This window comes from Yoonia sp. (assembly GCF_014859355.1).
GTDB lineage: Bacteria > Pseudomonadota > Alphaproteobacteria > Rhodobacterales > Rhodobacteraceae > Yoonia.
In genome coordinates, this window is sequence record NZ_JACUUJ010000006.1 from 1 (window position 1) to 57,083 (window position 57,083).

Annotated in this window: 51 protein-coding genes, 2 tRNA genes and 1 riboswitch (1 of these 54 running past the window's edge); of the genes, 26 read left to right on the forward strand and 27 right to left on the reverse strand. The window is 58.9% G+C overall.

Features of this window, described 5'->3' with window-relative positions; translation table 11 throughout:
* The first annotated feature begins 110 nt into the window (after positions 1-110).
* Entirely contained in the window at positions 111-896 is a 786-nt protein-coding gene (locus IBX59_RS03790) for an ion transporter (RefSeq protein ID WP_296372573.1), read from the forward strand.
* Here IBX59_RS03790 and dxs read toward each other — a convergent pair.
* The 6 genes from dxs to IBX59_RS03820 all read right to left on the reverse strand — a co-directional run bounded on the left by dxs (position 893) and on the right by IBX59_RS03820 (position 6,131).
* Positions 893-2,806: a 1-deoxy-D-xylulose-5-phosphate synthase gene (dxs, locus tag IBX59_RS03795; RefSeq protein WP_296372575.1), complete on the reverse strand. Its 1,914-nt coding sequence runs from the start codon at positions 2,804-2,806 to the stop codon at positions 893-895. The genes IBX59_RS03790 and dxs overlap by 4 nt on opposite strands.
* A 14-nt stretch (positions 2,807-2,820) precedes the next feature.
* Positions 2,821-3,702 (reverse strand): polyprenyl synthetase family protein, encoded by an 882-nt coding sequence (locus tag IBX59_RS03800; RefSeq protein WP_296372577.1) that lies wholly within the window; start codon positions 3,700-3,702, stop codon positions 2,821-2,823.
* Positions 3,695-3,928, reverse strand: a complete 234-nt coding sequence (locus IBX59_RS03805; RefSeq protein WP_296372579.1) for an exodeoxyribonuclease VII small subunit — start codon at positions 3,926-3,928, stop codon at positions 3,695-3,697. Before IBX59_RS03805 ends, IBX59_RS03800 begins: the two co-directional genes overlap by 8 nt.
* On the reverse strand, positions 3,925-4,848 hold the full coding sequence (locus IBX59_RS03810; protein ID WP_296372581.1) for a histone deacetylase family protein: 924 nt from the start codon (positions 4,846-4,848) through the stop codon (positions 3,925-3,927). Before IBX59_RS03810 ends, IBX59_RS03805 begins: the two co-directional genes overlap by 4 nt.
* Before the next feature lie 78 nt (positions 4,849-4,926).
* Entirely contained in the window at positions 4,927-5,628 is a 702-nt protein-coding gene (locus IBX59_RS03815; RefSeq protein ID WP_296372584.1) for a response regulator, read from the reverse strand.
* Entirely contained in the window at positions 5,625-6,131 is a 507-nt protein-coding gene (locus tag IBX59_RS03820) for a MarR family transcriptional regulator (RefSeq protein ID WP_296372586.1), read from the reverse strand. The genes IBX59_RS03815 and IBX59_RS03820 overlap by 4 nt, the downstream gene beginning before the upstream one ends.
* A gap of 147 nt (positions 6,132-6,278) precedes the next feature.
* On the opposite strand from IBX59_RS03820, the gene IBX59_RS03825 reads away from it, so the two are divergent.
* Positions 6,279-7,148, forward strand: a complete 870-nt coding sequence (locus IBX59_RS03825) for a branched-chain amino acid aminotransferase (protein WP_296372588.1) — start codon at positions 6,279-6,281, stop codon at positions 7,146-7,148.
* A gap of 113 nt (positions 7,149-7,261) precedes the next feature.
* Here IBX59_RS03825 and IBX59_RS03830 read toward each other — a convergent pair whose 3' ends face one another.
* On the reverse strand, positions 7,262-7,444 hold the full coding sequence (locus tag IBX59_RS03830; protein WP_296372589.1) for a hypothetical protein: 183 nt from the start codon (positions 7,442-7,444) through the stop codon (positions 7,262-7,264).
* A 259-nt stretch (positions 7,445-7,703) separates the two neighbouring features.
* On the opposite strand from IBX59_RS03830, the gene IBX59_RS03835 reads away from it, so the two are divergent.
* The gene (locus IBX59_RS03835; RefSeq protein WP_296372591.1) at positions 7,704-8,273 is read left to right on the forward strand and encodes a hypothetical protein; all 570 of its coding nucleotides are present in this window, start codon (positions 7,704-7,706) and stop codon (positions 8,271-8,273) included.
* On the opposite strand, the gene IBX59_RS03840 is transcribed toward IBX59_RS03835, so the two are convergent.
* Positions 8,270-9,190, reverse strand: coding sequence for a DMT family transporter (locus IBX59_RS03840; protein WP_296372593.1), 921 nt, complete (start codon positions 9,188-9,190; stop codon positions 8,270-8,272). The two genes, IBX59_RS03835 and IBX59_RS03840, sit on opposite strands and share 4 nt — an antisense overlap.
* Before the next feature lie 114 nt (positions 9,191-9,304).
* On the opposite strand from IBX59_RS03840, the gene IBX59_RS03845 reads away from it, so the two are divergent.
* A complete protein-coding gene (locus tag IBX59_RS03845; protein ID WP_296372595.1) occupies positions 9,305-10,330 on the forward strand; it encodes a fatty acid desaturase in 1,026 nt (341 codons plus the stop codon).
* A 4-nt stretch (positions 10,331-10,334) separates the two neighbouring features.
* Here the strand turns inward: IBX59_RS03845 and IBX59_RS03850 are convergent, their stop codons facing one another.
* The 8 genes from IBX59_RS03850 to IBX59_RS03885 form a co-directional block, all read right to left on the reverse strand.
* A complete protein-coding gene (locus IBX59_RS03850; protein WP_296372597.1) occupies positions 10,335-11,492 on the reverse strand; it encodes a PQQ-dependent sugar dehydrogenase in 1,158 nt (385 codons plus the stop codon).
* The gene (queG, locus tag IBX59_RS03855) at positions 11,489-12,535 is read right to left on the reverse strand and encodes a tRNA epoxyqueuosine(34) reductase QueG (RefSeq protein ID WP_296372598.1); all 1,047 of its coding nucleotides are present in this window, start codon (positions 12,533-12,535) and stop codon (positions 11,489-11,491) included. Before queG ends, IBX59_RS03850 begins: the two co-directional genes overlap by 4 nt.
* 42 nt (positions 12,536-12,577) lie before the next feature.
* Positions 12,578-13,243 carry a glutathione S-transferase family protein gene (locus IBX59_RS03860; RefSeq protein ID WP_296372600.1) on the reverse strand — a complete coding sequence of 222 codons (666 nt, stop codon included), beginning with the start codon at positions 13,241-13,243 and terminating at the stop codon, positions 12,578-12,580.
* A gap of 62 nt (positions 13,244-13,305) precedes the next feature.
* Entirely contained in the window at positions 13,306-14,082 is a 777-nt protein-coding gene (gene mtgA / locus IBX59_RS03865) for a monofunctional biosynthetic peptidoglycan transglycosylase (RefSeq protein ID WP_296372602.1), read from the reverse strand.
* An 81-nt stretch (positions 14,083-14,163) separates the two neighbouring features.
* Positions 14,164-18,696 carry a glutamate synthase large subunit gene (gene gltB, locus IBX59_RS03870; RefSeq protein WP_296372605.1) on the reverse strand — a complete coding sequence of 1,511 codons (4,533 nt, stop codon included), beginning with the start codon at positions 18,694-18,696 and terminating at the stop codon, positions 14,164-14,166.
* A complete protein-coding gene (locus tag IBX59_RS03875; protein WP_296372607.1) occupies positions 18,683-19,384 on the reverse strand; it encodes a hypothetical protein in 702 nt (233 codons plus the stop codon). Before IBX59_RS03875 ends, gltB begins: the two co-directional genes overlap by 14 nt.
* Positions 19,381-20,052, reverse strand: coding sequence for a hypothetical protein (locus IBX59_RS03880; protein WP_296372609.1), 672 nt, complete (start codon positions 20,050-20,052; stop codon positions 19,381-19,383). The genes IBX59_RS03875 and IBX59_RS03880 overlap by 4 nt, the downstream gene beginning before the upstream one ends.
* An 88-nt stretch (positions 20,053-20,140) precedes the next feature.
* A complete protein-coding gene (locus IBX59_RS03885; protein WP_296372611.1) occupies positions 20,141-21,568 on the reverse strand; it encodes an NAD(P)-dependent oxidoreductase in 1,428 nt (475 codons plus the stop codon).
* A 216-nt stretch (positions 21,569-21,784) separates the two neighbouring features.
* Here IBX59_RS03885 and IBX59_RS03890 point away from each other — a divergent pair, with 216 nt between their 5' ends.
* Positions 21,785-22,588: an undecaprenyl-diphosphate phosphatase gene (locus IBX59_RS03890; RefSeq protein WP_296372613.1), complete on the forward strand. Its 804-nt coding sequence runs from the start codon at positions 21,785-21,787 to the stop codon at positions 22,586-22,588.
* Here IBX59_RS03890 and IBX59_RS03895 read toward each other — a convergent pair.
* Positions 22,585-23,565, reverse strand: coding sequence for a complex I NDUFA9 subunit family protein (locus IBX59_RS03895; RefSeq protein ID WP_296372615.1), 981 nt, complete (start codon positions 23,563-23,565; stop codon positions 22,585-22,587). The two genes, IBX59_RS03890 and IBX59_RS03895, sit on opposite strands and share 4 nt — an antisense overlap.
* 163 nt (positions 23,566-23,728) lie before the next feature.
* On the opposite strand from IBX59_RS03895, the gene IBX59_RS03900 reads away from it, so the two are divergent.
* A tRNA-Leu gene (locus tag IBX59_RS03900) sits at positions 23,729-23,815 on the forward strand.
* 229 nt (positions 23,816-24,044) lie between these two features.
* Here the strand turns inward: IBX59_RS03900 and IBX59_RS03905 are convergent.
* Complete coding sequence (locus IBX59_RS03905; protein WP_296372616.1) at positions 24,045-24,770, reverse strand: amino acid racemase; 726 nt, start codon at positions 24,768-24,770, stop codon at positions 24,045-24,047.
* A 12-nt stretch (positions 24,771-24,782) separates the two neighbouring features.
* A complete protein-coding gene (locus IBX59_RS03910) occupies positions 24,783-25,796 on the reverse strand; it encodes a D-cysteine desulfhydrase (protein ID WP_296372618.1) in 1,014 nt (337 codons plus the stop codon).
* A gap of 120 nt (positions 25,797-25,916) precedes the next feature.
* On the opposite strand from IBX59_RS03910, the gene IBX59_RS03915 reads away from it, so the two are divergent.
* Positions 25,917-26,861 carry a LysR family transcriptional regulator gene (locus IBX59_RS03915; RefSeq protein WP_296372620.1) on the forward strand — a complete coding sequence of 315 codons (945 nt, stop codon included), beginning with the start codon at positions 25,917-25,919 and terminating at the stop codon, positions 26,859-26,861.
* On the opposite strand, the gene IBX59_RS03920 is transcribed toward IBX59_RS03915, so the two are convergent.
* On the reverse strand, positions 26,811-27,695 hold the full coding sequence (locus IBX59_RS03920; protein WP_296372622.1) for a LysR family transcriptional regulator: 885 nt from the start codon (positions 27,693-27,695) through the stop codon (positions 26,811-26,813). The genes IBX59_RS03915 and IBX59_RS03920 overlap by 51 nt on opposite strands.
* Positions 27,696-27,939: 244 nt before the next feature.
* Between IBX59_RS03920 and dctP the strand changes: the two genes are divergently transcribed.
* The 4 genes from dctP to IBX59_RS03940 all read left to right on the forward strand — a co-directional run bounded on the left by dctP (position 27,940) and on the right by IBX59_RS03940 (position 31,587).
* Positions 27,940-28,932, forward strand: a complete 993-nt coding sequence (dctP, locus tag IBX59_RS03925; RefSeq protein ID WP_296372624.1) for a TRAP transporter substrate-binding protein DctP — start codon at positions 27,940-27,942, stop codon at positions 28,930-28,932.
* A gap of 81 nt (positions 28,933-29,013) precedes the next feature.
* Positions 29,014-29,511, forward strand: a complete 498-nt coding sequence (locus IBX59_RS03930; RefSeq protein WP_296372625.1) for a TRAP transporter small permease — start codon at positions 29,014-29,016, stop codon at positions 29,509-29,511.
* Between the two features lie 10 nt (positions 29,512-29,521).
* A complete protein-coding gene (locus IBX59_RS03935; protein ID WP_296372627.1) occupies positions 29,522-30,823 on the forward strand; it encodes a TRAP transporter large permease in 1,302 nt (433 codons plus the stop codon).
* A complete protein-coding gene (locus tag IBX59_RS03940; protein WP_296372629.1) occupies positions 30,823-31,587 on the forward strand; it encodes an alpha/beta hydrolase in 765 nt (254 codons plus the stop codon). Before IBX59_RS03935 ends, IBX59_RS03940 begins: the two co-directional genes overlap by 1 nt.
* A gap of 366 nt (positions 31,588-31,953) precedes the next feature.
* On the opposite strand, the gene IBX59_RS03945 is transcribed toward IBX59_RS03940, so the two are convergent.
* A complete protein-coding gene (locus IBX59_RS03945; protein ID WP_296372631.1) occupies positions 31,954-33,258 on the reverse strand; it encodes a hypothetical protein in 1,305 nt (434 codons plus the stop codon).
* Positions 33,259-33,282: 24 nt separating this feature from the next.
* Positions 33,283-33,358 (reverse strand) — tRNA-Lys (locus tag IBX59_RS03950).
* Between the two features lie 95 nt (positions 33,359-33,453).
* Here IBX59_RS03950 and dapF point away from each other — a divergent pair.
* The 9 genes from dapF to IBX59_RS03995 all read left to right on the forward strand — a co-directional run bounded on the left by dapF (position 33,454) and on the right by IBX59_RS03995 (position 42,520).
* Entirely contained in the window at positions 33,454-34,269 is an 816-nt protein-coding gene (dapF, locus tag IBX59_RS03955; protein WP_296372728.1) for a diaminopimelate epimerase, read from the forward strand.
* Complete coding sequence (mtaB, locus tag IBX59_RS03960) at positions 34,269-35,528, forward strand: tRNA (N(6)-L-threonylcarbamoyladenosine(37)-C(2))-methylthiotransferase MtaB (RefSeq protein ID WP_296372633.1); 1,260 nt, start codon at positions 34,269-34,271, stop codon at positions 35,526-35,528. The genes dapF and mtaB overlap by 1 nt, the downstream gene beginning before the upstream one ends.
* 209 nt (positions 35,529-35,737) lie before the next feature.
* Positions 35,738-36,967, forward strand: coding sequence for an extracellular solute-binding protein (locus IBX59_RS03965; protein ID WP_296372634.1), 1,230 nt, complete (start codon positions 35,738-35,740; stop codon positions 36,965-36,967).
* A gap of 121 nt (positions 36,968-37,088) precedes the next feature.
* Positions 37,089-37,934, forward strand: a complete 846-nt coding sequence (locus IBX59_RS03970; protein WP_296372636.1) for a carbohydrate ABC transporter permease — start codon at positions 37,089-37,091, stop codon at positions 37,932-37,934.
* 95 nt (positions 37,935-38,029) lie between these two features.
* Entirely contained in the window at positions 38,030-38,779 is a 750-nt protein-coding gene (locus tag IBX59_RS03975; RefSeq protein ID WP_296372638.1) for a carbohydrate ABC transporter permease, read from the forward strand.
* A gap of 8 nt (positions 38,780-38,787) precedes the next feature.
* Entirely contained in the window at positions 38,788-39,798 is a 1,011-nt protein-coding gene (locus IBX59_RS03980) for an aminotransferase (RefSeq protein WP_296372640.1), read from the forward strand.
* Positions 39,795-40,739, forward strand: a complete 945-nt coding sequence (locus tag IBX59_RS03985) for a carbohydrate kinase family protein (RefSeq protein ID WP_296372642.1) — start codon at positions 39,795-39,797, stop codon at positions 40,737-40,739. Before IBX59_RS03980 ends, IBX59_RS03985 begins: the two co-directional genes overlap by 4 nt.
* On the forward strand, positions 40,736-41,803 hold the full coding sequence (locus tag IBX59_RS03990; protein WP_296372645.1) for an ABC transporter ATP-binding protein: 1,068 nt from the start codon (positions 40,736-40,738) through the stop codon (positions 41,801-41,803). The genes IBX59_RS03985 and IBX59_RS03990 overlap by 4 nt, the downstream gene beginning before the upstream one ends.
* A gap of 105 nt (positions 41,804-41,908) precedes the next feature.
* Positions 41,909-42,520 carry a hypothetical protein gene (locus tag IBX59_RS03995; protein WP_296372647.1) on the forward strand — a complete coding sequence of 204 codons (612 nt, stop codon included), beginning with the start codon at positions 41,909-41,911 and terminating at the stop codon, positions 42,518-42,520.
* An 18-nt stretch (positions 42,521-42,538) separates the two neighbouring features.
* Here IBX59_RS03995 and IBX59_RS04000 read toward each other — a convergent pair whose 3' ends face one another.
* Positions 42,539-45,853: a glycosyltransferase gene (locus tag IBX59_RS04000; protein ID WP_296372648.1), complete on the reverse strand. Its 3,315-nt coding sequence runs from the start codon at positions 45,851-45,853 to the stop codon at positions 42,539-42,541.
* 208 nt (positions 45,854-46,061) lie between these two features.
* On the opposite strand from IBX59_RS04000, the gene IBX59_RS04005 reads away from it, so the two are divergent.
* From IBX59_RS04005 to IBX59_RS04015, 3 genes are all read left to right on the forward strand, one after another.
* Positions 46,062-48,467: a DUF3131 domain-containing protein gene (locus IBX59_RS04005; protein WP_296372650.1), complete on the forward strand. Its 2,406-nt coding sequence runs from the start codon at positions 46,062-46,064 to the stop codon at positions 48,465-48,467.
* Positions 48,468-48,685: 218 nt separating this feature from the next.
* Positions 48,686-49,318, forward strand: coding sequence for a glutathione S-transferase (locus IBX59_RS04010; RefSeq protein ID WP_296372653.1), 633 nt, complete (start codon positions 48,686-48,688; stop codon positions 49,316-49,318).
* Between the two features lie 26 nt (positions 49,319-49,344).
* The gene (locus tag IBX59_RS04015; RefSeq protein WP_296372730.1) at positions 49,345-49,947 is read left to right on the forward strand and encodes a glutathione S-transferase; all 603 of its coding nucleotides are present in this window, start codon (positions 49,345-49,347) and stop codon (positions 49,945-49,947) included.
* A gap of 2 nt (positions 49,948-49,949) precedes the next feature.
* Here the strand turns inward: IBX59_RS04015 and IBX59_RS04020 are convergent, their stop codons facing one another.
* Positions 49,950-50,597: an outer membrane beta-barrel protein gene (locus IBX59_RS04020; protein ID WP_296372655.1), complete on the reverse strand. Its 648-nt coding sequence runs from the start codon at positions 50,595-50,597 to the stop codon at positions 49,950-49,952.
* A gap of 415 nt (positions 50,598-51,012) precedes the next feature.
* Here IBX59_RS04020 and petA point away from each other — a divergent pair, with 415 nt between their 5' ends.
* Genes petA through IBX59_RS04035 form a run of 3 tightly spaced genes read left to right on the forward strand, consistent with a single transcriptional unit; the run spans position 51,013 to position 53,800 of the window.
* A complete protein-coding gene (gene petA / locus IBX59_RS04025; protein ID WP_296372657.1) occupies positions 51,013-51,573 on the forward strand; it encodes a ubiquinol-cytochrome c reductase iron-sulfur subunit in 561 nt (186 codons plus the stop codon).
* Between the two features lie 12 nt (positions 51,574-51,585).
* A complete protein-coding gene (locus tag IBX59_RS04030) occupies positions 51,586-52,926 on the forward strand; it encodes a cytochrome b N-terminal domain-containing protein (protein ID WP_296372659.1) in 1,341 nt (446 codons plus the stop codon).
* 16 nt (positions 52,927-52,942) lie between these two features.
* On the forward strand, positions 52,943-53,800 hold the full coding sequence (locus IBX59_RS04035) for a cytochrome c1 (protein WP_296372661.1): 858 nt from the start codon (positions 52,943-52,945) through the stop codon (positions 53,798-53,800).
* A gap of 61 nt (positions 53,801-53,861) precedes the next feature.
* Here IBX59_RS04035 and IBX59_RS04040 read toward each other — a convergent pair whose 3' ends face one another.
* The 3 genes from IBX59_RS04040 to thiB are packed head-to-tail and all read right to left on the reverse strand — an operon-like array spanning position 53,862 to position 57,047.
* Positions 53,862-54,566, reverse strand: a complete 705-nt coding sequence (locus IBX59_RS04040) for an ATP-binding cassette domain-containing protein (protein WP_296372663.1) — start codon at positions 54,564-54,566, stop codon at positions 53,862-53,864.
* Positions 54,553-56,082 carry a thiamine/thiamine pyrophosphate ABC transporter permease ThiP gene (locus IBX59_RS04045; protein WP_296372664.1) on the reverse strand — a complete coding sequence of 510 codons (1,530 nt, stop codon included), beginning with the start codon at positions 56,080-56,082 and terminating at the stop codon, positions 54,553-54,555. The genes IBX59_RS04040 and IBX59_RS04045 overlap by 14 nt, the downstream gene beginning before the upstream one ends.
* Positions 56,058-57,047 carry a thiamine ABC transporter substrate binding subunit gene (thiB, locus tag IBX59_RS04050; RefSeq protein ID WP_296372667.1) on the reverse strand — a complete coding sequence of 330 codons (990 nt, stop codon included), beginning with the start codon at positions 57,045-57,047 and terminating at the stop codon, positions 56,058-56,060. Before thiB ends, IBX59_RS04045 begins: the two co-directional genes overlap by 25 nt.
* Positions 57,048-57,082: 35 nt before the next feature.
* A riboswitch (TPP riboswitch) is annotated at position 57,083 on the reverse strand (it continues 99 nt past the right edge of the window).

The window sequence follows — 57,083 nt, forward strand, 5'->3', positions numbered from 1 at the left end:
ATGCAGACAAGCAACCGTTAAGGTAAAGACCAACCTCGCTGCGGCAACGCCCCTTGCCGCCACGCGCCAAACGCCTCATATCGCGGGGCATGGAAACACAGGGCCGCAACATGACACTTCGCCAGAAAACCAACCGGATTCTCGAAACGGCATGGACCCGCAATTTCATCATAGGGGTCATCGTTTTCAACGCGATTATTCTGGGCATGGAAACATCGCAAAGCATCATGTCGCGCGCTGGCGCATTGATCATCTTTCTTGATCGGTTGTGCCTTGCGATTTTCGTGACCGAACTGGCCGCCAAGATGTTTGCCCAAGGCGGCCAGTTTTTCCGCCGCGGCTGGAACATTTTCGATTTCGTTATCGTGGGTGTTGCGCTGGTCCCCGGCAATGGCGGTTTGTCCGTGCTGCGCGCACTGCGTATCCTGCGGGTGCTGCGCGTGATTTCCGTGGTGCCATCCCTACGACGCGTGGTCGAAGGTTTCGTGACCGCCCTGCCCGGCATGGGGTCGGTGTTTCTGCTGATGGGGATCGTGTTCTACATCGGCGCGGTCATGGCGACCAAACTGTTTGGCGACACCTTCCCCGAATGGTTCGGCACCTTGGGGGCATCGGGCTATTCGCTGTTCCAGATCATGACGCTCGAAAGCTGGTCAATGGGTATCGTCCGCCCCGTGATGGAAGTTTACCCCTACGCCTGGGCGTTTTTCATCCCCTTCATCATGATGACGACCTTCGCGGTGGTGAACCTACTGGTCGGTCTGATCGTCAATTCCATGCAGGACGCCCACGCCGAAGAAAGCAACATCGCCACCGACGCCTATCGCGACGAGGTGCTGGCGAAACTGGCTGCGATCGAGAAGCGGTTGGATGAGAGGGCAAAAGGCGGGCGCTAGGCCGTTTTTGTGCCAATCTGCGCAATCCCCAGCACATCCAGCACTTTCGCCTCGATATGCTCTGCATTCATCCCCGCCACGTCATACATCGCCTTGGGGCTAGCCTGATCAATAAACGTATCGGGCAGCACCATAGAGCGGAATTTCAGCCCGTGATCGAACACGCCTTCGTCGGCCAGCAGTTGCGCCACATGTGACCCGAACCCACCCACAGCGCCTTCTTCTATCGTGATCAGCGCCTCGTGATCGGCGGCCAGCTGCAGTATCATGTCGCGGTCCAGCGGTTTTGCGAAACGGGCATCGGCCACGGTTGGTTTGATCCCCTTTGCGCCCAGCGTCTCGCAGGCGGCCAGCACCTCGGCCAAGCGGGTGCCAAACGACAGGATCGCCACGCGCGCGCCTTCGCGGATCATCCGGCCCTTACCAATTTCCAGCGGCTGCGCATCTTCGGGAATTTCGACACCCACGCCTTCCCCGCGGGGAAAGCGAAACGCAATCGGTCCCTCGTCATGCGCCGCTGCCGTGGCAACCATGCGCACCAGTTCCGCCTCGTCCGCGGCAGCCATGACGACGAAACCGGGCAGATTTGAAAGAAAAGCCACGTCAAAAGACCCCGCGTGGGTCGCCCCATCGGCCCCCACCAGCCCTGCGCGGTCAATCGCGAAACGCACGGGCAGACGCTGTATTGCCACATCATGCACAACCTGATCGTAACCGCGTTGCAGAAATGTTGAATACAGCGCGCAAAACGGGCGCAGCCCGCCCGCCGCCATGCCCGCGCTAAACGTTACCGCGTGCTGTTCTGCAATACCTACGTCAAAACAGCGGCTGGCATAGCGCGCCATGAATTTATCCAGCCCGGTGCCGTCCGGCATGGCCGCTGTGACCGCCACGATTTTCGGATCGTCAGCGGCATGTTTGATCAAAGCCTCGGCAAAGACAGCTGTGTAAGACGGCGCATTGCTGGGTGTTTTTTTCTGTTTGCCAGTGACAACATCAAACTTGGCCGTGGCATGCCCCTTGTCGCGCGCACCCTCGGCGGGGCCATAGCCTTTGCCCTTTTTCGTGATTGCATGAATCAAAATGGGGCCATCGGCGCGGGCCTTGACAGTGCGCAACACCGACAAAAGCTGGTCCATGTCATGCCCGTCAATTGGCCCGACATAGGAAAAGCCCAGTTCCTCGAACATGGTCCCGCCCACGGTCATGTGTTTCAGCATATCCTTGGCGCGCTTTGCGCCTTCGCGGAACGGGGGCGGCAGCAGCGACACCGCGCCCTTGGCCGCCGCCTTGAATTCCTGAAAAGGTGCGCCGGCATATAGCCGCGACAAATAGGCCGACATCGCACCGGTTGGCGGGGCAATCGACATTTCATTGTCGTTCAGGATCACGATCAGCCGCTTGCCCAGATGACCCGCGTTGTTCATCGCCTCGTAAGCCATGCCGGCCGACATCGCACCATCACCGATCACGGCAATCGCATCGCCACCCCCCGCACCAAGATCGCGCGCCACAACAAAGCCGAGTGCTGCCGAAATAGACGTGCTGGAATGGGCCGCGCCGAATGGGTCATAGGGGCTTTCGGATCGTTTGGTGAACCCGCTCAGCCCCCCTTCCATGCGCAGGGTGCGGATACGGTCGCGCCTGCCGGTCAGGATTTTGTGCGGATAACACTGGTGCGACACATCCCAGATGATCTTGTCCTTGGGCGCATCAAATACGGCGTGCAGCGCCACGGTCAGTTCGACAACACCCAGCCCCGCCCCCAGATGCCCGCCGGTTTCAGACACCGCCGCAATGGTTTCGGTGCGCAGATCGTCGGCCAGATGGCGCAACTCGTCATCTGACATCGCTTTCATGTCCGCAGGTGTATGAACCCGGTCAAGGGTGGGTGTCTTGGATTGGTCCATCTCCTGCGGCCTTCTTAGTATGTCCGCGCAATCACAAAGCGCGCGGCGTCTTTCATTGTTTCTGCGTCGTCACCATAGACAGATAGCGCATCGCAGGCCTCTTGCACCAGTTCTGCCGCGCGACTTTTCGCCCCGTCAAGGCCCAGCAGCGACACGAACGTTGCCTTGCCCGCCGCCGCATCCTTGCCCACGGCCTTGCCCACAGCAGTGGCATCGCCGGTCACATCCAGCACGTCATCCCAAATCTGAAACGCCAGACCCAGCGCGCGCCCATAAATGGCCATGGGTTCGCGCGCCGCGTCTGCCATGTGCGGCCCAACCAGCGCCGACCAAGAAATCAGCGCGCCGGTCTTGCCCGCCTGTAATGCGATGATCTGCTCAAGGCTCAGCGGGGCATCCGCCGTTTCCGCCGCAATATCAGACGCCTGCCCACCGACCATGCCACGCACGCCCGCTGCATGGGCCAGCGTCATGACCAGATGCAGCTTGGCGCGATCGGCACATTCTACCTGCGTCAGCAATTCAAACGCCAGGGCCTGCAATCCATCACCGGCCAGAACGGCGGTCGCCTGATCCCACTTTACATGAACGGTCGGCCGCCCGCGCCGCAGATCATCGTCATCCATGCATGGCAGATCATCATGGATCAGCGAATAGGCGTGAATACATTCGATCGCTGCCGCCGCGCCCGCAGCCGCCACCGGGCTGATACCATGCAGTCGCGCTGTTTCAAGCGCCAAAAAGGCCCGCAAACCCTTGCCCCCGGCAACCGCATAAAGCATTGCCTCGGGAACAATACCGTCCAGCCCGCTTAATGCAAAACCGATGCGCGCTTCGGCCACTTGCGATGCTTGCGCCAATGACTGTTGCAGCCCAAGGCCTAGCGTATCACGCATCAAGCGGGGCCGTTCCTTTGGGTTCACCATTCTCGCCCAATGTGATCTTGGCGACCTTTTCCTCGGCCTCTTTCAACTTCGCTGCACAGCGCGCTTTCAATGCAGCGCCCCGTTCATAAAGCGCGATACTTTCTTCCAGCGCGACATCACCCCGCTCCAACTGGCCGACCACCGCCTCCAATTCCTTCATGGCGTCTTCAAAGCTCATTTCATCAACGTCGCTCATCGGCCTCTTTCCTCCAGAACTTTCACATGCGCCGCCGCAGAGGCGCCCAGCGCCCCAAGGTCATAACCACCTTCCAGCGCGGACACAACGCGGCCCTGACAATGGATATCTGCCAGATCACAAAGTTTTCCAGTCACCCATGCAAAATCATCAGGCGTCAGGTTCATGCTTGCCAAAGGATCATCGCGATGCGCATCGAACCCGGCGGAAATCAGCAAAAGCTGCGGCGCGAAATCATCGACACGGGGCAAAACCAACCGTTTCATCACATCGCGAAACACCTTTGATCCGGTGCCTGCGGGCAGGGGCACGTTCAGCACATTACCCACGCCGGTTTCATCCGCCGCCCCCGTGCCGGGATACAACGGCGACTGATGCGTCGAACAAAACAGGATGCGCGGGTCGTCTTCAACCTGATCCTGCGTGCCGTTGCCGTGATGCACGTCGAAATCAACGATCGCGACCCGTTTCAGCCCGTGATGGTCTAGCGCATGTTTCGCCCCGATGGCCACATTGCCAAAGAAACAAAACCCCATCGCCGTTTCGCGTTCTGCATGGTGTCCAGGCGGGCGGACGGCGGCAAAGGCATTGGCCGCTTCGCCACCCAACACCATATCAACCGCGCGCACCATGCCACCAACAGCGCGAAACGCCGCTTGCAATGTGCCAACTGACATATGCGTGTCCGCATCCAAAGACCGCCAGCCCAATGCTGGGGCCGCCGAACGGATCGCGGCCAGATGCGCCCTTGGATGGCAACGCAGAATATCGTCATCGGCGGCCAACGGTGCCTTGACGCGCAGCAGGTCCAACCCTTCAAGCGCACCCAGAACCGCATCAAGCCGGGCCACCTGTTCAGGATGACCGGGCGGCGTGACGTGGTTCAGACAATCTTTATGCGTCACCAATGCCGTCGTCATCGCCGGACATCCCCCTGTCATTCCAAATGCCCCGCTTCTTCCGAGCATGAATATCCCCGCCGGAGGCAGGCGCACCAATCATTCAGGGGCCAGCATATACCCCGCACCGCGAACCGTTTGCAAATAGCGCGGTTGCTTTGGGTCTGTTTCGATCTTGCGTCGCAGTCGGGTAATCTGCACATCCACCGCACGTTCCTGCGTTTGCTCGCCTGAACGGCTCAACTCCTCGACCAGAAGTGCGCGGGTGACAGGTTCTCCTGGGCGGCCAGAGAAAATACGCATCAAATGGCTTTCGGTGGCTGTCAGCCGAATAATTTCATCGCCCTGCCACATTTCACCGCGTGCAATATCATAGCGGATGGGGCCAAGGTTCAGCACTTTGGGTGCGATGACCACGGGTTCAGCAGCAGGCATCCGGCGCAGGATTGCGTTGATGCGTAACAACAATTCCTTCGGCTCGAAGGGCTTTGACAAGTAATCGTCCGCGCCGGCTTCCAGCCCTGAAATGCGGTCACCGGTTTCGCCCTTGGCGGTCAACAACATGATCGGGGTTGTAATGGTCTGGCGCAGGTCGCGGCACAGCGCGATACCGTCTTCGCCCGGCATCATCACGTCCAGCACGATCAGATCAAATTCCAGCCCCGACAAAACCCGCCTGGCATGGGCGGCATCACGTGCTGTGCTTACCAGAAATCCGCTGCGGATCAGAAACTTTTGCAGCAGGCCGCGAATGCGTTCATCATCATCTACGATCAACAGGTGGGCATCATCTGCGCTCATTCCGGTTTGTCCTTCATCGCTTCGTATTGACGGCGTGTTTCGTCGTCCATCATCGCCTCCAACACCTGCCGGAAACCGGCCACCGCTGCGGGGCCAGCGGCGCGGTAAGCGCTGCGCATCCGGTCACGCTGTGCATTGGACAGCTCGCGTTCCAGCGCAGCACCTTTTGGGGTCAGATGCAAAAGCCGCTCACGCTTGTCCTGCTTCCCAACGGTGCTTGTTACCAAATCGTCTTCGATCAATGCGCGCAAGACACGATTCAGCGATTGCTTTGTAACGCCAAGAATTGACAAGAGATTGTTCACAGTCGTTCCCGGGCTGCGGTGGATAAAGTGCAGTGCACGGTGATGCGCGCGTCCATAGCCCTGTTCGGCAAGGATCCGATCAGGATCGGCGGTAAACCCGCGATAGGCGAAAAACATCGCCTCGATCCCTTTGCGCAACTGTTCATCTGTCAAAAACAGCAGGCTTTGCCCCATCTGCGGCTGCAAACCTTCGGCCATCAGGTGTCTCCTTCAATTCTGCCATGACAATAAGTCAGCTTTATTGACATTCCAAGAATCAACTGTTAGCGATTTACCTCAGATACGCAATATTATGTCTACTTTTGACCATAACGCGTAATAAATGCAAATCCAGAGAGGAACACGATGGCTGGTGCATACGACGACAGAGACGGCAAAATCTGGATGGATGGCCAATTGATCGATTGGCGTAGCGCCAAGGTCCATATCCTGACCCATGCAATGCACTATGCGTCTTCCGTATTCGAGGGCGAGCGGTGCTACAACGGTAAGATCTTTAAATCACGCGCTCATTCCGAACGGCTGATCCAGTCAGGCAAGCTGATCGATTTTGACATCCCCTATACCGTCGATGAAATCGAAGCCGCCAAAACCGCCGCTCTTGAAGCGAATGGTCTGAAAGATGCCTATGTGCGCCCCCTGGCATGGCGTGGTTCCGGCGAAGACATGGGCGTTGCGGCTGCACGCAACCCGGTGCATCTGGCTGTCGCCGTATGGGAATGGGGCAATTACTACGGCGACGCAAAAACGCGCGGCGCCAAGCTGGACATCGCCAAATGGAAGCGCCCAAGCCCTGAAACGGCCCCGTCACAGGCCAAGGCGGCGGGCCTTTACATGATTGCCACAATGTCCAAACACGCCGCCGAAGCAAAGGGATGTTCAGACGCCATGATGTTTGACTATCGCGGATATGTGGCTGAAGCGACAGGTGCCAATATCTTTTTCGTCAAGGACGGCGAAGTGCATACGCCAAAGCCAGATGCATTCTTGAACGGGCTGACCCGGCAAACGGTTATCGGGATGCTGCAAGCGCATGATATAAAGGTCCATGAACGCGTGATCATGCCCGATGAACTGGAAGGTTTCCAGCAATGCTGGCTGACCGGCACCGCCGCCGAAGTGACACCAGTGGGCCAGATCGGCGACTATCATTTCGAAGTCGGCCAGATGACAAAAGATATTTCGGCCGAATACGAAAAACTGGTGCGGTCCTGATACAGAATACCCGTCCGATTGATCGGACGGGTATCGCCTTAAACTGGCAAGCGATTCGTCAGACGCCATTCACCAGCCCCAAAATGGCCGGGCCAGCCAATCATGGCGCAATTTTATTGATGCGCCAACCGCAGGAAATGCATGACGCGGGGTGCCTGCGTGCGCATGCGCGGACGTCGCTGTAACGCGACACTGGCCTTGCTGGGCATGGCACTCAGTTTGATCGCAAACATCCAACCCGGCGCACTGTCACGCGGCAAGGTGGCCCGATCCAGTTTATGCTTTTGAATATGCATATCTTCCTCCCTTTCGGTCTGTCATCATAGCACAATGCGCACGAACTTTTTCTGAAAAATGGCCTGTATACGCCCACACAATGCCACAAATCACCGATATTTGATGATTGTCCGGCATCAACTTTGAAGTGTTTTTTAGATTAAGGTTTGATCTCTGGCATGTGACTGTGTGATTACCTTTGTTTAACGAGTGTTTGTTTTTATGTCCCATCCAACCGCCGAAACGCCGCGTGCGTATCAGGATTCGCCTGCGTCATCGATGTCGACGTTATTACGTATCCTGAAATCCGCACCCCAAGACCTTTGGCTTGACACGATTCGTCGTGCCAAACCGCGCGTCCATGACGAATTGGTCTTTTGGATGCTGAACCAGACAGAATGTGATTTTGCTGTCGCAGCACATGCATTCTATCACAGTGATCCTGCCCATTATCTGGATGACCCGCGCCCGTTGCCGCCGCACCCGGCACCCGGCCAGACCTTTGCCCAAGTTCTGATCAACTGGGACAAAGGTTATTACCGCACCCACAAACTGCAACTGGAACTGCGCGATGTTCATCCGCGCACCGTCGCCGGGCTCAATCAAAAATCAATGGCGCGGCCGCGTGGGTCGCTGCCTTTTGCAATTCCGGCCCGGTTTTTGGACCCTTGGGGCGGCAAACCCATTGCCCTTCCGCCCTATTTGTCGCCCGATGACGCCATTCATCTCTGGCCGATCTATGCTGCACTGCAACTGCGCGTGCCAGATGATCCCCCAGGCCTGCCGCGCCAGATTGCCAAAGCCCGCAAGGCCATTGGGCTGTTCAGCTTTCGCACACGCCGGTCCTAAGACCCTGTTCCACCTGTTGCCTTGCGTTGCTGGGCACGCTGCAAACCCAACTGGCGTTCGCGCCAGATGATCAGAACCCCTGCGGCAATTACAATCCCCGCACCAACCAGCATGGTGCGGGTCGGCACCTCGTCAAAGACGAAATACCCGATGATCAGCGCCAGGATCATAGAAGAATAATCAAACGGCGCCACCAATGACGCATCGGCGAAACGATAGCTGGAGGTCAGGAAAATCTGCCCGACGCCCCCTGCCAACCCGGCCATGATCAGCAGCGCGGCCATTTGCCATGATGGCACCGCCCAACCCCATGGCAGTGTCAACAAAGACAACAAAGACGACGTGACCGTAAACCAGAACACGATTGCGGCTGTTGTTTCGGTCGCGACCAGTTTGCGCACAAAAACCTGCGCAAGCGCCGCCAAAACCGCGCCCATCAGAACGACAACCGCCCCCAGGGTTTCAGATGAATCGAGCGATGCCCCCACCGACAACCGTGGCGACAACACAATCAGCACCCCCACCATGCCCAGCGCGACGGCCCCCAGACGAAAGGCCCGCACGTTCTCGTTCAGGAACATCGCCGCAAAAACCACAACCAGCAGCGGCGCTGCATAGCCGATGGCCGTCACTTCGGGTAGCGGCAACAGGCCAAGGCCGGCAAACCCCAACCCCATTGCGCAGGTGCCCACCAACCCACGCCAGACATGACCCATCGGGTTGTGCACTTTCCAGCCGTGGCGCAATTCGCCCCGAATGGCCAGCCAACCCAGGATCACCGGCAATGCGAAAAACGATCGAAAGAACACCGCCTGCCCCGGTGGCACCACATCGGACGCAGCCTTGATCAGGCTGGCCATCGCCATGAACATGCAAACAGACATGACCTTGAACAGGATGCCGCGCAACGGTTGCATTTTTTTCCTTTGTTCAGGCGGGTGCGACGATAAAGCTGGTGCAGTGAAACCTTTTTCGCTTGCGACTTCCAGCGCGAACGTGTCGGGTAGACAAAATCGAGCAAGAAGAAGTGTATGAACGAAAATACCCAAGAGCCGTCAAACATGTCACCCCGCGACTGGGTGCAGGTTCTGGCAAAATATCGCGAACCAAGCAATCTTCGAAGCAGCTTTGAATTAGGTGTCAGCCTTGTGCCCTTTGTGGTGCTATGGGTGCTGGCCTGCTGGATTGCGCAATACAGTTACCTTGGCGCGTTTCTGATGTCTGCGTTGAACGGGCTTTTCCTGCTGCGACTGTTCTGTATCCAGCATGATTGCGGGCATGGCTCGTTTTTCGGCAACCGCACCGTCAGCGATTGGATCGGGCGGGGATTGGGCGTTGTCACACTGACCCCTTATGATGTCTGGCGGCGCACCCATTCGATCCACCATAGCCATGCGGGTGACCTCGACAAACGCGGTATCGGTGATGTGATGACCCTCACTGTCGAGGAATATCATCAAAAGACGCCGTTTGGCCGTTTTCTTTACCGCGCTTACCGGCATCCGCTGGTGATGTTCGGGCTGGGGCCGACCTATCTGTTCTTCTTGCAAAACCGCCTGCCAACGGGGCTGATGAAACAAGGGCACAAATACTGGATCAGCGCGATGGGCACCAATGCCGCCATCGCCATCATCCTGGCCATGATTGTCTGGCTCGGGGGCTGGCAGGCGCTGTTTCTTGTATTTTTACCAACAACGTTGATCGCGGCTTCGATCGGGGTCTGGCTTTTCTATGTCCAGCACCAATTCGAAACGACCCATTGGGAACAAGCCCCGGACTGGCAGTTGCACGACGCCGCACTGCACGGCAGTTCGCACTATGACCTACCACCTATCCTGCGCTGGTTTTCCGCCAATATCGGCATCCACCATGTGCATCACCTTTATGCCCGTATCCCGTTCTATCGGCTACCCGAGGTGCTGCGCGACCATCAAGAGCTTGTCGAATGTAGCCGCATGACCCTGATCCAAAGCTTTAAATGCGCCAGCCTTGACCTGTGGGATGCAAAATCGCGGCGGTTGGTGTCATTCGCAACCGCACGCCGCAGTGCCGCCTGATATGTTAACCGGGCGTCACCCGCAAAACCTCGCCACGGCCTGAATCAATCAGCACCAGCACAGATCCGTCAGGCAAAACGGCAACGTCACGCACCCTGCCAACATCGGTCAGTAACCGCTCTTCGCCCACGATGCGCCCGTTGGCCAATTTCAGCCGAACAAGCGCACCGGGGTTCAGCGACCCGATCAACAGATCCCCGTGCCACGACGCATAATCACCATCATAAAACGCCATGCCCCCCGGGGCGATCACCGGATCCCAGTAATACACCGGTTCTTCAAATTCCGGCGCGCGCGCTTGCCCCGCACCCACGTCGGACCCACGATAATTGATGCCATAGCTAACCAACGGCCAGCCGTAATTCCCACCTGCTACGGGCTGGTTCAGCTCGTCCCCGCCGCGCGGGCCATGTTCAACGATCCAAAGCGCACCATCAGGGCCAATCGCGGCCCCCTGAATATTGCGATGCCCCAGCGACCAGATCTGATCAATGCCATCCCGCCCGACAAACGGGTTATCAGCCGGTGCTGTGCCATCCGCACGGACACGGATCACCTTACCATGCGTCGTCGCGATATCCTGCACCAATGTCCCGCTATCGCCCGCCCCCCTGTCACCCGTGCTGATCCAGACGGCGCCATCATCCATTGGAATGATGCGGCTGCCAAAATGCCGCCCACCGCGCACCGGCGGATCCTGCACAAAAATATCCTGCACGTCGCGCAAATGGCCATCCGGCCCCAAAGTACCACGCGCTGCCGCCGTGGCAGCCCCACCGCGCAGAGGTTTGGCATAGGTCCAAAAGACCGTGCGATCCTGCGCAAAAGATGGCGACACAGCCACATCCAGCAATCCACCTTGCCCGTTATCAAACACCTCAGGCAAACCCATTATCGGGGCGCTCAGGCTGCCATCTGCATGGATAACGCGCATACGGCCCGGGCGTTCCGTGACCAGAAACTGTCCGTCGGGCATAGGCGCAATCCCCCAAGGGTTTTCCAACCCTGCGGCAAAGACTGACACAGTCACAGGGGTCTGCGCCATAGCAGGCGCGCGCGTCTGTTCTACAAATGCGGGTGCAAAACCGGCATTGGGCGGTCCCTGTGGCACCTCGGCCCATACCAGTGACGGAACCATTATCACAGCAAGGATACGGATCATTTATTTACCTCCTTTAACCGGGAGATAGCCCAGCGCGCCGCGTCCGCCACCGCCGGATCCAGGTCCTCAAGCAAAGGTGAAACAGCTTTGATCAACGCACAATTCCCTGAATTGCCGATGGCATAAACCACGTTGCGCACAAAACGGTCGCGCCCGATCCGCTTGATCGGTGACCCGGAAAACCGGGCACGAAATGCGGCATCATCCAATCCCGCCAAATCCGCCAAAGGCGGGGCAAGCAAATCGTTTCGCGCGGCATAGCGCGCATCACGTGCAGTCACCGCAAATTTATTCCATGGACAAACCGCCAGACAATCGTCGCAGCCATAAATACGGTTGCCCATCAACGCTCGCAGTTCCAAGTCTACCGGACCTTTGTGTTCGATTGTCAGATAGGAAATGCAGCGCCGCGCATCCAGTTGGTAGGGCGCAGGAAAGGCATTTGTCGGACAGACATCCAGACATGCCGTGCAAGACCCGCAATGGCTGACCTCGGCATCATCCGGTTCCAGCTCCAGCGTGGTGAAAATCGCGCCCAGAAAAAACCACGACCCCAGATCGCGGCCCAGCAGGTTGGTGTGCTTGCCCTGCCATCCCAATCCCGCCGCCTGTGCCAGCGGTTTTTCCATGACGGGCGCCGTATCGACAAAAACCTTGATCTCGGCGCCGGTTTGTTCGACCAGCCAGCGCCCGACATGCTTAAGCCGCTTTTTGACGACATCATGATAATCGCGGCCCTGCGCATAAACGCTGATCGCGGCCCGATCCTTTTGTGCCAAAACCGCCAATGGGTCATGATCCGGCGTATATGTTTCTGCCAGCATGATCACGGATCGCGCGTCAGGCCACAAGGCTGTTGGATCACCCCGCCAGCCCGTCCGTTCGGCCATCCAATCCATCTGCCCGTGCATCCCCGCCGCCACAAAAGCTGCCAACCGATCCGCCATTTCCGGCACCGCATCGGGGCGACACACCCCAACCTTGGCAAAGCCTGCGTGTCGCGCAAAGGCCTGAACCTGCGCCTTTATGCTTCTTTTGTTCATAAATACCTCGGGGGAGGCCCGCAGGGCCGGGGGCAGCGCCCCCTAAAAATCCAGGTCAGCATATTGCGCCGAGGGCTGAAAACCGGGCACCTCATCCGCCAGCAATGACCGGAACGCCGGACGCGATTTGATCTTTGCATACCAATCCTTGACCACCTCGTGCCGGTTCCAGTCCACGTCACTGGTGTAATCAAGGCATGACAGCTGCGCGGCGGCCGCAAAATCAGCCATCGTCATTTCGTTTCCGGCCAACCACCGGCGCTGGTCCAGCAGATAGGCCATATAATCCAGATGGTATTTGATGGCCCGCGCGCCCGCCTTGACGTTGGCACTGTCAGGATATCCGGTGCCCATTACCTTGCGGTAAACACGCTCTCCAATCAGTTTGCTTGTGACTTCGTGATAAAACTTGTCATCAAACCACCCCACCAGCCGGCGGGCCTCATACCGGCCTTCGGGGTCGCGCGGAAACAGCGGCGGGGTCGGAAATGTTTCATCAAGATATTCACAGATAGCTGTGCTTTCTGACATGATCCGGTTGCCCATACGCAGCACCGGCACCTTGCCTGCAGGGTTGCGACGCAAAAAATCGGTGCCTTGTTCCCAATATCGTTCTTCGACCAATCCGACCTCGATCTTTTTTTCCGCAAGGCACAGTCGGACTTTACGCGAAAACGGGGATAGCGGATAATGATACAGGGTGTTCATGGCCAGCTCTCTGATGGGTTTATCCTTCAATGCCGCAAGGGCGTGTCAGGATCAATGGGGCGTCAGCGTTGAAAGCAGGCCGCGCGGCCATCCGCTGCTATTGTCGCGGCGCCGCTCATGATGGCGCGGGTGCGGTTGCGGGTAAAGGTACTGGGATTTGACGCAGACCGCGCCTTTGGCGCAGGCAGGATCGCGGCCAGCCTTGCGGCTTGTAGCGCAGACAGATCAGCCGCATCAACCCCGAAGTAATGGCGCGCCGCAGCTTGCACGCCAAAGACGCCTTCGTCAAATTCGGCCACGTTCAGATAAAGCTCAAGGATCCTGCGCTTGCTCCACACCGCTTCGGTCAGCGGGGTCCAAATCGCCTCGATCGCTTTGCGCGCCCAGCTGCGCCCATGCCATAGAAACACGTTTTTGACGACCTGCTGGCTGATCGTAGAAGCCCCCCCGCGCCCGCGATCCATGGCATCGCGGATGGCGTTCACATCCAGCCCCCAATGCAGGCAAAAGTTTGCATCCTCGGCGGCGACAACTGACCGCGCCATGACCGGCGCAATCTGTTCCATGCCAACCCATGTCTGGTCTACAGCGCCCAGACGGCGGCTTTCGGAAAACATGTAAGGTGTCGTGGGCGGATTGACGACCGCGTAAAAAAGCGGCGCAACCACCACAAAGCCAAAGATAGATACGGCCCCCCAAAGCACCGTGCGGCGCAAGATTTGCGCGGCTTTTTGAAACGGTGTTTGTTTTCGCTCTGCACGTGTCTTTTTACGCGCGGCGGATTTGCTGGGTCGCGCTTTTTTCGAGTCTGTTTTCTGCGGTCTGCTGTGTTCGGCCATTTGGCACATAAGCCATGCACAGGGCGAACGGGTCAAGCCGCCATCCGCCCCCGCACGCTAAGTGATGCGAGGGCGCGGCATTTATTCTGCCGGAATAGCGGTGTCTGCAACGCTGAGCGGATAGGGTAGATGCCGCAGCATTTCCTTTGGGCAGACCTGAAGGAAATTGGCCTTTTCGCTGTCCCAATGTTGCAGGATCTCATCAGCTTTGCGGCTTCCTGTTTCAGCCGCGTGACGCGTGATCAGGGTTTTCAGCTGGCTTTCCCAGTGGTCTACGGTCACCGGGTTGGTCACCAGCGTTTCCATATTGATCAGCGGCAAAGCAATGCCCTTTGGATCGTAAATATAAGCCATCCCACCGGTCATACCTGCGCCGAAATTGGCCCCGACACTGCCCAGAATCACAGCCACACCGCCGGTCATGTATTCGCAACCATTGGTACCGCAACCTTCGATCACCACATGCGCACCGGAATTGCGCACTGCAAACCGTTCGCCTGCGCGACCAGCCGCGAACAGGTAACCAGATGTCGCCCCATAAAGCACGGTGTTCCCGATGATCGTGTTTTCCGATGCGACCAATGGGCTTATCATCGGAGGGCGCACGACAATCGTGCCCCCCGACAACCCCTTGCCGACATAGTCGTTGGCATCGCCGGATACTTCGAGTTTTAGCCCCGGTGCCGCAAAAGCACCCAGTGATTGCCCCGCGCTGCCGCGCAGTTTGACCTTCAGGTGATCGGGCTGCAACGCGTTGCGCATCCCGAATTTCTGAACAATGTGGCTGGATGTGCGTGTGCCAATGGTGCGCAGCGTGTTGTGCACCGCATAATCCAGCTGCATCTTTTCGCCGTCGTTCAGGAAACGCGCAGCGTCCTGCACGATTTGGGCATCCAGTGTGTCGTCGACAGGGTTGCGCGGCCGGTTGCGGTCATAGCGGATCTTGTGCGCGCCATCGACTGTGATCAGCAGCGGATTGAGATCCAGATCATCAAGATGCGCCGACCCACGGCTGACCTGCGTCAGCAAATCTGCCCGCCCGATCACGTCGTCCAGCGACCGCGCGCCGATGCTGGCAAGGATTTCACGCACCTCGGTGGCGTAAAAGGTGATCAGGTTTACGACCTTATCAGCATTCCCAGTGAATTTTTCCCGCAAGGCTGGGTCTTGGGTGCAGACGCCCACCGGGCAGGTGTTCGACTGGCACTGGCGCACCATGATGCAGCCCATCGCGATCAGTGCGGCGGTGCCGATGCCGTATTCTTCGGCCCCCATCATTGCGGCCATCACTATGTCACGGCCTGTGCGCAGGCCACCATCGGTGCGCAGCGTGATGCGTTCGCGCAGGTTGTTCATGGCCAGAACCTGATGCGCCTCTGTCAGGCCCATTTCCCACGGCAGACCGGCATATTTGATCGACGTGCCGGGTGATGCGCCCGTGCCACCGTTGTGGCCTGAAATCAGGATCACATCGGCTTTGGCCTTGGCCACACCGGCGGCAATCGTGCCAACACCGCTTGAAGACACCAGCTTCACCGTCACCTTGCAGCGCGGGTTGATCTGTTTCAGGTCATAGATCAGCTGTGCCAGATCCTCGATACTGTAAATATCGTGGTGCGGCGGAGGCGAAATCAGCGTCACACCCTTGGTCGAATGGCGCAGCCGCGCGATCAGGTCGGTGACCTTCATGCCAGGCAATTGGCCGCCTTCGCCGGGTTTGGCCCCTTGGGCGACTTTGATTTCCAGTTCTTCACAGGCGTTCAGATATTCCGCAGTCACACCAAAGCGGCCCGATGCGACCTGTTTGATCTTGGCTGACGGGTTATCGCCATTGGGTTCTGGCACAAAATGCGCAGGATCTTCACCGCCTTCGCCGCTGTCGGATTTCGCGCCGATGCGGTTCATTGCGACGTTCAGCGTCTTGTGTGCCTCTGGCGACAGCGCACCCAAGCTCATGCCAGGTGTCACAAACCGTTTGCGGATGGATGTAATGCTTTCCACCTCTTCAATCGGAACGGGCTTGCCTAATGGTTTGATCGCCAGCAGATCGCGCAGATGGATCGGCGGGTTCGACTGCATGGATTTCGAAAACTGCTGCCACAGCGCATAAGATGCATTGTTGCAGGCGGCCTGAAGCATGTGCATGGTCTGGGCTTCCCACGCATGTTTTTCACCCGACCGGCGGGCCTTGTAGAAACCACCGATCGGCAGGACATCAACCTCGTTCTTCCAGCCACGGGCGTGGACCTCTTCCAGCTTGGTCTCGATGCCGTTGATGCCGATCCCGGAAATACGGCTGTGCATCCCGGGGAAATATTCCGCGACCATAGCACGCGACAGGCCCACCGCCTCGAAGTTGAGGCCACCGCGATAGGACGACAGAACGGAAATGCCCATCTTGGACATGATTTTCAACAAACCCGCGTCAATCGCCGCGCGATAGCGCCCGATCGCATCGGCAAGGCTGCCATCGACCAGCCCGCGCCGCACACGATCCGCGATGGAATCCTGCGCCAGATAGGCGTTGACCGTGGTCGCGCCACAGCCGATCAGCACGGCGAAATAATGCGGGTCAATACATTCCGCCGACCGCACGTTCACCGAACAGAAGGTGCGCAGCCCCTTGGCCGTCAGCCCCGAATGCACCGCACTGGTGGCAAGGATCATGGGCATCGGTACACGGTCGGATGATTGGTGTTGATCGGTCAGCACCAGATGGCCCGCACCGGACCGCACGGCATCTTCTGCCTCGTCGCGGATGCGTTGCAGCCCGGCATTCAGCGCGCCGCGCTCCGGTGCGAATGTGCAGTCGATAAAGACAACGCTTTCACCAAAATGTTCAACCATCTTGTTGAACTCGCCATTGGCCACAAAGGGGCTGTCCAGCACCAGAATTTCGGTCTGGCTACTGTCTTCGTCCAGCACGTTTTTCAGGTTGCCGAACCGTGTTTTCAGGCTCATTACCCGGCTTTCACGCAGGCTGTCGATCGGCGGGTTGGTGACCTGGCTAAAGTTCTGGCGGAAGAAATGCGAGAGCGGGCGATAGGTTTGCGACAACACCGCAGCAGGCGTATCGTCACCCATTGACGCGATCATTTCCTTGCCGTCCTCGGCCATAGGGGCCAAAACCTGTTCCAGATCTTCAATGGAATAGCCCGCGGCGACCTGACGTTTGCGCAATTCGGCGGCCTCATACAGGGGCTTTTCGGGCACATCACCCATCAGGCTGCTTAGATCAATGACCTTTTCAACCCATTCACCAAACGGCTGTGCGGCGGCCAGTTTATCTTTCAGTTCTGTGTCGCGATACAACCGGCCTTCCTGCATATCCACGGCAATCATCTGCCCCGGACCCAGCGCGCCCTTTTCGACCACGGTGGATTCGTCCACCGGCACCATACCCACCTCGGACCCGGCGACCAGCAGGCCATCGCCCGTCACGACATAGCGCAGGGGGCGTAACCCGTTGCGGTCCAGACCGCCGCAAACCCAGCGCCCATCGGTCATGGCCAGGGCAGCAGGGCCATCCCACGGTTCCATCACAGCGTTGCAATAGCCATACATGTCCTGCCAGGCCTGTGGCATTTCCACCGCTTGCTGCGACCATGCCTCTGGCACCATCATTGTTTTGGCCATCGGCGCATTGCGGCCCGCGCGCACCAGAACCTCGAAAACAGAGTCTAACGCGGCGGAATCCGATGACCCCGACGGGATGATCGGTTTGATGTCTTCGGCTTTTTCGCCAAACGCACTCGACGCCATGCGAATTTCATGGCTGCGCATCCAGTTGATATTGCCCTTCAGTGTGTTGATTTCACCATTATGGGCCAACATGCGGAACGGTTGCGCCAGCGCCCACTGCGGGAAGGTGTTTGTGGAATACCGCTGATGATAAATCGCAAAAGCCGATTCAAACCGTTCGTCCAGCAGGTCGGGGTAGAACACGGCGACCTGTTCGGCCAGCATCATGCCCTTATAGATCACCGACCGGCAGGACAGTGAACACAGATACATGCCATTGATCTGCGCGGCGGCGGCTGCCTTTTCGATGCGGCGGCGGATAATATAGAGTTCGCGTTCAAACTGTTCCTTATCCAGATCCTTATCGCAACGGATCAGGATCTGTTCAATCTCTGGCCGTGTGGCGTTTGCCTTGTCGCCCAGCACCTCAGTGTTTACCGGCACGTGGCGCCAGCCGTAAATATAGTGGCCCATCCGCAGCACTTCGGATTCCACGATCGTCCGGCAGCGTTCTTGCGCTGCAAAATCCGTGCGCGGCAAAAACACCTGACCGACCGCGATCAACTTGTCCTGTTGCGGTTCATGGCCCGTGCGGCGGATCTGATCCTGAAAGAAGGGCACGGGGATCTGCACGTGAATGCCAGCGCCATCACCTGTCTTTCCATCGGCATCGACAGCGCCGCGGTGCCACACGGCCTTGAGAGCGTTGATCCCTTTTTCGACGACATCGCGCGACGGCGTGCCGTCAATGGCAACCACAAGGCCGACACCGCAAGATGCGTGTTCATCATCATCGCGATACATGCCGTTCTCGGCCATCCATACGCGCTTGGCTTCTTCTGCCGCGACCCAGGTTTCGTCATAGGTTGTCATTGGCATGCTCCTTCAGAATATCGGCAGAGGAAATCGCAACGCCACAGCCGTGTTTGGGCTGCGCGCTCAAGAAACCCGGATCACCGGGAAAGATGAATTCGACCGGGCGGTCGTCTGTTTCGAATGTGCCGTTCGGCGTGGTGACGGTGCTGGTGCCTGACAAAAACATCCGCCAGTCGCGGCTGATGAATTCGTTGCCCTGCGATTCCCAAAGCACATCGCCCGCCCCGTCATAGGCCGTGATCTGATAGGCGGTTTCATCCAAGGTCACGCCATCAATGATCACCTGACGGCCGGTCAAACTGTCCTGCCCAACATAGCGGGTTGTGCCAATTTCATCGGACAGTGTTTCAAAATCGTAAGTGTCAACGCCCGTTGCGATCAGGTCACTGATCGAGGCCGGATCGGTCGCATCAGGGGCCAGCCGTTCTGAATGACCGGCGCGCAGATGCACGCTATTGATCCATTGCGTTTCTGCGTCAATCTCGCCGACATAACTCACGCCGCCGTCGTCAATGCTGACGCGGCGTTGATGACCGGCAGGGTCGCCTTGGCAGGTGAAATAATGCTCGACCTGACAACTGGCGCTTTGCACCGTTAAATAGGCGTTGCAGCCTTCAGGTAGCGCAAAGAGGCTTTGCCCAGAGGCCGGTGCGGCAAGACAAACCAGGGCAAGCGCTAATCTCAAGGCTGGTATCCCGTTTCCATCTGATTGCATTCATAAATCGGTTGATTGCTGAAAAAACCCGGATCACCGGGAAAGATGAAATCGACCGGCGACATATCTGTCACTTGATCCGGCGTCGCAGCATCCCAGCTTTCGCCAAAGAAAAACAGGCGCAGATCCTGACTGACGTATTGCCGCCCGGCGCTTGCTTGAATCTCGTTACCTTCCGCATCAAGCGTGCGGCCATCATAGTTCGTGATGAACAGCGTCACGCCATCAATGACTGTCGTTTCCCCTGTCAGCATATCATAGCCCACGTTCCGCTCTGGCCCGTCATCGGTCAGAATTGTGAAATCCCATGTGTCGATCTGATTTTCAAACAGCTCTGTCAGGGACGCCGGATCAGGCGCGGGCACCTCAAGCATTTCATTTCCCGTGATCTTATACGCCTCAAGCCATTGAAATTCATCATCAACCTTCTGAACACTGAACAACCCGCCCTGTCCAATCAGCGCAAGCCATTGGTCGCCGGGGTTGTCGGCCTCGCAGGACCAGACGTTGACCAGCACGCATCCCTTTTGCTGCAGGGTCAGCGTGCCGGTGCAGCCTTCGGGCACGGCAAAGGTTTGCTGTGCGGTTGCTGGGGTCGCCAGGGTCAGCGCGCTCAGGATCATCAGTGGCTTTATCATTCATATACCTTTCGGGTCAGCCGGGCCGACCTATCAGTTTGTGGGTGCGTGTGGACGCAATATGCATATGCTGCCTGTGCGCGTCACATCACTCTGCCGCGACGTCCGCCGCCTGCCCGAGATAATCCAAAATCGCCGTCGCCGCATCGCGTCCATCGCGGATAGCCCACACGACAAGCGACGCGCCGCGCACAATGTCACCCGCGGCATAAACGCCGTCCAGACTGGTTGCGCCGGTGCCGAAATCGGCCTTGATGGTGCCCCAGCGGGTCACTTCCAACCCGTCAACGCCCCAAAGTTTGGGCAGATCTTCGGGTTCGAACCCCAGCGCCTTGATCACCAGATCAGCGGGTTCGACATAATCGGCCCCTGCGATCAGTTCAGGCGCGCGGCGGCCTGTCGCATCAGGGGCGCCAAGGCGCATTTTCTGCACTTTTACGCCTGTGACAGGGTCGCCTTCAAACCCGTCAGGGGCCGCCAGCCAGACGAATTCAACGCCTTCTTCCTCGGCATTCTGCACCTCGCGTTGCGATCCGGGCATATTGGCACGGTCACGGCGATACAGGCATTTCACGCTTTGTGCGCCCTCGCGGATCGACGTGCGCACACAGTCCATCGCAGTGTCACCGCCACCGATCACAACAACCTGCTTGCCAGCGGCGTTCAATTCACCGCTGTCATATTCGGGCACATCATCGCCAAAACTTTTGCGGTTGCTGGCGGTCAGGAAATCAATGGCGTTCACGATCCCTTCGGCAGCGGAATCAGGCAGATCGCGCGTTTTGTAAACGCCGGTGGCAATCAGCACAGCGTCATGCTTGCCGCGAATGGCGTCAAACGACAGGTCGTCGCCTACGTTACAGTTCAGGACGAATTGCACGCCGCCATCTTCCAGTTGGGCCATGCGCTGCATGACGATATCTTTTTCCAGCTTGAAGCCAGGTATGCCATAGGTCAGCAACCCGCCGCCACGATCATAACGGTCATAGACCGTGACTTGCACACCCTGACGGCGCAGCATGTCAGCGGCAGCAAGCCCACCGGGGCCAGCGCCGATGATGCCAACACTTTCGCTGCGCTCGGCATAGGGGCGGATCGGCTTGACCCAGCCGTTTTCAAATGCGGTGTCAGTGATGTATTTTTCGACCGACCCGATTGTCACTGTGCCATGGCCGGATTGTTCGATCACGCAGTTGCCTTCGCACAGGCGATCCTGCGGGCAGATGCGGCCGCAGATTTCGGGAAAGGTGTTGGTATCCTGACTGATTTCATAAGCTTCTTGCAGCCGCCCCTCGGCGGTCAGGCGCAACCAGTCGGGGATGTTGTTATGCAAAGGGCAATGCGTCTGGCAATAGGGCACGCCGCACTGGCTGCAACGGCTGGCCTGTTCGGCGGCCTTTTCGCTGGCATATTCTGCATAGATTTCGTGGAAATCCTGCTTGCGCAGATTGGGCGGTCGTTTTTCCGGCATGTCCCGGCCCACGGTCGTAAACTTCAGCATTTTCTGACCAGCCATAAATAATCCCCCAACATTCGCGTCAGCCATCTTTTAAAACAGCTTCGATCCGAATAAAAGGCATTAATACTGACCTATATTGATGAATTTTCACACACGAAATGCTCTGATTGGAAAAAATGATGATATTTAGGTCCGTATTGATACATAAATATCCGCTTCCCCCTGAATCGCAACGGTTTAGGTTGTTCTTACCGAATCAGTTTTGCGGGTATTATGACAGTCTTTAACCTTCTCCTTGTGGCGCTGATCCAAGGCATCACCGAATTTCTGCCCATTTCGTCATCCGGGCACCTGATCCTGTTGCCTTCGCTCAGCGGCTTGGAAGATCAAGGCCAGATCATCGACGTCGCCGCCCATGTCGGCACACTCTGCGCGGTTATGCTGTATTTCTGGCGCGATGTGCGCATGGCACTGGTGGGCAGCCTGCGTCTTTTGCACGGCAAAGTTGATACCAAAGGCGCGTTTCTGGCGCTGTGCCTGCTGATTGCCACTGTGCCGGTAATCGTGATCGGGCTGGTGTTGAAAGTGACGGGCCTGTCGGAAGCGATGCGCGGAATCGCGGTCATCGGATGGGCCATGATCATTTTCGGGATTGTACTGTACTGGGCCGACCAGACCGGGCCAATAAATAAAACAGCCGATCAGTGGACGATGAAGCATGCCCTGAACATGGGCCTATGGCAGGCTGTCGCGCTGATCCCCGGCACGTCGCGGTCTGGTATCACGATCACCGCCGCGCGTATGCTGGGCTATAACCGCACCGACGCCGCGCGCCTGTCGATGCTGATGTCAATCCCGACGATCATCGCATCCGCCACTTTGCTGGGCCTTGACGTGATCGGCACCGCCGACGCAGGCGCGCTGCGCGACATCGGGATCGTTGCGACGATGACATTTGCGGCAGCATTACTGGCGTTGACACTTATGATGCGCCTGCTGCGCGCGGTCAGTTACACGCCCTATGTCATCTATCGGCTGGGGTTGGGCAGCGTCCTGCTCTGGATCGCCTACACCTAGACTTTCAGGTTCTTGGCGGATTCCTTGATCGCGTTATACTGACCTGACGGGCGGAACCGCCACAGATAATCCGGCAGAACGGCCTCCATCGCGGTTGGGGTGATCCCCAGGGCATCAAAGCCCTGTGCGCCATCCGCGACGACATTATCGACCGCAAGGTTACGCACCTGATCCGCTGTGACCGGCCCCTTGATCAGCCCCAGCGAAAGCCTGCGGACCAGACCGAATGTTCCCGCCATGATCCGGGCCACCCAGAACGGAATGTTCATGATCAGACGGCGGCGGCGCACCACCCCAAGCATCAGCTGCATCAATTCACGGAAACTGTGCACATCAGGACCGCCCAGTTCGTAGACACCGGGCTGCACGTTCCCCATCACGCCCTTGACCGCAGCAGCAGCAACATCGTCAACGTAAACCGGCTGAAACCTGGTACTGGCCCCGACAATCGGCAGAATCGGCCCAAACCGCGACAGCCCCGCAAACCGGTTAAAGAACTGATCTTCGGCCCCGAAAACAATTGACGGACGCAGAATGACCGCGTCAGGGAAATTCGCCAGCACAGCCGCCTCACCTGCCGCTTTGGTGCGGGCATAAGCGCTGGCCGAACCTGCATCGGCGCCAATCGCCGAAACATGCACCATCCGCGCCACGCCCATTTCAGCTGCGATGCGGGCAATGCGCCCCGGCGCTTCGGCCTGAACAGCGGCAAAGGTGTTCTTGCCCACTTCGTCCAGAACACCCACGCAATTGACCACCGCATCGGCCCCTTGGGTCACAGCTGCAACGCTGGCATCATCACGGATATTGCAGAAAACAGGCTCTACTTGCCCCACTGCGCCGTAGGGGCGCACGAACATCGCTTCGTTCACATTGCGCACAGCGACCCGCACGCGCCAGCCTTCCTTGGCCAGACGCCGCGCAATATACCGCCCGACAAAACCGGAACCGCCGAATATGGTGACAAGCTTGGACATGATCGCGCCTCTTTACTGGATAGCCACGGTTTACAGGCCACCCCGCAGTCAGACAAGGCGCAATCCGGCAGATTCAACTAGCGCGCCATGACATCAGCACATTTTCCATTCGAATCGCGTTGACAGCACCCCAAACCCGCATTATTGCGCCCCTAGCTCACCTGCCCAGGTGGCGGAATTGGTAGACGCGCTAGCTTCAGGTGCTAGTATTGGCAACGATGTGGAGGTTCGAGTCCTCTCCTGGGCACCAAAAAATAAGCGATTGAAATAGCATGTTTAATGTTTTTCTGTCGGATATTTTTAAACAGTTACACGCTTCGCCACATAAGTCTGCCGAACGGGTTTCAGCGCAAATCTTATGACAGAGCGCGCCTTTCTTATCCCTACGAAAATCGCAAACGCGACCGCCAGAACGATACCACCAAAATACGGCTGCCCAAGATCACGCATTTTCAAAAGCATCAGTATGTTTCCGTTGATCAGGTGGCAGGTTTGGCTTGAACACCGGAAAATGCGATGATCGCATCTGTCAGGACGTCGAGCGTGTCCAGAATTGGCACAGAGGACCGCACCTGCTTACTGATCAAGGAAAACTCCGAGCATCCAATGATCACGCGGGCGGCACCGGCTTGAACAAGTTTGGCGGCTTCGCGCTCCAGCAGGGCGATATCCGCACTGTCCGGGCCCAGTTTTTTAATCTTGCGGATAGATGCCAGAATATCCGTTTCGTCAGCGGGAAAAGCCGCCTTGACCCGATTTTTTGCCAGCAGGCCGCTGAACAGGCCCGTGCCGTTGGTCGCAGGAGATGCTAGAATCCCCACAATATCGCCGGCTGCAAGGCCAGATGCGGCCTGCGCGCAGGCAAGTGCGGGCATGTTCAGCAACGGGATGCCAGCCGCCTGCGTGATCTGGGACGCATAAAGATGGGCGGTGTTGCAGGGCATCGCCAGGGCCTGCGCTCCTGCGGTTTCCAGCCGTGCGGCCATCTGCGCAAGGACCGGGCCGGGGTCCGGCCCGTCCTGCGCGATGATATGGCGGATGCGTGACGGCACCTGCGGGTTCATGTCCACGATCATCGGCACATGATCCTGATCGTCCTCGGCCGCTGTCGCCGCAAAGACCCGCTGCATCAGCGCGATCGTCGCCTCGACGCCCATGCCCCCAAGAACGCCAATGCGCCGGAACTGGCCTGCGTTATCCGTCATGTTAACAGCCAGTCACGACCAGCGGTCAGAAAAGTCGAACGCAGCATCATAACCAAACAGGGCCACAGACCCGCCGGTGTGCAAAAACACCACCCGCTCGCCTTTTTTGAAATGCCCCTTGCGAATCAAGTCGATAAAGCCTGCGGCACCCTTGGCCGAATACACCGGATCAAGCAGGATCGCCTCAAGTTCTGCAAACATGCGGATCGCTTCAAGTCCGCTTTCAGTCGGGATACCATAACCTTCGCCGACGTAATCGGTGTTGGCGACCACGTCTTCGCGCAATACCACGCCCGGGCAGCCCAGCTTTTCCGCTGTCTTGCAGGCAAGGTTATATACGTTTTCCTCTTGTTTGGCCTTGGGCGCGCGCACCCCGATTCCCAAAAGCGGGATTTGGGCGTTCATCGCCTTGAGACCTGTAATCAGACCGGCCTGCGTGCCGGCGCTGCCTGTGGCGTGCACGATATGGTCGATCTGCATGCCGCTGTTGTTGACCTGACCCAGCAGTTCAAAGGCGCAGTTGACATAGCCCAGCGCACCCGTCGGGTTCGAGCCGCCGCCGGGGATGGTGTAGACCTTTTTGCCGTCGGCGCGCATTTCATTGGCGACATCTTCGATGACGGCGTTGAAATCCGGGCCAGAGGGGCGCTTTTCAGTCGTCGCGCCATGCAGGTGGTCCAGCAGCACGTTGCCGTTGTTGTTGTAGTTGGCATTATTCGACCCGGTCCGGTCCTCTAGCACGATATGGCACCCCATGCCCATCTTGGCCGCGAAGGCCGCAGTCTGGCGGGCGTGGTTGGATTGGGTCGCACCTTGGGTGATGACCATCTCCGCGCCCTGCAACTCTGCCTCGGCCATCAGGAATTCCAGCTTGCGCGTCTTGTTGCCCCCGGTGGACATGCCGGTGCAATCATCCCGTTTAATCCAGATTTCCGGCCCTCCCAGTTCTTTGGTCAGACGATCAAGGCGTTCCAGCGGTGTCGGAAGGTGGGCGAGAAAACGGCGGGGGAAACGGGATAAGTGCATTTTGTGATCCTTCATTTGCTTGAAACTGTCTTTACTCCGCCTAAAACCGCGAATCTAATGCAAATTAGCACGGTTAAATTGCGTAATATGCAATTTATGATCGTGCTGCAGGAGCATGAGATGCGTTTAGAGTGGATTGAGGATATTCTTGCGGTGCTGGACACCGGGTCGCTTGCGCGTGCGGCCGAACGGCGGATGCTAACGCAATCCGCCTTTACGCGCCGTGTCCGCATGATCGAAGACACCATCGGGACAGAATTATTTGACCGGCGGCGCAAACCAATCAGGCTGTTGCCTGGCGTAGAGGCCCTGGCACCTGAGCTTCGGGATCTGAGCCTGCGCCTGCGCAAGATGCGATACAGGTTAAAGGTATCGACAAGCCGCACAGGCGGCACTCTCAGGTTTGCCTGTCAGCACGCGATCACGACAACCGTTTCGCCCTGGATCGTGCGGGCCCTGATGCAGCTAGAGGATATCTCGGTCAGGGTCCGGTCTGGAAACCAGGACGAATGCATGGTCCAGTTGCTGGCGGGCGAGGTTGATTTCGCCGTGATGTATACCGTTCCCGGCGACCAGACAGTCACCTTCAAACGTGCATTCGAGGCGCGGCAAATCGGAAGCGATGTTCTTGTGCCAGTTTGCGCGCCGGGGTTGAAGCGCGGCGATCCGCTGTCTGAAATTCCAACTATCAGCTATCCGTCTGACGTGTTTCTGGGGCAGGTTTTCGACCGCAAGATCGCGCCACGCCTGCCAAGTGACATCACGTTCATCACCAAGGCTGAAAGCGCACTGACGCTGGCTGCCTACGAATTTGCGCTGGGCGGCATCGGTGTGGCTTGGCTGCCCCGGTCACTGGCCGCGGATGCCATTGCACAAGAAAGGCTGATCAGTCTCGCGGCAGATTTACCTGTCCAGCCGCTTGGGATCAGCGCGATCCGGCTGCAAGAAGGACAGGATGCGCGGGACGATATGATCTGGCAGGCGATTGTGGCCGATCTGACGCTGCCCGCGCATTTACAAAGCGTCCCAGACCTTTCGACCGGTCGCATCCAGGCGATCGAGTGAACAGAAAACCGACAGGGTCAATGTTGCTTCCCATGTGCCTTTGCCCACCTGAATCAGCTTTCCGTCAGCGATTTCATCACTTACGGCGCTTTCCGGCAACCATGCCACACCGCTGCCGGATAACACCCGCCTTTTGATCGCCTCTGTCAGCGCATCCATATACCGCAGTTTCAGCGGCGGTTTTCGCGTGCCGATGGTCTGATCGACGACGGTGCCCAGAAAGCTGCTGGGATCATATCCCAGATAGGGAATTTCCCTGGCATCGGTGCCATCCAGATACCATTCCCCCGCAGTCGCGGCAGTCGTTTCAGCGACGGGAATGAACGGATCGGTGCCGATATCCTTGCGCGCGAACACGTTGCCATCAAAGTTGGGCGCCACGTCCTTGTAGTTGTAATACAGCAGAAAGTCGCAGTTCGCCTCCAGCAGCAGTTGACAGCAGGTGCTCAGGTTGTCGGAATAGACCCGCACGCGCAGGTCAGGAAATTTCTGCTCCAGATCGGCAATGCGACGCGAAAGATAGTTGACCGAGATCGTATGCAACACAGCGAATCGCTGAAATGCAGTGCTGCCGCGTTCCTCGGCGCGAATGCTTTGGCGGATGTCGGTCAGGTTTGCGATGGTTGCGCGCGCAACCGGCAAAAACTGCTGTCCCGCATCAGAAAGCTGAACCGGATAGGTCGACCGCTTGATCAGCGGCACGCCCAGCCAGATTTCAAGCGACTTGATCCGTCGGCTAAAGGCCGGTTGCGTGATATTTCGTTCTTCGGCCGCCCGCGTAAAGTTCAAAGTGCGGCCTAAACAGGCAAAGTCCTGTAACCAATTCAGATCCATTGGGAAATGATACAAGCCTAAGTCATTGCTGTATAGTAACTATGCAATATCAGTATGATTTAATTCCATGTTTGAATTGGCCTCATGTAAACTTCCCTCAATACCCTTGGATTCAGGTTGAGGCGGCAAAGAAACCATCGCAAGGTCGAAGTTCACCATATTCAACCGCCCAAAATCGCCAAGAGGCGCCAGTTTCGGAGTTTTTGTTCTGTCTAGGCGCTCAATGACAACATGGAGACGAAAAATGAAGACGATCCTAAAAACAACCTGCGCTCTGACGGCCTTGGGTTTGGCCGTGACCTCGGGTGCGGCAAGCGCCCAGACAACATTGCGCCTGTCCACCTATGTGAACGAATCCGACATCCGCTATCAGGGCTTTGAATATTTTGCGGAACGAGTCGCCGAAAAAACAAACGGCAGCGTCAAGGTGGAAATCTTCCCGTCAAGCACGCTGCACGGCTGGTCCGAAGGCGTGGATTCGGTGCAGGGCGGCGTCTCTGACATCAGCTGGATCAACGCAGACAACCGCCTGCCCTGCTATGCGGTGACATCGCTTTACCCCGCCGAGGTAAACCTTGAAAATCAGGTAGCCATGGATGCAGCCTATGCCGAACTGATCCGCGAAGAGGCGGCGAATGTGAACCTCGTGCCTTTGATCAACTCAAACTATTCCTACGATCAGGAATGGTGGTTCGAAGAACCGATTGATGACATCGGAAACCTCAATGGCAAACTTGTCCGGTCTATCGGGCCGCTGGTCAGCACGATGATCGAAACTTGGGGCGGTGAACCGGTATTCGTCGCCCCCAAGGAAGTGTTCCAATCCGCCGAACGTGGCGTGGTTGACGGCATCAACATGGGTGTGGCGACCTATAGTTCGTGGAAGCTGTGGACAGTCATGCCCTATATGGTCAACGCCAACCTGTTCTACGGCAACATCCAATACATGATGAACAAGAACAAGTTCGATTCCCTGACGGCAGACGAACAGGCCGCGCTGACAGCCGCCGCAACAGAAACCGAAACATGGTTGCAGCCGCGTTACGAAGGCTGGGTTGACCAGCAGGTGGGCAATGCCGTCATGCAGGGCGGCGGTTCGGCTGTGTCGATCGCGAAGAATCAGCGCGCCAGCCTGATTGCCAGCGTCAAGGACAAATGGGATCCCACTGTCGATGCGGCCTGCGGTGCCGATCTTGCAGGCGACATTCGGGCCCTGCTGGCCAGTAACGCGCCATAATCTTGGCGTGACCATGGTGCGGCGGTCGGCATGCGATGTGCGGACCGCCTGCCTTTTGACATGACAGAACAGGGCTTTGGCATGGACCAGAAACTTGACCGATTGATCGGTGCCTTCGAACGTATCGTCGTTTGGGTCGCCGGGGTAGGCGGCGTTATCGTCCTGATCCAGATGGTCTGGATCACCTATGGTGTCTTTATGCGCTACGGGATCGGAAAACCCGACCGGATGGTGACCGAGGCGACCGCCCTTTTGCTGTTTCCGGTGGCTTTTGCCGGTCTCGCCTATGCGATGCGCGAAGACGCCTATCCCAAGGTCACGATGCTGACCGACAGGTTCGGGCCCGCCGCCCGAAAGGTTTTCGATGTGATCAACCATGTGTTGATGCTGGGGGTCGGGCTCTTTCTTTCCTACGCCGGAATCAGTGCCACAATCCGGGCTTTCAACTCCGGCGTTGCCTCGGAAATCCTGCATTGGCCGCGCTATTTTTTTTGGGCACCGGGCGCCTGCGCACTGAGCCTGTTTTCCCTTTATGCCGCGCTGCGGCTCGTTCGGTTGGTCCGAACACCGGCCATCTAAGGAGACCGCCATGGAATGGTATACTGTTGGTTTGGGTCTGCTTGGACTCTTGATGCTGTTTATCGTGATCGGGCTGCCGATCCCCTTTGCGCTTGCGGCCGCCTCGCTGCCGTTTTTGTGGGACATCCAAGGTTGGAACACCTCGATCGTCTCGACCGAGCTGAAGCTTTGGGGCGTGTGGATTGACTATATCCTGCTTGCTGTTCCCTTGTTCGTTTTCCTGGGTGAGTTGATAGGCAAGTCGAATATCGGCCCGAATCTCTTTCAATTCCTGCACCAGGGCGTGCGGATCAAGGGATCGGCGGCATATGGGTCGATCGGGGCCAGCGCGGGCTTTGGGGCCGTTTGCGGGTCGTCGATGGTCGGGGCGCTGACAATCGGTGGCGTCGCCCTGCCGGAAATGCTGCGGCTTGGCTATGGCAAACGCCTGTCCAGCGGGGTGCTTGCTGCGGGGGGAACGCTGTCTGTCCTGATCCCGCCCAGTCTGATCCTGCTGTTTTACGGGATCGTGACCGACCAGAGCATCGGTGATCTGTTCATTGCGGGGGTGATCCCGGGGATTTTTCTGGTCACAAGCTTTGTCGTCGTCGTGCTGGTCTGGGGTATCCTGAAACCCGAAGATATCCCAAGCCGGGAAGAAGCAACCAAAATGCCCCTGCTGATGATCTTGAATACCGTCGGGCCGGTCCTTCTGATCGGTCTGGTGATTACCGTTGCCATCTACGCCGGGATCGCCACCCCGACAGAGGCAGCCGCCGTCGCGGCCTTGTTGACTGTCGTGCTGGCGTTTGGGGTCGGCGGCCTGACATGGCAGGGGTTTAAAGCGGCACTTTATTCCACCATGCGCACCATGGGTTATCTTGGGTTGCTATTGTCAGCCGGGGTTCTTTTCGGTTTCGTGCTGACCTATTATCGGGTGCCGCAGCAATTCACCGCATTATTCCTGTCGTTCGACTTGTCCCCGACAACGGTGCTGATGATCGTGCTGGTGTTCTACATCATCCTTGGCATGTTCCTTGAACCCGTTTCGATGACCTTCATTACCTTGCCGACGATCTATCCGCTGATGGATGCCGCGGGGTTCGATCTGATCTGGTTCGGGGTCGTCTATACAATCACCATGGAAATCGCGGTGCTGACCCCACCGGTCGGGCTGAACCTTTATGTCATTCAGGCGATCAGTCGCGATCAGGTCACCATTGGCGACGTGATCATGGGGTGCCTGCCGTTCATCGCGATGATGGTGCTGCTGATCGCAGTGCTGATTGCCATGCCGGATCTGGCGCTCTGGCTACCGGAGCAGATGCGGTGATGTCTGCGACCTTGTTACCGCATCAACGCGCCGGGGCGGGTGTGCCGCTGGTGCTGGTTCATGGATATCTTGGCGGATCACAGCAGTGGGCGCAGGAAATCGCCCATTTCAGCACCCGTTTCGACGTGATCGCGCCAGCGCTTCCAGGTTTTGCCGATGCAGCGGAATTGCATGCCAAAAACCGGATCAGTGACATGGCTGACGCTATCATCACATTGCTGGATGACCTCAAGCTGACCCGGTTTATCCTGATGGGTCATTCGATGGGCGGCATGGTCGCGCAGGAAATCGCCGCCAAGGTCGGGGACCGCGTGCTAGGTTTGATCCTTTATGGAACGGGCCCAATCGGATTGTTGCCCGACCGATTCGAACCCATCGAAGTTTCGCGACAGAGGCTCATCGCCGATGGCGTGGAAAAGACATCCCGGCGCATCGCTGCGACCTGGTTTCGCGATGGAGAAGCGGCAACCGGATATGAACTGGTGGCTAAAATCGGATCTTCAACCAGCCGTGAAGCCGCCCTTGCAGGTCTTGATGCCATGGCGCATTGGGATGGCCGCAGTGCGCTGCCGTTCCTCACGATGCCGACTCTCATCTTGTGGGGGGAATTGGATCGCACCTATCACTGGAGCCAGATCGAACTTCTTTGGCGGATGCTGCCCAATGCGCAGTTGGCCGTCATTCCGGGGGCGGCCCACGCAACCAATCTGGAAAAGCCACACCTTTTCAACACGGTTCTCGAAGACTTTCTGAAAAACTTTTGAAGTTACAAATCTTGCAAGTCCAGCACGCATATTTGCATGGAACGCAGGCCTGACCCTCGGTCTCGACCTGAACGGGACAGACTTGCCGGGGCCAATCAGTCAGAACAGAGGCATCGGACAAGGCATGATCCAACAAGAAATCATCAAATCGACAACCGAACCACCTTTTTAGGCCGCTGAAGATACAGGTTGATCGACCATCCATCGCGTTGGGCGCAAAACCTGGTGACGCCGGATCAGGCACCTCTTACGACGTATCAAACATCCCGGGGCGACTGCGGATCAGGTCACGCGAAAAGCCTTCACCGCGCCTGCGCACTAAATGCAACCGAAATCTCAACTGCAACGGCGATGTTTGGCGACGCGCTAAAAGTTTCGCAAGAAGTCAGCTGCGTTCCAAATTTGTTTATGCGCTGCATCGCGGGCTTTTGGTGTCTGCGCCTGATAATCCTGAAAATTGTGCAGCACCTCCATGATCTTTGGGGCAAAGTCCGATGTCGTCACCGCGGCCGCAGCGTTGCCAAATCCTAAAAAGCTGCTCATCCTGATACCCTGCGTGTGAACGATCGGCTTTCCGGCAAGCACGCCATCAATGATAATCCCCGATCCCCGCGCCGCATAAGCGTTCAGGTCATATGGCACCAAAAGAAGATCAACCGCGTGCAACGCTGCGATAAACTGTTCAGGGGGCAGGGTTTTATCCAGCAAGATTATATTGATCCGCCGGTTGGCGCGCGAAAGAGACCACCCGCTCTTGCGCATTTCCCATTCGTAACGCAAACGTTTACGACCAGATCGCCCCCCTCGATGCTGCGCGACAAACTCAACCGTCACTGCCGGGTCACAATCGCGCAGTAAAACCTTAAGGTCCTGCAAAATAGCCGGAATTTTTTCCGCGCCTTTTTCCAGACGATAGCCGCCAAGATATCCAATTCTGAAATGGTTCGTCTTGCGCGGCACAGCGGCTTCTTGCGGCGGGCTTTCCGGGTTGATGGAACAGGGTAACAAAAGCGTATTCAACGCCTTTAACCCGAAACGCGCGTTCAGCAGCTTCGCCAGCGATCCGGTTTCCGTGACAATTGTAATCGCGCCGCTTTGCACATGACGGTCAAGGTCCGCGCGTTCGGCGTCCGTAAGAGCATCAATCGTTTGAAATATCAAAATACGCAGCGCAAACCGCGCTGTGCCGGGGTGTCTGTCAAGAAATCGCACACATAAACCAATGTCATTGTGCTGAACTGTCGGAAAGAGAATGGAAACTGGGACAGACGGCACACCAATGACCGTCTCTAATGCCGCAAGATCGTTTTCAAATGCTTGCGACGGATGTTTTCGATAATCGCGGCCGGTTGACAGCACACAGTGAACGTTCGGATTCTCCACCAAAGCCGGGTTGTCACTGCGCATCGTGATGATGCGCTTTGGACGGCCGCCCGCCAATTGGTCAATTGCGCCAATGACAGTATGATGGTGCCCAACGGCCTCATCAATATGTCGCTCAACAATCGTCAGCACATCCGCCATCTTACGAAATCGTCCTTTGCACGCCGTCGTCAATGTTTTTGCCTGAGCCACAGTTACAGACACCCACCTTACCAAGACAAGAGCGTAACAAGTCAGATAAGCGCCTTGCTTGCCCTGCAACGAACGCATCATCGCTGCGCGCAGCAAAACTAACCTGAATAAGTGAGGAAGTGGTGAGCCGTGCTGGGTTCGAACCAGCGACCTACTGATTAAAAGTCAGTTGCTCTACCAACTGAGCTAACGGCCCACATGACGGGCTACTTAGAAAGACCAGAGCGGGCGGTCAACCCCCAAATGATGTCGCGACTGGATAAGTCGTATGCCATTGTCTATATCGCCGCTATGACCACACGCGAATTGACATATTTACCTTTCATGAAGATGCATGGGTTGGGCAACGACTTTGTCGTGATTGACGAACGGGGCATGGCGCCGCGCGTCGATGCCAGCCTTGCCGTCGCCATGGCCGACCGGCACAGAGGCGTGGGATTTGACCAGCTTGCCGTGCTGTCAGACAGCGCCGATTCGGATGTCTATCTGACGTTCTGGAACAGCGACGGGTCATTGTCAGCGGCCTGTGGAAATGCCACGCGCTGCATCGCCCGGTATCTGATGGACCAGACCGGCCAGACAGACCTGGCCATTACAACAGATCGCGGCAGGCTATTTGCACGAGACGCTGGCGATGGGCTAACGGCGGTCAACATGGGGCAGCCGCAACTGGATTGGCAGGACATCCCCCTCGCGCAGCATGTTGACACATTGCATTTGCCTATCGCCGGTGACCCCGTCGCCACGGGCATGGGCAACCCGCACTGCACGTTTTTTGTCGATGATGCGGATGCCGTCAATCTGGCCACGCGTGGTGCGGCAACGGAACATCACCCCCTGTTTCCACAACGCACCAACGTGCAATTCGCCAGCCTGACCGGCCCTGACCGTTTGCGCATGCGCGTCTGGGAACGCGGGGCCGGGGTTACGCTGGCCTCTGGGTCGTCTTCCTGTGCCACGGCTGTTGCCGCCGCACGACGCGGGCTGACGCGGCGTAACGTGCGCATTGATCTGGATGGTGGCACGCTACACATCGCATGGCGCGATGATGGTGTGTGGATGACAGGACCGACGGCACATGTGTTTGACGGGCGATGGTGGATGTGATGGATCGCAAGGCCCCCATCTTTTCCAACCACGGCTGCCGCTTGAACGCCTATGAAACAGAGGCGATGAAGGAACTGGCCCATGCGCACGGGGTGGATAACGCCGTAATCGTGAACACCTGCGCCGTCACAGCCGAGGCCGTGCGCAAGGCCCGCCAGGATATCCGCAAGCTGCGGCGCGACAACCCAAATGCCAGGCTGATCGTCACCGGCTGTGCGGCGCAGACCGAACCCGACACTTTTGCCAATATGCCCGAGGTCGATGTGGTGCTGGGCAACACCGAGAAAATGAACCCGGCCACATGGGCGGGCATGACCCCCGACCTGATCGGACAAACCGAACCGGTGCAGGTCGATGACATCATGTCGGTGACCGAAACCGCCGGTCACCTGATCGACGGGTTCGGCACCCGCAGCCGCGCCTATGTGCAGGTGCAAAACGGGTGCGACCATCGTTGCACGTTCTGCATCATTCCCTTTGGTCGGGGCAATTCACGGTCTGTCCCGGCGGGCGTTGTCGTGGACCAGATCAAGCGGCTGGTCGATACCGGCTATAACGAGGTCGTGCTGACCGGCGTTGACCTGACAAGCTGGGGCGCAGACCTGCCTTCTGCCCCGAAACTGGGCGATCTGGTGATGCGCATCCTGCGGCTGGTGCCAGACCTGCCGCGCCTGCGGATCAGTTCAATCGACAGTATCGAGGTCGATGACAACCTGATGGCAGCCATCGCCACCGAACCACGCCTGATGCCGCATCTGCACCTGTCGCTGCAACATGGCGATGACATGATCCTGAAACGAATGAAGCGGCGACACCTGCGCGACGATGCGATCCAGTTCACGGAAACGGCCAGCAAACTGCGGCCCGACATGACCTATGGCGCGGATATTATTGCTGGCTTTCCAACGGAAACCGATGCGATGTTTGAAAACGCGCTGGCGCTTGTGGCCGATTGCAACCTGACATGGCTACATGTGTTTCCCTATTCCCCCCGCCCCGGCACACCAGCCGCGCGGATGCCGCAAGTGAACGGCAAGCTGATCAAATCCCGCGCGGCAAAGTTACGCGCAGCAGGCGATACACAGGTCGCCCGCCACCTGTCGGCACAACTGGGCAAAATCCACAACATCCTGATGGAAAGCCCGCGCATGGGCCGCACCGAACAATTCACCGAAGTCACATTCACCAGTGACCAACCCGAAAGCCGGATCGTGCGCGCCCGGATCACTGGGCAATCAGGCCAAACCCTGACCGCATAACGCGTCTTCCGCGCCTAAATATCACCGCCGGAGGCGGCACTTGATCTTGGCTCGGTCAACATCGCCTGACGGCAGGAGCATTGACACAAATCAATGTTCATTATCGCCCTTCGGATCAGAATACCATTTATCATGCTGGGACGCATCACCTGAAGGTCAGGGCCGACGGAGTGCCGGGGTGATTAACCGCTTCTCAAATGGAGAACCCGATGCACAGATCCAAAAATTTTCTTGCCGCTATGCTCGTGAGCACCGCAATGGCGCATCCCGCGATAGCTGAAACGAATTTGAACGCGCTCTTCATGGCGCAAGCCGCCTATAGCGAGGCCGACGTGCGGGCGATGACCGATGCGTTCACCGCCGCGAACCCGGATATCAAGGTCAGTCTGGAGTTCGTTCCTTACGAGGGGCTGCATGACAAGACATTGCTCGCCCGCGGGTCGGGATCAGGCTATGATGTCGTGCTGTTCGACGTGATCTGGCCGGCAGAGTTCGCCGAAAACAATGTGCTTCTCGACGTGACCGACCGCATCACACAAGAGATGAAGGACGGTGTGCTGCCCGGTGCATGGACGACCGTCGAATATAACGCCAAGCGTTACGGAATGCCGTGGATCCTTGACACCAAGTATCTTTTTTACAACATGGAAATTCTCGCGCAGGCCGGTATCGCGGCACCGCCGACAACTTGGGCTGAACTGTCAGAACAGGCCAAGGCGATCAAGGATCAGGGTATTCTCGACCATCCCATTGTCTGGAGCTGGGCGCAGGCCGAGGCGGCGATCTGCGACTATACCACCCTCGTCAGCGCCCATGGCGGCGCATTCATCGTCGACGGCGCGCCAGCCTTTCAGACGGGCGGTGGACTCGATGCACTGGAATACATGGTCGACAGCTACAATTCGGGCCTGACGAACCCCAACTCGAAGGAATATCTGGAAGAGGACGTCCGGCGTGTCTTTCAGAACGGCGAGGCCGCCTTTGCGCTGAACTGGACGTATATGTACAACCTTGCCAACGATCCGAATGAAAGCAGGGTCGTGGGTAAAATCGGCGTCGCGCCTGCCCCCGGGGTTGCGGGGAAAAGCGCCGTCTCGGCGGTCAATGGTTCGATGGGGCTTGGCATTACGGCGACCAGTCAGAACCCCGACGCGGCATGGAACTACATCACCTTCATGACGTCACAGCCAACGCAGAACGCCTATGCCCGTCTGAGCCTGCCGATCTGGGCCAGTTCCTATGATGACCCGGCCGTGACCGCCGGGCAGGAAGACATGATCGCGGCGGCGAAGGTTGGGCTTGCCGCGATGTATCCGCGGCCAACGACGGCGGGATATCAGGAAATGTCGGCGACGCTCCAGCAGGCGATCCAAGAGGCTTTGCTTGGCCAGGCAAGCCCGGCCGACGCGCTTGCCATGGCCGCGGAGGGCGGGCTTTGAGGCCAGCAGAAACGGCGGGTGGCGGCGTTGTTCGCCGCCATCTTCTCGACTGCGCGCACCTTTGGTCCGGAAGATTACGCCGATGAATGCAGGCTGGACGGCGACGCGGGCATGGCTTCTCATGCTGCCGCTTCTTATCGTCATGCTGTCCGTGATCGGCTGGCCGTTCTTTGACACGGTGCGGCTGTCCTTCACCGATGCGCGGCTGGTCGGCACCGGCGGCGACTTTGTCGGGTTCGCGAATTACGAACGTCTTTTCTCCAGCCGCGCGTTCCGGCGCGCATTTCTTGTCACGACGCAATTCGCGGTCGTCTCGGTCCTTGTCGAGGTGGTGCTGGGTGTGCTGGTTGCGCTTCTTCTTTATCAGAACTTCCGGGGGCGCAACGTTCTGCGTGCGCTTTTGATCTTGCCATGGGCGCTGCCCACGGTCGTCAATGCCCTTCTCTGGCGGCTTATCTACAACCCCGAATACGGCGCGCTGAACGCGTTGCTGGTGCAGATCGGGCTGCTTGACGCCTATCGGTCGTGGCTTGGCGATCCGAACAGTGCGCTTGTTGCGCTGATCGTCGCGGATGCCTGGAAAAACTTTCCGCTCGTGGCGCTGATCTCGCTCGCTGCGCTGCACGCGGTGCCGCATGACATCAAGGCGGCGGCCATCGTCGATGGGGCGGGCGCCCTTGCGCGTTTCCGCTTCGTGATCCTGCCCTATCTTGCCGGGCCACTGATGGTGGCCCTGGTGTTGCGCACGATCGAGGCGTTCAAGGTCTTTGACATCATCTGGATCATGACGCGCGGCGGTCCGGCCAATAGCACGCGCACGCTGTCGATCCTCGTCTATCAAGAGGCGTTTTCATTCCAGCGGGCAGGATCCGGGGCATCGCTCGCCCTCATTGTCACACTGGCGATCACGGTGCTCGCGGTCGTCTATGTGGCGCTGATCCGTAAATCGGCGGGGGCGCAGTTCTGATGGAGCGGCAAAACCTTGGCTTCACAATCTTCCTTTATGTCTGCGCGGCGCTGCTTGCGTTGATGATCCTCGCGCCCTTCGCCTGGCTTTTCATCATGAGCATCTCTTCGACCAACGACCTTGTTTCGAAGCCGCTGCGCTGGTGGCCGGTCGAAACCGACTGGTCGCGCTACCGCATCCTTACTGACTTTACGCCCAATTCCCACGGTGCCGCCCTGATGTCGGCGCTTGGCAATAGCATCAAGATCGCTGCGATCGCGACAGTGGCTGCGCTTATGGTCTCTGTGCCGGCGGGATGGGCCGTTTCGCGCACGCCAGCGGTCGGCTGGTCGCTATGGCTGGTTATCGGCACTTACATGTTGCCACCGGTCGCATTGGCGGTGCCGCTCTATATGGGCCTCGCCGGGCTTGGGATGCTGAACACCAAGATCGGTCTGGCGATCGTGTATCTGACGGTTCTTGCGCCATTCACCACATGGCTTTTGAAATCCGGCTTCGATCCGATCCCGCGCGATCTTGAAAAGGCCGCCGCGATCGACGGCGCGCGGCTTGACCAGATGTTGAGGATCATCATCCTGCCATTGGCCGCGCCGGTGATCGGCACGGCGGCACTCTTTGCCTATCTGCTCGCCTGGGACGAATTCTTTTATGCGCTTCTTTTCACCTCGGACTATCGCGCCAAGACTGTCACCGTTGCCATCGCCGATCTTGCCGGTGGCAGGGTGGCCGATTACGGGCTGATCGCAACGGCAGGGGTCATCGCCGCGCTGCCGCCGGTGATCTTTGGCCTCGTCATGCAGCGAATGCTGATTTCCGGCCTGACGACAGGCGGCGTGAAAGGATGAAACCACCGATGCCAAACGCAAAACCACCCGGCCTTGTCGCGATCGAACGGGAAATGGCCCGGCAAGGCAAAGACGCGCTCGCCAGCTTTTCCGATGTCGCAAAGCGCGCGGGTGCTGTCGCCGCATCGATCCGGCAGACGGGCCGGCTTCTTCTGCTTGGGATGGGCGCGTCACACGGGCTGAACCGCGCGGTCGCGCCGCTTTTTCGCGCCCATGGCGTGGATGCCCTGGCGCTGCCGCTGTCCGAGCAACTCGACCAGCCGCTTGCATGCAATGGGCGGACGGTGATCGTCACGTCGCAGTCGGGCGAAAGCATCGAGGTGGTGCGCTGGCTTGCACTGGCGCACCCCGGCACGGATGTCTTTGGGCTGACGATGGACGCCGGTTCCACGCTCGCGCGGTCATTACCCTGCATGATTGGCGCGGGCGGGGTCGAAACCGGGTTCGCCGCGACCCGCAGCGCCTTTGTTGGCGTGGCGATCTACGCGGCGGTCCTGTCGGCGCTGGGCACCGATCCGGCGCCATTTCTGCGGGTCTTGCGCGCACCCACAGAGCCAGACATCGCGGACGCGGTGGCGGCACTTGCGGGCGTGCGCACCATCGTGACCTCGGCGCGCCGGCTTCAGGGGCTGGCCGAGGTGCTGGCGCTCGGTTTGACGGAACTCGCCCGGCTGCCCTGTTTCGCGCTGGAAGGCGGCCAGTTCAGGCACGGGCCGATGGAGATGCTGGGGCCGGATGTCGGCACCGTGTTCCTGCGCGGGGCGGACGTGACCGGCGATCGTGTGCGCGGTCTTGCCGAAACGGTCGCTGTGACGGGCGCGCCGACCGTTGTCCTTGATGCCTCGGGGCGTGCGCCCGCGACTGGGGCGGTCACAGTCGTTGCCGGGCAGCATGAAGGCATCGCCGCGCTTGCCGCCCTCCTTCCTGTTGCGCAGCGACTGATGATCGGCTGCGCGATCATGCGCGTTGCCGACCTTGGAACGCCTGTGCGCACGCAGAAGATCACCCGAACCGAATGACCCAGCCCACACCCCTTGCCGTCGTCGGCAACGTCAACATAGATCTGGTCATGGGGCCAGTCGCGCCTTGGCCGCAGCCGGGCACCGAAATCATCGTGGACGGCACCGACCTGAGATACGGCGGCGCGGCTGGCAATGTTGCCCTGACCTGGCGTGCGCTTGGCCACGCTTTCCAGATCGCCGCGAACACTGGCCGCGACACCTTTGGCGATTGGCTGCGCGACGGCTTTGCGCCGCAGTCCGATGGCTGGCCGGTGTCCGAAGCGGCAACCACGATATCGGTCGGCCTGACACATCCCGACAGCGAAAGGACATTCTTTACCACGCGTGGACATGTCGCCGAACTGACCTGGCCCGAAGTGCGCGCGATGATTGACTGGCCCCGGCTGTCTGGCGGCGGGCTTCTTGTCTGCGGATCTTTCATTACCGATGATCTGGCCGGGGACTACGACGCGCTTTTCGCCCACGCGCGCAGCCACGGCGCCCGCATCGCGCTTGATACCGGCTGGCCCGCGCAGGGCTGGACAGCCGCGACAGTCAGGCGCGTGCGGCGCTGGCTTGGGCAGTGCGACTATCTTTTGCTGAACGAGGTCGAAACACGTGCCCTTTCCGGCGGTCACGGCCCAGAGCATGCGCCGTCTGTGTTGCTGCCGTTCATGCCCGAAGGCGCGATCGTCGTCGTCAAGTGCGGTGCCGACGGTGTTGTTGCGGGTAGCGGCACAGGCGCGGTGCTTAAGGTCCCCGCACCGATCGTCACGGCGGCCGACACGATCGGGGCCGGCGACATCTTTAACGCCGCCTTTCTTGCCGCGCAGGCCCAGCGACAACCGCTTGCGGCCTGTCTGGAATCGGGCGTGCGCACGGCATCTATCGCGATATCGACCTCTCCGCGCCGCTATGACACCGAAGGGGCTACGCCCGTTAAAGGAGCCCCCGCATGAGCACGCTTGATCTGATCGGGGTCAGCAAGTCCTTTGGCCGCACCGAGGTTCTGAAGACCATCGACATCTCGCTCGCCAGCGGCGAGTTTCTTGTGCTGCTCGGCGCCTCGGGCTGCGGCAAGTCAACGATCATGAACATCATCGCGGGGCTTCTGTCGCCCACGTCTGGGGAAATCAGGATCGACGGCAAGCGCATCAACGAAGTTCACCCCAAGAACCGTGACATTGCGATGGTTTTCCAGTCCTATGCGCTCTATCCGAACCTGACGGTGGAAAGGAACATCGGGTTCGGCCTGGAAATGCGCGGCGTGCCAAAGACCGAACGGCAAGCTGCCGTCCTGAAGGTCGCCCGCATCCTAAAGATTGACGGGATGTTGGGCCGCAAACCCGCAGAGCTGTCGGGCGGCCAGCGCCAGCGCGTTGCCATCGGCCGGGCACTGGTCAGGGAACCAAAGATTTTTCTCTTTGACGAGCCGCTCTCGAACCTTGACGCCAAGCTTCGGATGGAGATGCGGGCGGAATTGAAGCGGTTGCACCGGCTGCTGGGGACAACCGTTGTCTATGTGACGCACGACCAGATCGAGGCGATGACCCTTGCCACGCGGATCGCCGTCATGCGCGATGGCCGGATCGATCAGATCGGCACGCCCGAGGAAATCTATGACCGCCCCGCGACGGCGTTCGTTGCGGAATTCGTCGGCGCCCCCCCCATGAACATGATCAACGCAATACTGGACGCGAACGGCCTGCGGCTAGAGGAATCGGGCCAGCGCGTGGCACTGACCATCGGGGCCGATGCGCCGCGCGAGGTAATTCTCGGCCTGCGACCAGAGGATCTTCACCTTGCCGATGCGTCAGAGGAACACGCCATCGCTGCGACCGTGGATTTTGCCGAACCGACCGGCCCCACTTTGATTGTGTTCGCCCGCCACGGCGGAAATCCGCTTGTCGCAAGCCTGCCGCCGCATTTGCAGATCGCGCCGGACAGCCAGATCCGGCTCACTTTTTCTCGGAAGAACATGCACATATTCGACAGGGCCTCCGGCAACCGGATCCAAACTTGACTATATTCTGCCACATCGAACCCATAATTGTGGGTTTCACTTTCTTTTCAAAGCGTGGCAGTTGGGATACACATTCAAACTTTGCTGGATGTCGAAAGGAATCACATGATGGTCAAGAAATTCGGAAAACTCTATTTGGCCGCGGCAATCTGCCTGAGCCTTTCGGCTTGCGCAGAGACGCCCGTCAGCCGTGCGCTGGGTCTGGACCCGGGCGTGGGTGCCCAAGCGGGTCCGAGCGGACGTTCGGTCGACGTATCAAGGGACTTTTCGGTATATCTAACCGGATACACCTACTGGGACAACACGCCCCCGGGATCAGCCGCAATCGCCCGTCCGGTCCTGCGCCAACAGGCAGGCGGCACCGGCACCTGGCAAAGCCCGATCACCATCGCCGTGGGCCACAGCATCGTCAATGGCCGCCAGACGCTTGATTATCCAGCGGGCACACGGTTCTATCTGCCGCGTCTGCGCAAATACGCCATTGTCGAAGATGTCTGCGGCGACGGCCCGGCCCCGCAAGGCGGGCCGTGCCACACCGGGCACAATGGTCACCCCTGGCTTGACATCTGGCTTGGCGGCAAGACCATGACACCACAGGAATCGGATGCCTGCGCGCGCCGCATCACCGCCGTTCAGACCGCGATCATCAATCCCCCGCGCGACTTGCCGGTTCATGCGGGCGAAATTGCAACAGGTGGCTGTCAGGTATTTCTCTGACCGTCTTCAGCCGCATCGCTATGCTGCCGGCTTGCCGATTCTGCCACGGCGGATAAGTTTACCCCAGCCAGCAATGCGGCCGACCAGAGCATGGCCCACCGCCCGATATATGGTGATGTAAAGAAGCGGCCGGTAAATCAGCCGCTGGAACGGCACGAGCAGCACCAGCCAAAAGTTTTCGCGCCTCTCGAACCCGAAGGCAACCAGCAAAACAACAAGATCCAGAACCGGAAGCGCCAGCCATCCGGCGATGATGGCCAAAGACGCCCCACTTCTTTCCAAGGGGACACCCTGAACAAAGTCAAGCGCAAGGTTGATCAGCACGCCCAGAAAGACCGCGTCGGCCATGGGCGCCAGAAGGCCAAGCATGATACCAGTCAACCAGAGATCCGGGATCGAAAAAAATCCGATCCCGCGCGCCGTCTTTGCCGCGCGCCGGTGTTTCCATGCGGTCTGCATCATTCCAAAGCTCCAGCGCAGCCTCTGCTTCATGAAAGCCGCTAGCGATTCGGGTGCATCCGTGATCGAAAAAGCGCACGGCTCGAATACGACGCGGTAGCCCGCCCTTTGTATCGCGACCGTCAGATCGGCATCCTCGGTGATCGTATCGGACGAATATAGCCCGACCCCGCGCACCGCCTCGGCGCGCCAGGCCCCGATTGCCCCCGGCACAACGAGCATCGCGTTCAGTCGCTCGGCTGCACGGCGGTCGATATTCTGCGCTGCAATGTATTCAAGCGCCTGCAACCGCGCCAGCAGGCCCCGACGATTACCAACCTTGACGTTGCCCGCGACCGCGCCGATCTGCGGGTCCGCGAAATGCCCCAACAGCTTGCTCACCGCTTCAGGATGCAGCAGCGTGTCGGCATCGACAGCCACCACCACCTCGGTCTCGATCTTGGTATAGGCGGCATTGAGCGCCTGGCATTTGCCGCCGTTTTCCTGCCGGATCAGCCGCACGCGCGGGTCATTGCCAAAGGCCTGTTCGACCGCCGCAGCAGTGCCATCGGTCGATCCGTCATCGATGACGATGACGCACAGGTCGGGATAGTCAGAGGCAAGCGCCGCCGCGATCCCGTCAACGATTACAAGCTCCTCGTTGTAGGCTGGAATGGTGACCGTCACGCGCGGCGGCGGTTCTGGCAGACTAACGGGATGCTGCCGCCGAAGCAGCGCAAGAAAAAGCACGAACAGCGACCGGGCGACACCATAGCAGACCGCGGCCCAAAAAACCCAGACCAGCAGGTGACCAAAGGCAGCAGCGGTGGCAAAAGATGCGCGGTCCAATAGCCTGAACTTGTCCGTGACAAGCGGCATCACCTCATCGCGGGACAGGCCGAGGAAGTCCGAGAGCAGGACAAACCGGTACCCCTCGGCCATCAGCCGGTCGATCAGCATCGGCACTGCGGCGACGGTCGCGGCGCGATCGCCACCGGCGTCGTGCATGACGATGACCTCTCCTGCGCCCATCTTCTTTTGTGTCATCACAAAATCAACGATTCCGTTCGCGGTCATGCCTTCCCAGTCGCGTGGCACGATGTCGGCACCGGCCACCATGTAGCCTGCATTCTCGAAAAGCCTTTGCTGCGCCGCCTCACCCTCTGTCAGGGGGCCTTCGCTGCGTCCGTAGGGTGTTCTTATCAGATAGGTCGTGCGCCCCGTGACACTGGCAAGCAACCGCTGGAGCGCGTTCAGTTCAATCTGTGACCGGCGCGGCCCCATATCTTCACCCTCCGGGTGGAAAAACGTGTGCGAACCAACCTCGTGCCCGTCACTGACCATGCGGCGGACGATATCAGGGTATTTCACCATGTTGCTGCCGATGACAAAAAAAGTTGCCGAAACATTCTTCGCCTTCAGCGCGTCGAGGATCGCCGTGGTATAGGCCGGATCAGGCCCATCGTCGAATGTCAGCGCAACAACTTTTTCGTCAACGCCGCCATAGCGTTCAACAGTGGCCGGACGCGGCACACGATCGTAGATTTCGCCATTGATAAGCCCGGTCGCGGGGTCGGTGAAGAACCGCCGCTGCCCGGTGACCGACGACAGGATAATCTTGCGGAAGGGTCCGTCGCCAACATAACTGACATAATCGGGGAAGCTGACCGTTTCCAGCGCACCGGCGCGCGGCGCCTCAAGGCCGTGCCGGAACAGCGACCAGGCGGCCGGATCCTCATAACCAACCTGCCACAGAACGACGCCCGCAACGGGCCTTTGCACCAGGGTGACCAGTTGGTTGTGCAGCGAGACGGCATCGAGAATCCAGATCTCGGTCTCATCGCCGTCATCAGTTGTATAGGTCGCACGGGTGTTCAGCGATCCTTCCTCTACCGTGATGAATGATGTGTGCTGCGCGATGCGGCGCATCGCCTCTGCAAAGGGCAGGCGCGTCGGTTCGGGGTCGCCCTCTGCCCATAAAAAGGCGAAAGATCCAAGCGCGAACCGGAGCTTTTCGGGCCCTACCGCGGCGACCACATCGGCAAGCAGCGTTTCAAACCAGTCCTGTGACGCGATCGGGCTTGGCGGCCTGCCGGTTTCGGGTGTGCGAAACGCCTGCACAAGAACCGAATCGACGGCCCCGACCAGATCGGCGTCGCGCCAAAGCCCCCTATCGGCTTCGGTGACAAGGCAGCTTGTGACACCGGGCGGCAGCGCCGCATCCAACGCCCCCAACAACGCACGCAGTCCCGCAAGATGTTGGGGATCGACCTGTTGCGGATAGATGCAAACTCCCGCATAGGGGCCGCCCGCGACTTTCGATATCAGTGCCGCGACGATGCGCGCGCGGACTTCGCCATGATCAAGCGACGCCGCATCAACCGCTTCTGGCGCAGGCAGCGGCAGCAGCGCCACGAGTTCGAGGTTCACCGCAGGTGTCACGCGCTTGAGATCGCGCAAATAGGCATCTGTTCCGCTCTCGGCAAGCCAGTCTACCGTCTGGGACGTGATGTCGATCGTCAGCCATTCCGCCAGGACGCCGTTAAGACCGCCGCAGGCGCGGGAAAGGGTTGGAAATGCCCAGTCTGGCCAGACGCGCAGATAGGCAAAGCTTGGAATGTGCGCAATATCAGGCAGCAGTTTGGTGGCGGCGACCGGTGCGCCGGTGCATGTCGCAGCCACCGGCGCCGGGCCGGGTTCCGCCACGCCATCGTTGACGAAGGCCCCCCCCCGGATCAGATCAAGCTTTTCGTTCTCCGGCAGGATATCTACGTAGTAGACGCCAAGTGCAAAGGACGACAGCCAGGCCAGACAGAGCATACCCGTCAGAACACCGAGGATCCTGAGCTTCCGGCCCCGACGATGCGAAGGATCAAGAAAAACGGGATTGCGCATACGCGAGCGCTTTCTCGCAGCCCTTCGCACCTTCCCATCCGCCATATCGGTTCCTGCTGTTTGCCAGCGCGGTCAATTGATCGCTGTGCACGATCTTATTTATGCTATAGGCTGAGGCTTCGACGTCAAGCCGACGAATTGGCGCTGCCGGGCGTTCCGCAATGCGCGGCAGGGCGGATTCGGGACGGGCAAAAACCTGAGTGAGTATATGCGGATCGACCGAAGAAATTTCCTGCGGCTGGTCACATCACCGTTGCTTGTGCCCGCCTTGCCTGTTCCGGCAGGCGCCGATGCACCGACGGATGCTGTTTTCATCATCATCGAAGGTATCGGGGCGACGACGCCGGTTGACCTCTTGCAGCGCTGGGTCGCGCCGTTTCTTGCCGCCAAAATCCCGTTGGCCGTGATCCCCAACCTGGAATCCGACCCAGCCGCTGCGCTAATTGAAGAGCTTCGCCAGATATTTGCAACCTCTCCGGACCTGACAGAACCGGTGCTGTCGCTTCCCGGTCTTTCTGAACTGCCCCACTATTTTCAGCGGCGAACAGCCAGCGACGCCTTGCAGCGCATGCGCGGATTGCTTGAAAACGCAGCTGGCGCGCCGCCGTCCTTGCCGGTGACAATCGCGACAAACGCCCCGCTCCTGTCCAATTTTGATGCCCTGCGCTGTCTTGGTATCCGCAATGTCCTGACCCTCTCGGCGGCGCAGTCGGTGTCCTCGGCGGGTTGCGCCGAACGCGTGGTCTGCCTGCGGGGCGGCCAGCGCATGGTGGTGGCTGATGTGGCCAACCCCACCCCCTGGATCGAGGGCACCTTTGCCGCGCCGGGCTGGCGGCAGATTGTCTTTTCGTTGGCCGGAATCGAAAATCTGCCAGCCCCCGATGTCAGATTGCGCGCGCAGCGCGCCGCTGACGCCATCGGTCGCATGCTGAACTCAGGCCGGCACTTCGCTGCGCTTCCGCGCGACCACGCGCTGTGGTTCGGCGATGACCAGATGCGCTTTGTCGCGGTTCGGATCGCGCCCGGAACAGCCGCGACGGCAGCAGCGATGACGACGATCAAGGATACACTTCTGGCGCTCGGAATCACCGTAACCGACACCGCGCCACCCGATATTGCGACTGCAACCGACCTTGTGCTTTTGCCCGGCGCCGGGCACGCGTTTGATGACCGCGGGCGTTTCATCCGTGGCGAAACTGCGCTGTCGCACGCCGCCGACCTGACGCGCCACCCTAACCTGATGCGCGATGCCATCATCACCATCAAACCACAGGATTACGCAACGGTCGCGGCCCGCAAGGCGACCCTCGACACGCTGCGCGCGGTCCAGCAATTGCCGGGGACGCGGTTCGTCGATATGCCAGCGTTCGTCGCGGCAACGGTCACCCCTGATCCGGTCTTTGACCTCCTGCGCGAGACCCGCCGCGACAGCAAGGACGCATCAGAAGACCCCGAGGCGCTGACCCATGACGAACTCTTGGCCGATGCCCGTCATGCCTGGACCTACTTCGACCGCTTCACAGTCGCCGCCACGGGGCTTTGCGTTGATACCGTGGATGTGCAGGTCGGCTATACGTGGCTGCATCGCGAACTGACAATGTGGGATTTCGGCAGCCTGATTTCGGCTGTCATGGCGGCCCATGAACTGGGGCTGATCCCCGACACGGAATTCATCGCGCGGTCCGCGCTTTTGGTCGGGGCGCTGCCGGTTGCCCGTATCGGTGGTTTGATGCTCCCGAGCGAGGTGATTTCCGCGGATACTACGGCTGCGCTGTCCTCTGATTTCAATGCTTGCGATACGGGCCGGCTCTTGAATGTGCTGCGTGCGTTTGACGCCCATCCGCTGATCCGGGGCATTGCAGCGGACAAGATCGCGCGCTGGGATCTGGACGGCGTCGTCGTCGATGGCCACGTTCATTCCGTGGTGAAGGGGCGACTGGTCGATCGTTTCCGTTCGCAATGCGCGCATTACACCGCGCTCGCGTTCAGGTCGCGCGGCATAGAGGCCGCATCCCCCTATGAGGTGGCGGACGCAGATTCAAAAACAGACCGCGAGATGCAGCTTCTTCAGTCTCTTATCGGCCTTGATCCACTTGGGGCCGAGCCACTGCTGCTGGAGGCGCTGGAAATTGGGCTGTCGGAACCGTCGGCCATGCTCGCCGACGTGCTGTTTGGCGCACAACGGCGCGAGTACGAAAGCACCGGCGCCCTCACAAGCATGTCAGAGGCACCGATCAACCGGGAACCCTGGTTCACCTACCAGGGGCTGAACATCGCATCTTCCGAAGAACGCTGGGTGGTGAACGCCACCTCGGCTAATCCCCGCTTTGCCACGCCGGCCTTCCGGCGCGAGATCCGGCTGGTCAATACCAAAGCCGCCTATCTTTGGGCCGCGACCCGGCCGAGCGCCTATTCCACCCTGCTTGCCAGACATGTGCGCGACCGCGCGCGCCTTGATGGCATCGGCTTTTCCCCCGGGGTCTTTGTGGCCACCGGACAGGCGATGCCGGGCTATTCCGACGTCAATACCAACGGTATCGTCCTTGAGGCGATCGCCTATCTTTTGCGCGGGCGCATGCCACGCAAGGACCTGGTGCCACTGCGGCAGCCATGACGGTCAACACCAGATCAGCCGATGCATCAACGGCCATCCTGTTGCTGTCATCCGTAATGCCTTGCAGGTGACAGGTTCGCTGACGTCCGTCGTGAAACGATCCGGGGCAGGCGGCGGGATTTTGCTGATGTGGATGCGCTATATTATAAATGGTGGAATACATTGTTCTTAAAAGTTATTTCCGCCTTGACGATATCCCCGCGGGAGTCTTTCGACCTATGCAACCCCTTCCCATTCTTTGGTCCTTTCGGCGCTGCCCCTATGCCATGCGCGCACGGCTTGCCATCAGGGCCAGCGGGCAGAAGGTCGCACTGCGCGAGATCCTTTTGCGCGCCAAACCCGCCCCATTTCTTGCCAGGTCATCCAAAGGCACCGTGCCGGTGCTGGACACGGGCAATCAGGTCATTGCCGAAAGCCGCGACATCATGCTTTGGGCCTTGTCCCGCAACGACCCCAAAGGCTGGCTGGATATGCCCGATAACGGGCACAGCCTGATCGACCAGTGCGACGGGCCGTTCAAACGCGCCTTGGATCATACCAAATACGCCGTGCGTTTTCCCGACCTTGACCCTGAAACAGAACGGGCAAGGGCGATGGATTTCCTGCGTGACCTGAACAAGCGCCTGACCGCAACCCGCCATCTGACAGGCCCTCGGGCCACCCTTGCAGACATGGCGATCCTGCCCTTCGTGCGACAATTCGCAAATATCGACCGGGCCTGGTTCGCCGCCCAAAGTCTGGACCCACTCAATCGCTGGCTGGATGATTTCCTGCACTCTGACGATTTTGAGGGTGTGATGACAAAATATTCACCTTGGCAAGTCGGACAGGATCAGGTCTTGTTCGGGTAAATCCGTCTTGAAAGGCCCTGGTCATGATGCAACTGCTTATTTCCCCTGCGTCACCATTTGTGCGCAAGGTGCGGGTCTTGCTGCGGGAAACAGACATGCTGGACAAGGTAGAGGAAGTTCACGTCGTCACATCTCCGCTTGCGTCAGACCCGAGCGTGCTGGCCGCCAACCCGACGGGCAAGATACCGGCACTCGTGCGCGCCGATGGCCCTGCCATGTATGACAGTCGGGTGATCACCCGCTATCTGGACGATCTGGCAGGGGGGCATCTGTATCCGCAAAGCCGCATCTGGGAAATCCTGACGCTTGAGGCGACAGCGGATGCGATCATGGATGCGGCTGTTTTGATGGCCTACGAACTGCGGTTCCGCACCCCCGAACAGCAATCAACGGCATGGCTGGATGCGCAGTGGGGCAAAGTCAGCCGCAGCGTCACCGCGATCAACAGCCGCTGGGTAAGCCACCTGAGCGGACCACTGACCATAGGGCAAATCGCCGTCGGGTGTGCGCTGTCCTATCTGGATTTGCGGCATGACGCGCGCAACTGGCGCGATGGCAACATCACCTTGGCCGCGTGGCACGCAGATTGGGTGCAACGCGACAGCATGGTCACGACACAAGCCGAATAAACCTAGAAATTAAAGCTGACGCCCAAGTTGACCGCATTGGTGATCACATCGGTTTCAAGCGTGCCGCCCGTGTCCAGATCAGCGGTGTTTGATGAATAGGTGCCTTTGTATTCACCAAAAACAGACCACCGGTCATTGATCGGGTAACTTGCACCTGCAATCACAGTCGCGGCTGGCCCGGTCAGCTGATATCCAAAGGTTTCGGACGTTCCATTCGTCACCTCGACATGCGGAATCGCCACACCCAGCCCGCCACCAACATAGGGGCTGATTTGACCAAAGGCACTTGGCCAGCGACGGTAGGCATTAACGGTCAACGTATTCAACCCGTCGGTCATTTCCAGCACGGTATATCCCGGCGGCAATTCGCCCGGCTTGGGGTATATTTTATTATGTGCGAAATCGAGCCCGAAACCAAAACCGCTTTCCCGCCATTTGGTCGCGCGAATGCCATAATAGGGTGGCGCATCACCTGAACGACCTTCCCAAGCAACGGAAAAATCACCGTCCGGGATGGTGCTATCGCCACGGACCGAAACATCTGACGGATTTGCCGTTTGCACACCGCCATAAAAGCTAAGCTCGACTTCTGCGATGGCGGGTGCTGTCGCAGCCAGGAGCATCACAAATGCAATCGTCGCGCGTTTCATCGAATCGGTCCTTAAAGCAGGTCGTTATGTCAAAGCATCTATGCCTCTGCCCCGACACTCACAAGTAAACACTAATTCACAGTTAAGCGACACGAGGTATCTGTGACACAGCTGTCACAACCTTTGCATTAAAAAGGCCGATTTGTCCAATTTTCAGCTGATGCGCGTATTTTAAAGGCAGGTTGCACCCCGCCGGTGCGGCTTGTCAGGCGTCTGGCCTGCCGATCTGCACGGTCAGAGGGCGCGCACAGCGCGTGATCAAATAACCCCACCCCTTACCAATGGCACCCTGCGCCCGAATGTCCGCTGGACGTTGCAGGTTTTGATGGCTAAACAGCGGCGGAACAGGCTAACGGCGACGTTCGCCTTATTTTTCGTGTGGGCGCTTAGCCCGAAAAAATCGGAGATGCACACTGTGTCACATGCAGATGAACACCAAGGCACACGCCGCGACTTCTTGTATTACGCAACCGCCGGTGCCGGCGCTGTTGTCACAGGTGCCGCGGTTTGGCCTTTGGTTAACCAAATGAACCCTTCCGCTGATGTTCTGGCGCTTGCCTCGATCCGCGTTGATGTCAGCGCGGTTGACCCCGGCACACAGTTGACAGTGCTGTGGCAGGGCAAGCCCGTCTTTATCCGTGCCCGAACCGAAGATGAAATCGCTCAGGCCCGCGCTGTCGATATCAGCGCCTTGCCTGACCAGAAGGCGGAAAACGAAAACCTGACTGCCCCAGCGGATGCATCGGATGAAAATCGCGCCCTATCAGAAGATGGCGTATGGTTGGTTCAGATGGGGATTTGCACCCACCTTGGCTGTGTGCCTTTGGGTGAACAAGGTGAATTTGGCGGTTGGTTCTGCCCCTGCCACGGGTCGCACTACGACACGTCAGGCCGTATTCGCAAGGGGCCAGCGCCACGCAACCTTCTTGTGCCCGTCGCGTCATTCGTTGACGAAACAACAATTCAACTGGGTTAAGGAGAAAGCGCCATGGCTGGTATCCCCCACGACCATTACGAACCAAAGTCCGGCAGCGAAAAGTGGTTGCATTCACGTCTGCCTATCGTCGGGCTGATCTATGACACCTTGATGCTGCCCACACCCAAGAACCTGAACTGGATGTGGATCTGGGGCATTGTCCTGACATTTACGCTGGTCTTGCAGATCGCCACCGGCATCGTGCTGGTGATGCATTACGTGCCACATGTGGATATGGCCTTTACTTCGGTCGAACACATCATGCGCAACGTGAACGGCGGCCATATGATCCGCTATTTCCACATGAACGGGGCCTCACTGTTCTTTGTCGCTGTTTACCTGCACATGTTCCGGTCGCTGTACTACGGGTCATACAAGGCCCCGCGCGAAGTGACGTGGATCATCGGCATGCTGATGTATCTGCTGATGATGGGCACAGCGTTCATGGGGTACGTGCTGCCATGGGGGCAAATGTCGTTCCACGGTACCGCCGTAATCACCGGCCTGTTTGGCGCCATCCCCTTTGTTGGCGATTCGGTGCAAACATGGTTGCTAGGAGCGTCCGCCGTGGGCCAACCCGCGCTGAACCGCTTTTTCTCGTTGCACTATCTACTGCCCTTTGTTCTGCTGGGCCTGACGATCGTGCATATCTGGGCTTTCCACACGACTGGCAACAACAACCCCACCGGGGTTGAGGTCCGCCGCACATCGAAAGAAGACGCACAGAAAGACACCCTGCCTTTCTGGCCCTACTTCGTGATCAAGGATCTGTTTGCTCTGGCTGTCATCATGGCTGTTTTCATGGCGATTGTCGGGTTCATGCCAAACTATCTGGGCCATCCAGACAACTACATCCCTGCAAACGCGCTGGCGACACCGTCGCACATCGTGCCAGAATGGTATTTCCTGCCCTTCTACGCGATCTTGCGGGCGTTTACCGCTGATGTCTGGATCGTGCAGATCGTGCAATTCCTCAGCTTTGGCATCATCGACGCAAAATTCTTTGGCGTGCTGGCGATGTTTGGCGCCATCGTTGTGATGGCGTTGGCGCCCTGGCTGGACACATCTTCAGTGCGGTCGGGCCGGTATCGTCCGATGTTCAAATGGTGGTTTGCGTTGCTGGCCGTTGATTTTATGGTGCTGATGTGGGTTGGCGCGCGGCCTGCCCAATTCCCCTACGACTGGATTTCGCTGATCGCTTCGACTTACTGGTTCGCGTATTTCCTGGTCATTCTGCCGCTGCTGGGTGTGCTGGAAAAACCACAAACGCCACCAGCCACCATCGAGGAAGATTTCAACGCGCACTACGCGCCGAAAGATGGCGGTTCTGCTGTCGTCAACCCGGCCGAGTGAGAAAGGACAAAACATCATGTTCCGCAAACTCACCCTGACCGCCGCCGCGGCACTTGCACTGTCAACGGTGCAAGCCCCGGCTGCGGAAATTGAAACCGTCATCACAGACTTTGCGTTCCCTTTCGAGGGGCCGTTCGGCAGCTATGACCAGTTGCAATTGCAGCGCGGTCTGCAAGTCTACACCGAGGTTTGTTCAGCTTGTCACGGGCTTGACCTGGTCGCATTCCGCACGCTTGCCGACCAAGGCGGCCCCGGCCTGCCCGAGGACCAGATGCGTGCTTACGCCGAATTCTACGAAGTCTTCGATCCAGAGCTGTTCGACGGTGAAGGCGACTTCCGGCCCGCAACCCCGGCAGACCATTTCCCCGGCTCATCGCTTTCCAACGCGCCAGATCTGTCGTTGATGGCCAAGGCGCGCGCCGGTTTCCACGGGCCTGCGGGCACCGGTCTGGCACAATTGGTCAAAGGTATGGGTGGTGCGGAATACATCGCCTCGCTTCTGAGCGGCTACGTCGATGAACCAGAGTGTGCGCTGGATGGTGAACCGATGGACGGTTATTATAACGTCGCCTTTGCTGCTGGCGGTTTCCCCGAAAGCTGCATTGATGAACACGGGCATCACATGGTCCCCGGCAGCTATATCGCCATGGCCCCACCACTCTATGGAGATGACGTGGAATTTGCGGACGGTGCTGCGACCGATCTGGTATCCGTTTCAAAAGACGTGTCCGCATTCCTGATGTGGACAGCCGAACCAAAGCTGGTTGCCCGCAAACAAGCCGGCCTGACAGGTGTGCTGTTCCTGACGGTTTTATCTGTTCTTCTATATCTGACGAACAAGCGCCTTTGGGCACCGCACAAGAAAAAGCACTGACACAACGCAACGCACCTTGATTGACCCGCCTCTCTGGCGGGTCTTTTGCGTTTCGGGGGTGTTATGCCGGTCCTTGCCCCAGGTAATCAATCAATACGGCAGGCGGATTGGCAAACAACGCAGATGTCTCGACCGGCGCCGCAGCACGCCCATCCGCTACCAGAACAACATCATCCGCGACATGCCGGGCATCCGCCGGATCATGCGTCACCATAATGACAAGCCGGTCAGGCCCGGCCAACTTGCCCCGCACGAGGTCCAGCATTTCCATCTTGAGCCCCGGTCCAAGCGCCGAAAACGGCTCATCGAGCAAAACCACCGGTTTGTCTGCCAGCAGCACCCGCGCCAGCGCAGCGCGGCTTTGCTGCCCACCAGACAGCGCACCGGGTTTACGTCCACCCAAACCGGCCAGCCCCACATCTACCAGCGCGGCATTCACGCGCGCGGCGTCCTGCGCAGACAGCCGCAACCGCGGGCGCAGCGCCAGCCCAACGTTTTGCGCCACGCTAAGATGCGGAAACAGGTTGTTATCCTGAAATAAGATGCTGCTGGGGCGATCGCCGGGGGGTAAATCAGTCAGATCACGCCCGTTCCACATGATACGGCCTTTGGCCGGAGGAAAGAATCCCGCAATTGCGGCCAATAGTGTTGATTTACCCGCACCAGAGGGGCCAATCAGGGCAGTCATCCGCCCTTTTGCCAAGGCCAGATCGGCCCGCAATGCAAAATCGTCTTGCTGCAACAGCAGTTTTTCACAGGTCAGCATCGCGGCGCGCTCCTTTGTCGCAGATCCAGAAAATGACAAATGTCAGCGTCACCAGCACCAAGGCGGCAGCTGCAGCAGTTTCCATACGAAACGCGCCCATCAGCCGGAACATCGCCAGCGGCAGTGTTTCCTGCGATTGCCCCGCAAACAGCGCGATGACCCCCAGATCACCCATGGACAGCGCCGCCGCAATCCCCGTCCCAAAGCCCAGCGGGCGCCGGACCCGCGGCAGAACGACAATGCGCACCCATGCCCAGCCACGCAGGCCAAGTGCTGCACCCAAGCGCCCAAAATCGGCCTGCACATCCGCCACAGCCGGGGCGATAGCCCGCAACACAAAAGGCAGAGCCAACGTCGCATTCACCAACGCCGTTACGACCAGCGCAAGGCGTGCAGGGTTGATGAAGGGATAAACCAGCAAAAACGCTCCCGTTCCCACAACCAGCCCCGAGGCAGCCAGCGGTAAAACCCCCACGACTGCGATGACAGGCCCCCCCCACAGCGCCAGCGCCAGCGCCAAGACGGAACACAACGCCGCAGAAACAACCGCCACCGCGATCGACCGCGCCGCGGCGTGCCAGATGCTTGGCGGTAGATCAGCCAGCCCCGGCAACCCCTTCAGCACAATCATGCTTAGCGGCAGAACAAGAAACAACGCCGCCAACGTGATGGCCAGCGCATCTACTACGGCAGAGGCTCTATCCCAACGCTGCACGCTGCGGTCCAGCCCGGCACCCATCGCAGCAGGGCCCGTGACGCGCCACGCGACCACAGCCGCCACGGCGCACAGCCCGAATTGCACACAGGCCAGCAGCGCCGCGCGTCCCAGATCGAAATCAAATCGCAACGCCTGATAGATGGCCAGTTCAACAGTTGTAGCCCTTGGCCCGCCGCCCAGCGTCAGCGCCACGGCAAAACTGGTCAGGCAGATCAGGAAAATAACAAGGAACACGCCAGGCACGACTGCGCGCAGCATCGGCCACTCCAGCAAGCGGCCCACAGGGGCATTCAACGTGGCGGCAAGGCGGAACCGTTCCGCCGGGATCGACAGCCACCCCTGTAAGATCAGGCGGGTCGCCAAGGGCAGATTGAAAAATACATGCGCCAGAACGACACCATGAAAGCCATAGATCGACACGGGCGGTATGCCCAAAAGGCCAAGAACGTCATTGATCAGCCCGCTACGCCCGAACACCGCCAACAGCCCAAAGATGGCCACGATCACTGGCAAAAGGAACGGCGCGCCCAGCAACGTGATCAGCACCTTGCGCCCGAAAAACCGCCGCCGCGCCAGTGCCCGCGCCACCGGAATCGCAAAAATCACGCTTAGTCCGGCAGACACAAACGCCTGTGTCACGGTAAACCGGATCGCGGACCAATCGGCAGGCGACAGCCCGCCACCCCACTCGGCCCGCCAGCCGACAGCGGCCAGCGTGCCAAGCGTCAGCACCAGCACCAGCGCCCCGGACAGGGCGCCGGGCCAGCGCGGCGTTAGCGCGACAGGGCGTTGCGCCATTCTTCAACGGCGACGGCGCGCGCATCGGCTGCGCCACGTGGATCAAACAGCAATGCCTCTTGTGGCGTCACCAGCGTTTCAAACCCGGCGGGCAAGCCGCCTGCGGGAACGACAGCAGGATACATCCAGTTTGTCGTCGGTATCACGCTTTGAAAGGCATCCGACACCATGAAGGCCAGAAACTGTTCGACCAATTCCGGCTGGTCGGTGCTGGCAACCTTACCCGCGACCTCGATTTGCAAATAATGGCCCTCATCGAAGGACCACGCGACTTTGCTGGCGTCATCCTCGGCAATCAGGTGATAGGCGGGCGATGTGGTGTATGACAGCACCGCGTCCGCCTCTCCATCCAGAAACAATCCATAGGCCTCGGACCAGCCGGGGGTAACAGTGACAATGTTATCTGCCAGATCGGTCCAAAGTGCGGCAGCGTCATCACCATACGCGGCCTTGACCCACATCAGCAGGCCCAGACCGGGCGTGGATGAACGGGGGTCCTGGATCACGATGGAAATATCGCTATCGGCCAGCGCACGCAGGGAGGCGGGCGCAGGTTCACCGGCATTGCCGACAAAGGCAAAGTAACCCCAGTCAAACGGCAGGAAATCCGGGTCGGTCCACGCCAGCGGCAGGTCAAGATCCGCCGAGACCCCATGCGGCGCGAACAAGCCAGTGGCGCGGGCGGCCTCTGTCAGGTTGGTATCCAATCCCAGCACGATATCGGCGTCGGTGCTTGGCCCTTCCAGTTGCAGACGCGCTAAAAGGGCAGCCCCGTCGCCTGCGCCGATGAATTGCAAATCACAGCCGCAAATTTCTTCAAATGCGGCCTCAATCGCGGGGCCGGGCCCCCATTCGCTGGTGAAACTGTCATAGGTCAGAATTTGCAGCACCGGGGTCTGCGCCATAGCACCAGAGGCACAAAGGGCAAATCCCGCGACAACTGGCAGATAGATCGGTTTTTTCATCGTATCCTCCAAATGCGACGGGCGGATTGGGGATAG

What these genes read in the sequence shown, in the direction of transcription:
- IBX59_RS03790 (WP_296372573.1), top strand. Translation starts at nt 111, where the DNA reads ATGACACTTCGCCAGAAAACCAACCGGATTCTCGAAACGGCATGGACC.
- dxs (WP_296372575.1), bottom strand. Translation starts at nt 2,806, where the DNA reads ATGGACCAATCCAAGACACCCACCCTTGACCGGGTTCATACACCTGCG.
- IBX59_RS03800 (WP_296372577.1), bottom strand. Translation starts at nt 3,702, where the DNA reads ATGCGTGATACGCTAGGCCTTGGGCTGCAACAGTCATTGGCGCAAGCA.
- IBX59_RS03805 (WP_296372579.1), bottom strand. Translation starts at nt 3,928, where the DNA reads ATGAGCGACGTTGATGAAATGAGCTTTGAAGACGCCATGAAGGAATTG.
- IBX59_RS03810 (WP_296372581.1), bottom strand. Translation starts at nt 4,848, where the DNA reads ATGACGACGGCATTGGTGACGCATAAAGATTGTCTGAACCACGTCACG.
- IBX59_RS03815 (WP_296372584.1), bottom strand. Translation starts at nt 5,628, where the DNA reads ATGAGCGCAGATGATGCCCACCTGTTGATCGTAGATGATGATGAACGC.
- IBX59_RS03820 (WP_296372586.1), bottom strand. Translation starts at nt 6,131, where the DNA reads ATGGCCGAAGGTTTGCAGCCGCAGATGGGGCAAAGCCTGCTGTTTTTG.
- IBX59_RS03825 (WP_296372588.1), top strand. Translation starts at nt 6,279, where the DNA reads ATGGCTGGTGCATACGACGACAGAGACGGCAAAATCTGGATGGATGGC.
- IBX59_RS03830 (WP_296372589.1), bottom strand. Translation starts at nt 7,444, where the DNA reads ATGCATATTCAAAAGCATAAACTGGATCGGGCCACCTTGCCGCGTGAC.
- IBX59_RS03835 (WP_296372591.1), top strand. Translation starts at nt 7,704, where the DNA reads ATGTCGACGTTATTACGTATCCTGAAATCCGCACCCCAAGACCTTTGG.
- IBX59_RS03840 (WP_296372593.1), bottom strand. Translation starts at nt 9,190, where the DNA reads ATGCAACCGTTGCGCGGCATCCTGTTCAAGGTCATGTCTGTTTGCATG.
- IBX59_RS03845 (WP_296372595.1), top strand. Translation starts at nt 9,305, where the DNA reads ATGAACGAAAATACCCAAGAGCCGTCAAACATGTCACCCCGCGACTGG.
- IBX59_RS03850 (WP_296372597.1), bottom strand. Translation starts at nt 11,492, where the DNA reads ATGATCCGTATCCTTGCTGTGATAATGGTTCCGTCACTGGTATGGGCC.
- queG (WP_296372598.1), bottom strand. Translation starts at nt 12,535, where the DNA reads ATGAACAAAAGAAGCATAAAGGCGCAGGTTCAGGCCTTTGCGCGACAC.
- IBX59_RS03860 (WP_296372600.1), bottom strand. Translation starts at nt 13,243, where the DNA reads ATGAACACCCTGTATCATTATCCGCTATCCCCGTTTTCGCGTAAAGTC.
- mtgA (WP_296372602.1), bottom strand. Translation starts at nt 14,082, where the DNA reads ATGGCCGAACACAGCAGACCGCAGAAAACAGACTCGAAAAAAGCGCGA.
- gltB (WP_296372605.1), bottom strand. Translation starts at nt 18,696, where the DNA reads ATGACAACCTATGACGAAACCTGGGTCGCGGCAGAAGAAGCCAAGCGC.
- IBX59_RS03880 (WP_296372609.1), bottom strand. Translation starts at nt 20,052, where the DNA reads ATGATAAAGCCACTGATGATCCTGAGCGCGCTGACCCTGGCGACCCCA.
- IBX59_RS03885 (WP_296372611.1), bottom strand. Translation starts at nt 21,568, where the DNA reads ATGGCTGGTCAGAAAATGCTGAAGTTTACGACCGTGGGCCGGGACATG.
- IBX59_RS03890 (WP_296372613.1), top strand. Translation starts at nt 21,785, where the DNA reads ATGACAGTCTTTAACCTTCTCCTTGTGGCGCTGATCCAAGGCATCACC.
- IBX59_RS03895 (WP_296372615.1), bottom strand. Translation starts at nt 23,565, where the DNA reads ATGTCCAAGCTTGTCACCATATTCGGCGGTTCCGGTTTTGTCGGGCGG.
- IBX59_RS03905 (WP_296372616.1), bottom strand. Translation starts at nt 24,770, where the DNA reads ATGACGGATAACGCAGGCCAGTTCCGGCGCATTGGCGTTCTTGGGGGC.
- IBX59_RS03910 (WP_296372618.1), bottom strand. Translation starts at nt 25,796, where the DNA reads ATGCACTTATCCCGTTTCCCCCGCCGTTTTCTCGCCCACCTTCCGACA.
- IBX59_RS03915 (WP_296372620.1), top strand. Translation starts at nt 25,917, where the DNA reads ATGCGTTTAGAGTGGATTGAGGATATTCTTGCGGTGCTGGACACCGGG.
- IBX59_RS03920 (WP_296372622.1), bottom strand. Translation starts at nt 27,695, where the DNA reads ATGGATCTGAATTGGTTACAGGACTTTGCCTGTTTAGGCCGCACTTTG.
- dctP (WP_296372624.1), top strand. Translation starts at nt 27,940, where the DNA reads ATGAAGACGATCCTAAAAACAACCTGCGCTCTGACGGCCTTGGGTTTG.
- IBX59_RS03930 (WP_296372625.1), top strand. Translation starts at nt 29,014, where the DNA reads ATGGACCAGAAACTTGACCGATTGATCGGTGCCTTCGAACGTATCGTC.
- IBX59_RS03935 (WP_296372627.1), top strand. Translation starts at nt 29,522, where the DNA reads ATGGAATGGTATACTGTTGGTTTGGGTCTGCTTGGACTCTTGATGCTG.
- IBX59_RS03940 (WP_296372629.1), top strand. Translation starts at nt 30,823, where the DNA reads ATGTCTGCGACCTTGTTACCGCATCAACGCGCCGGGGCGGGTGTGCCG.
- dapF (WP_296372728.1), top strand. Translation starts at nt 33,454, where the DNA reads ATGACCACACGCGAATTGACATATTTACCTTTCATGAAGATGCATGGG.
- mtaB (WP_296372633.1), top strand. Translation starts at nt 34,269, where the DNA reads ATGGATCGCAAGGCCCCCATCTTTTCCAACCACGGCTGCCGCTTGAAC.
- IBX59_RS03965 (WP_296372634.1), top strand. Translation starts at nt 35,738, where the DNA reads ATGCACAGATCCAAAAATTTTCTTGCCGCTATGCTCGTGAGCACCGCA.
- IBX59_RS03970 (WP_296372636.1), top strand. Translation starts at nt 37,089, where the DNA reads ATGCTGCCGCTTCTTATCGTCATGCTGTCCGTGATCGGCTGGCCGTTC.
- IBX59_RS03975 (WP_296372638.1), top strand. Translation starts at nt 38,030, where the DNA reads ATGAGCATCTCTTCGACCAACGACCTTGTTTCGAAGCCGCTGCGCTGG.
- IBX59_RS03980 (WP_296372640.1), top strand. Translation starts at nt 38,788, where the DNA reads ATGCCAAACGCAAAACCACCCGGCCTTGTCGCGATCGAACGGGAAATG.
- IBX59_RS03985 (WP_296372642.1), top strand. Translation starts at nt 39,795, where the DNA reads ATGACCCAGCCCACACCCCTTGCCGTCGTCGGCAACGTCAACATAGAT.
- IBX59_RS03990 (WP_296372645.1), top strand. Translation starts at nt 40,736, where the DNA reads ATGAGCACGCTTGATCTGATCGGGGTCAGCAAGTCCTTTGGCCGCACC.
- IBX59_RS03995 (WP_296372647.1), top strand. Translation starts at nt 41,909, where the DNA reads ATGATGGTCAAGAAATTCGGAAAACTCTATTTGGCCGCGGCAATCTGC.
- IBX59_RS04000 (WP_296372648.1), bottom strand. Translation starts at nt 45,853, where the DNA reads ATGCGCAATCCCGTTTTTCTTGATCCTTCGCATCGTCGGGGCCGGAAG.
- IBX59_RS04005 (WP_296372650.1), top strand. Translation starts at nt 46,062, where the DNA reads ATGCGGATCGACCGAAGAAATTTCCTGCGGCTGGTCACATCACCGTTG.
- IBX59_RS04010 (WP_296372653.1), top strand. Translation starts at nt 48,686, where the DNA reads ATGCAACCCCTTCCCATTCTTTGGTCCTTTCGGCGCTGCCCCTATGCC.
- IBX59_RS04015 (WP_296372730.1), top strand. Translation starts at nt 49,345, where the DNA reads ATGCAACTGCTTATTTCCCCTGCGTCACCATTTGTGCGCAAGGTGCGG.
- IBX59_RS04020 (WP_296372655.1), bottom strand. Translation starts at nt 50,597, where the DNA reads ATGAAACGCGCGACGATTGCATTTGTGATGCTCCTGGCTGCGACAGCA.
- IBX59_RS04030 (WP_296372659.1), top strand. Translation starts at nt 51,586, where the DNA reads ATGGCTGGTATCCCCCACGACCATTACGAACCAAAGTCCGGCAGCGAA.
- IBX59_RS04035 (WP_296372661.1), top strand. Translation starts at nt 52,943, where the DNA reads ATGTTCCGCAAACTCACCCTGACCGCCGCCGCGGCACTTGCACTGTCA.
- IBX59_RS04040 (WP_296372663.1), bottom strand. Translation starts at nt 54,566, where the DNA reads ATGCTGACCTGTGAAAAACTGCTGTTGCAGCAAGACGATTTTGCATTG.
- IBX59_RS04045 (WP_296372664.1), bottom strand. Translation starts at nt 56,082, where the DNA reads ATGGCGCAACGCCCTGTCGCGCTAACGCCGCGCTGGCCCGGCGCCCTG.
- thiB (WP_296372667.1), bottom strand. Translation starts at nt 57,047, where the DNA reads ATGAAAAAACCGATCTATCTGCCAGTTGTCGCGGGATTTGCCCTTTGT.